This window comes from Candidatus Nitrospira nitrificans (assembly GCF_001458775.1).
In the GTDB taxonomy this organism is placed as follows: Bacteria; Nitrospirota; Nitrospiria; order Nitrospirales; family Nitrospiraceae; genus Nitrospira_D; species Nitrospira_D nitrificans.
Genome location: NZ_CZPZ01000023.1, coordinates 228,749 through 285,251 on the forward strand (window position 1 = coordinate 228,749; position 56,503 = coordinate 285,251).

Here is a 56,503-nt window from a genome sequence, read left to right on the forward strand (position 1 = left end):
AATTTTGTCGATGATCACATGAAACATCTGGCGGAAGGAATGAAGACCACAACCCCGTCGAAGTTGGCGGTGCTGACGGCGATCAACCTTGCGCATCAACTGTTTGAGTCTGAGAAGAAGCGGGTTCAAGGGGAGGCTGATGTCGAGCGGCGGATGGTGACGTTGATGGAATCGATCGACGAACAGATGCCGACATCGCTCTTTCGGTAGCGGGGATTCACCTTGCTTTCAAAGAGCCCCTTTGTTATCGTGTAGATAGGTGAGTGTGCGGATGAGTTTAGAGAAGGGTGACATCGTCGATTGTTGATCTCCTGGAAGCGAATGCTGAAAAGACCAGAGAGAACGTGGACTTGATGGGATACGAAGAGTTGACTCGGTGGATGCTTATGGAATGGGTCCTGCTTAGGCGGTGGCTTCACGCGGCCACGCAACGGCCGGTTTCTACAGTTCAGTTGATCCGGCAGAAGGCTGTCGGGCGGGGCGGGCATCTACCCTCCATACCTGTTTCGATTGCTGACCCTCTCCAATGTCTGGTATCCGGGAACCGACGACTAAGGAAGGGCAGGCAGCGAAGCGTACCGAGCATGGTATCGTATCCTCACGATCTCTTCCGTTTCCAGTCGAGATGACTCGCGGTTCCTAAGACCTTTCCACTCTCTTCACCTCACTTCGTAATTCGCGTTTCATTCCGCTCAGTCTGTGGCGGGGCCTCGCCTCAGGTTGAGCCCATCGGATCTGATGTTTTCAAGAAGGGGGTGACTCCCATTTCTACTGCAACTGTCATGTACATAATCCTTTCGGTGATCTTCGGGGCTGTGGTCGGCGCCGGAGTATTTGATTTCCTGCGACGACGGATGACGGGCGCCAAACAGGCCGAGGCGGAAGACTTGGCGAAGCAGGTTGTGCAGAACGCGCAACGAGAGGCGGAGAATATTCTCAAAGAAGCCAGGTTCGAAGCCAAGGATCTGGTTTTCAAAGCCAAGTCTGAATTCGAGCAAGAGCAGAAAGCCAAACTGGCTGAACTCTCGGCGGTCGAGAAACGTCTGATCCAACGAGAAGGAACGCTGGACGGAAAGGTTGCCGTCCTGGAAAAGAGAGAAAATGAGTCGCGCAAGCGCGAGGCGGATTTCGCGAAACGAGAAGAAGGGTTGGCGGTCAAGGAGTCGGCTTGCGCCAAGGCTGAGCGCGAACATCGAGACGCGCTGGAGCGGGTCGCCGGGATGACGGCCGATGAAGCCAAGAAACAATTGATCCTCGAAATGGAGTCGCAAGCGAAGCTCGATGCCGTAGGCCTTGCCAAGCGAACGATCGAAGAGGCTCGCGAGAACGCCGAACGCGAGGCGCGGGAAATCATCACCAGCTCGATTCAGCGTGTCGTTCGCGACTATGTCTCGGAATCCACGATCTCGGTGGTTCCCATCGCGAACGATGCCATGAAAGGTCGAATCATCGGCCGGGAAGGGCGCAATATCCGCGCGCTTGAAGCGGCGACGGGCATTGATCTGATCATCGATGAAACTCCTGAAGCCGTGATTATCTCCGGATTCGATCCGTTACGGCGCGAGATCGCCAAAGTGTCGCTCGAACGGCTGATGCACGACGGGCGCATCCATCCCACGCGCATCGAAGAGATCGTTGAAAAGGTCAAGGTCGATATCGACAAGTTGATGTATGAAGAAGCGGAGAAAATTATTTTCGAACTGGGGCTTTCGGATTTTCACCCTGAGTTGATCAAGGTCTTGGGGCGTCTCAAGTATCGCACGAGCTACGGGCAAAACAATCTCTATCATGCCCGCGAAGCATCGTACATTTGCGGCATCATGGCGTCGGAATTGGGTCTCGATGTCCGACTGGCTCGCCGCGGAGCCTTGCTTCATGATATCGGCAAAGCGGTGAGCCATGAAGAAGAGGGGCCGCATGCCATGCTGGGCGCCGAGATTGCCAAGAAGTACGGCGAATCTCCCAAAATCGTCAACGCGATCGCCGCGCATCATGAGCAGGTAGAGCCGATTTGCCCGGAAAGTGTATTGGTGGCGGCGGCCGAAGCGTTGTCGGCGGCGCGTCCCGGCGCGAGACGTGAGGCGCTGGAGTCTTATGTGAAGCGGTTGGAAAAGCTGGAATCGCTGGCGACCGGGCATAAGGGCGTGCAGAAAGCGTACGCGATCCAGGCCGGACGCGAAATTCGCGTCATTGTCAGACAAGAGGACATCACCGACGCCGAGTCGTTTCAACTTTCCCGCGAGCTGGCGAAGAAGATCGAGCAGGAGTTGACCTATCCGGGACAGATCAAGGTCACCGTCATTCGAGAAAGCCGATACGTGGAATACGCCAAATGAAGGTCCTCTGTCTCGGGGACATCATGGGAGAGCCGGGTCGCCGGGCTGTCGCGCGTGCGGTGCCTCGGCTGGTCGCACAGCATCGTATCGATGCGGTCATCGCCAATGGTGAAAATCTGGCCGGAGGGTTCGGGGTCACGCCCGAGTTGGCCGAGGAACTGTTCGATACCGGCATCTCGGTGATCACCACCGGAAATCATGCGTGGGATAAGAAAGAGGCGATCGATTATTTTTCTCGCGAGCCTCGTTTGTTGCGGCCGGCGAATTATCCCACGGGCGTTCCTGGAAACGGGAGCGTCGTCATCGAGACCGCGGGCGGTGAGCGGTTGGCCGTATTACAGCTGATGGGGCGGGTGTATATGCCGACGATCGATTGCCCGTTTCAGACGGCTAAACGCGAGTTGTCACGGTTGAAGCGGGAGACGTCCGCGATCATCGTCGACATGCATGCGGAGGCGACGTCGGAAAAGATGGCCATGGGGCATTTCCTGGACGGGGAGGTGGTCGCTGTTGTCGGTACACATACGCACGTACAGACCGCCGATGAACAAATCCTTCCGAAGGGCACTGCGTACATCACGGATATCGGCATGACGGGACCGCTCCATTCGGTGATCGGGGTCAAGAAAGAATTGGCGATCGAAAAATTTTTGACCGCGATGCCGCGGCGGTTTGAAGTCGCCTCGGGACCGTCCGTGTTTTGCGCGGTTCTGCTTGAGCTCCATCCTCGTCTGGGCAAGGTGATCGCGTTTGAACGGATTCGCCTCATCGATTAGCAGGCTGTTGAAAAAGTCCGCAGCGGCGTTCCCCGCCTTGCCGAAGCGGCTTCGCGAGGCAGGTCGCAGCGCTCAAGGCTTCAACGTACCATCAAGCAGGAGTTGCCGGCGCAGCTCGGGGCTGGGCGGGTGAAAACGTTGGCGTTTTTGAACAGTTTGCAGGCTGGCTCAACAGGAGAGGACCCACGACTACGTACTCTCGCCCTCCCCTTTTCCCTTCCGAGTTGACCTCGAGACAAGTTCTCACCGTCTCGGAACTGACCGCCATGGTTCGGGCTTCCCTCGAAACTGATTTTGCCGAGGTGTGGCTGGAAGGGGAAATTTCGAACCTGCGCGCGCCAGGGTCCGGGCATCTCTACTGTATTCTCAAGGACCAGACGAGTCAGATCCGGGCGGTCATCTTCCGCTCGGCGGCTGCTCGTTTGCGGTTCGGCCTCGAGGAGGGGCTTCATGTCGTCGCGAAAGGGCGACTTTCCGTCTACGAGCCTCGGGGAGAGTACCAGGTCATCCTCGATCATCTCGAACCCCAGGGGCGAGGCGCTTTCCAGTTGGCGTTTGAGCAACTCAAGCGCCGCTTGGAGGCCGAAGGACTCTTCGAGATGGAGAGTAAACAATCGCTGCCTGCCTTTCCTCGGACGGTCGGAATCGTGACCTCGCCGACCGGGGCGGCGGTTCGAGATCTGATTACCGTATTGCAACGTCGCTGCCCTATCTTGAGCATCATCATCGCGCCCGTACAGGTGCAGGGGGCTGGATCGGCTGAACAGATTACAGCCGCCATTCAGGCATTGAACGGGCTCGGAGTTGTCGACGTCATCATCGTCGGGCGGGGCGGTGGCTCGTCGGAAGATCTGTGGAGTTTCAACGAAGAAACCGTCGTGCGAGCCATCGCCGCGTCACAGGTCCCCATCGTATCGGCCGTCGGGCATGAGACGGATGTGACACTGGCCGACTTTGCGGCGGACGTACGGGCCGCAACCCCGTCCGCCGCCGCCGAAATGGTCGTCCCGGTGTTGGCGGAGATCGTCGAGCGGCTGGGCATGCTCACTGTCCGCTGTCAGCAAGCCATGAGCGCACGATGCCTGGAACAGCATCAACGACTTGATCTTTTGCTTGCCCATATGGGCGACATCCGATTCAGGATTCTCAAAGAAGCGCAGCGGGTGGATGGCGCGGTGGCAGGCATGCGAGAAGCGGTCCGCGCCCATCTCAAGCAAGCGATGGCGAATGCGCAAACATGGACGCAGGCGCTACGATCGAAGAGTCCGGCGCTCCACGTGCGTCGGGATTTGCTGATCGTTCCACAGTTGCGATTGCGTGTGATCGCCGCCATGCACCATGGCCTCAAACGGAAGACTCAGCACACCCATGCGTATCTGGGTCGATTGAACGGGCTGAGCCCGCTCGCGATTTTGGATCGAGGATACGGGATCATCCAGACGATGCCTGGCGGCGAGATCATTCGCGATGCCGGACAGGTCTCCGTCGGGGAGGAGATTCTAGCACGTCTCTCCAGGGGTCAGATCCGATGTACGGTGGAAGAAATCAGACTGGATTCCTCAGTATGAGCATGTTGCGAAAGCCCTTCCGTCGTTCCCCGCCTTGCCGAATCGGCTTCGCGAGGCGTGCGAGGGTGAGCGTATCTGGTGAATGTGAAGCGAACAGATGCGACAGCAGGCACAACCAGCGGGTCGCTGTGGCCTTGCCGCGCGTCGACGCAGGCGCGAGGCGAGCGCGCTGGGCTGGCTCGGTATGACGGTGAGCTTTCTCAACATCCTCCGAGCTTCTACGGTGCTCGTGAGCCTCTTAAGCGGGCGTGATGCCCTCACATTGAAAGTTTTTGCGCTGCCTCGGTTTAAAAGCCGGCGAAGACTTGGTTATAATGGGCGGCGGGTTGACGTGAAAGGAGGATGGTTGTGGCTGGGGTGAAGTTCGAACAAGCGATGGCCAGATTGGAAGCCATTGTGGGTGAATTGGAGAACGGAGATCTGCCGCTGGATGAATCATTGAAGATTTTCGAAGAGGGCATTCGGCTGTCCAAGAATTGTTTAAAAGTATTGGAAGAGGCTGAACGGAAAGTCGAAGTGCTTGTTCAGGATAAGAATGGGAAAAAGCAATTGCGCGCCTTCACCTCCGATGACATTGCCGTCCAGGGTTCCGCTGAAGACTTATAACAGGTCGCCCTTCTGAAGTATCGTTCCTTTCTCATCTTTCCCCCGTTGCGACTCTCATGGGTATGAACAAACGACGCGATAGGGATCGTTGTGACCAGGTGTTGACGGCTCGTGGATTGGTGCCGAGCCGAGACGTCGCGGTCCGGATGATTCTTGCGGGCAAGGTCAGAAGCAACGGAGCAATCGTCGACAAACCGTCCAGAGTGATTCCCGTCGATGCGGCCATCGAGGTTATCGGAGATGGCCAGCCGTTCGTCAGTCGAGGAGGTGAAAAACTGGAGGCCGCTCTTGATTCCTATTCAATCGCCCCGCAAGGACTGATTTGTCTCGATGTGGGATGCTCGACCGGAGGGTTCACCGATTGTTTGCTCAAACGGGGGGCTGTGAAGGTCTATGCGGTTGACGTGGGCTACGGGCAATTCGATTGGCGGCTCCGACAAGATCCGCGCGTCGTGCTGAGTGAGCGGACCAACATTCGTTATCTATCTCCTTCCGCCGTCCCGGAGCCGGTTGATCTGGTCGTCATCGATGTCTCGTTTATTTCATTGACGAAGGTGCTTCCGCCCATCCTGCCGTTTCTCCGCGCTCCGGCCCGCATCATCGCCTTGATCAAACCCCAATTTGAAGTAGGCAAGGGCCGAGTCGGTCGGGGCGGCGTCGTGCGTGATGACGCGCAGCGAGCGGAGGTTGTTCAGAGAATCATCCAATTCGCGGCGGACAAGGGGCTGAAGACCATGGGGACCATCGCGTCTCCGATCAAAGGGAAAAAAGGCAACCAGGAAATATTAGCAATCTTTGAGTACGACGCCCCGTTTCATGGTATGTAAGGATCATCGTAACGGCTGAGCGCTCATTCAGGAGGGCCAATGAAAGTACTCGTCACGGGCGGCGCAGGGTTTATCGGGTCCCATGTGGTGGACCGACTCGTTGAAGAGGGGCATCAAGTCGTCATCGTCGACAATCTGGCCACCGGCAAGCGGAAGAACGTCAATCGCGCGGCGAGTCTCTACAAGACCGACATAACCAGCTGGCGCCTGGAACGGGTGTTTCGCAATGAACGGCCCAACATCGTCCTCCACCTTGCGGCTCAGATCAATGTCCCTCGTTCGATAGCCGATCCGGTGTTCGATGCCCAGATCAATATCTTGGGGACCATGAACGTGTTGCAGCAAGCGGTTCGGTATGGTTGCCGAAAGGTCGTGTTCTCCTCATCCGGTGGAGCGATCTATGGTGAACAGGAGACATTTCCGGCGGCTGAACCTCACGCCACCAATCCCCTCTCGCCCTATGGCATCAGTAAATTGTGCGGCGAACATTACTTGTCCTATTTCCAACGGGTGAGCGGGATTCCAGTCGTCAGCCTTCGGTATGCCAATGTCTACGGGCCGAGACAGGACCCCGATGGAGAGGCAGGGGTCATCGCCATCTTCATTCAAAAGATGTTGAACAACGAGCAGCCCATCATTCATGGAAACGGCCGTCAAACGCGTGATTTCGTCTTCGTTGATGACGTGGCGGAAGCCAACCTGGCCGCCATGGGGCAGGATGCGCACGGAGTCTATAACGTCGGAACCGGGGTTGAGACATCCGTCAACGAGTTGTTCAGGATGCTGGCCGGGCTGACTGCTTCGAGCGTCAAGGAAGTGCATGGCCCGGCCAAAGCCGGCGAGCAGATTCGCAGTGTGGTTGATCCGTCACGGATCAAACAAGAACTGGGATGGGAGGTCAAGGTGGACCTCGCCGAAGGGCTGAAGCAGACGGTGGAATTTTTCCAAGGGAAGAGCCGCTAGCCGCAGCTCTCCGCGCCGGCTGGCGGGACAAACCAGGCGGCGGCCGTTACGATTCCAGCCGACCCCGCCGACTCGCGACCGCCGGTGTCTTCAAGAGCTTATCCGGTCAGTAGCGGGGGACACTCCCATCAACTTGGGCGGACCACGCATCGATTCCGCCGATTAAATTCTTCACGTTCGAGAATCCCTGCTGCAACAGGAAACCTGTCGCGTCACCGCTTCTCATCCCATGGTGACAGTACGCGATGATCTCGGCGTTTCTGTCCAACTTGGAAAGTGAGTTGGGCAGCGTGCCGAGCGGAATGAGGATGGAGTCATCCAGCTTGGCGAGTTGGTTTTCCCAAGGTTCCCGCACATCCAGAAGCACCAATTTGTCGCCTTTATCGAGCCGGGCCTTCAGTTCTTTGGGTGTAATGACAAAGCTCATGTAATGTCCCTCCTCATGACTAGGACGAAATCATAAGCGACCGAGGAAAAGGCTGTCAAATGCAGTTCGCTCCGCAAGGATAACGCGCCCTGTTTCTTTCCTCCATGATTCACACTGTTTCGAATGTCCACCGTCCCTGCCGATCGGGAAGGGTGAGCGCCTGGTTGAGATGTCTCATGAAGACTGATCGTGGAATTTCTTCCGCGCCGAACCGGCTGACATGGGGAGAAAACTGCTGGCAATCGATGAGGGAAAAGTTCCAGGCCTGAAGCTGCTTGACGAGCTTCACGAGCGCTACTTTGGATGCATCATCGACTCTGGTGAACATTGACTCGGCAAAGAAGGCGCCTCCGATCGCCACGCCATACAGTCCGCCGACCAGACGACCGTCCTGCCATGTCTCCACGGAATGGGCATAGCCGAGCTCGTGCAAACTGGTATAGGCGTCCAGCATATCTCCGGTAATCCAAGTGCCTCCCTCTGGATATTGCGGGCGCGGTCCCGCGCACTGTTCCATGACATGCCGAAAGCTGGTATCGAGCGTGACGGAGAAGAAGCATGAGCGAAGGCTCCGCTTGAGGCTGCGCGAGACATGGAGTTTGTCGGGGATCAGCACGGCGCGAGGGTCAGGCGACCACCAGAGAATGGGTTGATCGTCGTTGTACCAGGGAAAGATGCCTTGCCGATAGGCCTCGAGTAGCCGCTCTGGTCGGAGATCACCCCCTACCGCGAGGAGACCGTCTGGGGATGCCCGATCAACCGGGGGGAAACGAAGATCGTAGCGATTCAAACGAACCATCACCTCGTACGATACGTGAAGCGAAGCGAAAAGACTATGTCGATGGAACAGATGGGCCTGGACCCGGCAGAACGCAACGGGCTACTCGCGTGAGTCTATTGGAAGTCTTACGATGGGAGCATACGCAAGACGATCACTGTCACTGAACAACAGAATCAATGATCAAGTGTAAGTGCTAGAACTTAATCTGACAGTCCGGTAGAGTCCTCGCCTTCACGAAAGGAGTGCGGACGATGACCACCGAACAGAAAATTATCCGGGCGAAGGTTGGCGTGTTGGAATTGGCGAAACAATTGGGCAATGTGTCGAAGGCCTGTCAACTGATGGGGTATAGCCGCGACAGCTTCTATCGGTTCAAGGAGCTCTATGAGACCGGCGGTGAGGCGGCGCTGCAGGAGATCTCCCGCCAGAAGCCCCTCCTGAAGAATCGCGTGTCGGCGGAGGTGGAGCAGGCGGTTGTGCAGAGGGCGATCGAGCAACCCGCCTGGGGGCAACTACGCGTCGCCAATGAACTCCGCAAACAGGCACTCACGATCTCCCCTGCGGGCGTCCGGTGTATCTGGCTCCGGCATGACCTGGAGACGATGCGGAAACGGTTGAAGGCGCTGGAGGCGAAGGTGGCCCAAGAGGGGCTGGTGCTCACAGAGGCTCAGGTCGTGGCGCTGGAGAAGGCGAAGGCGGACAAAGAAGCGCATGGCGAATTCGAGAGCGAGTGTCCGGGCTACTGCGGCGCCCAAGACACCTTCTACGTAGGGACGCTCAAGGGCGTCGGGCGCATCTATCAGCAGACGTTCATTGACACCTACAGCAAGATGGGGTTCGCGAAGCTGTATGACCGGAAAATGCCGGTCACGGCTGCCGATCTCCTGAATGATCGGGTGCTGCCGTTCTTCGAAGCGCACGAAATCCCGCTGAACCGCGTCCTGACCGACCGCGGGACCGAGTACTGTGGGGCACCTGAGCGCCATGAGTATGAACTGTACCTGGCCGTGGAGAACATTGATCACACCCGGACCAAGACACGGCATCCCCAAACGAATGGGATCTGCGAGCGCTTCCACAAGACGATGTTGAACGAGTTCTATCGCGTCGCGTTCCGGAAGAAGATCTATCGGACGCTGGAGGAGTTGCAGGCCGATCTCGATGTCTGGATGGACGAATACAACCAGCAGCGACCACATCAAGGCCGTTGGTGTTATGGCAAGACCCCGATGCACACGTTCCTGGACAGTGTGCCCTTGGCGAAGGAAAAAATCCTAGCGGCGTAAACCCGGTGAGGACTCGCTGTCTGTCCGATGAAGTCTTGACTTATACAGATCAAGCCCAGATGGCTTATGCCGATCTGCATAAAAACCCGTCATACATGGTCGCCCAGCCGCCACTCATTGAAACGGCAGCAGCTAAGGAGTATTGTTCGCGGACAATGCCAGGCCCCGCGCGAACCGGCGTTCTGATCTACGCGAAGAACCTCCTGGCGGTTTCCGCCTTCTATGAGAAGGTCTTGGGCGCCAAGGTGCTACACGCAGACCACGAACACAGAGTGCTCCAGTCTCCGGACGTCCAGCTCATCATCCACGCAATCCCCGAGCAGCATAGCAGCTCAATTGCTATTCAAGTACCGCCGGTGGCGCGCGAAGAGCAGGCCATCAAACCTTTCTTCACCGTTGAGAGTCTGGCGGCAGCAGAACGAATTGCTGAGCAGTGTGGAGGCAGGGTCTGGGGTCCCGTTTGGCCAGGCCCAGGGATCCAAGTGCGCAATGTTTGCGACCCGGAAGGCAACATCTTGCATTTGCGCGGAAGTGCAGCCTAAACCTTCGCCCGAGCCGACTCTCACCGGCGTGACGCTCGCTGATCAGCTCAAAACTAAGCGTTCGCATATAAGCGATACGCGCAAACCGGCTATCGTGAATAATGCGGAGAGAATGAGTTCGACGACATTACCCGTACCGGAGCCGTTTGGACACGGCTCCGGCCGGTCCTCCCGTCCTAGCGGCAGGCACTCGCTTCCTCACACTCCACTTGCGACAATTCACTCCTAACTGCTCATCCCATGAAACCGCCGGACAGGAGCGCAAATGCAATGATACCGATAAAAAGCGCGGCATACAGATACACCCATCCCGGCTCGTGTGTGAGGTCGTCCTTTACGTCCTTTAAGTGCAAGTCACTCATAAAAGCACCTCCTTGTTGTGAAACCTCCTATTCCGTAAAGAGTGTTTGGACCGTCCTCCATGTTTGTTCCATGCTAATAAGCGGAACATTCCTTCGCTATCGCCCGGAAGATTGAATTTGCAGTACACCGAATGGGTGAGGGGACGTTAACGCCCTGCCTCGCGGACCACGTCTTGTGCGTGTTTGGCAAATTCCTTGGCCGCACGTCCGCCGTCCTTCACGGCTTCCTGTCCTTGCTGTGCCCCTTGTTTCGCAAACTCTTTGGCGGCCCGTCCCGCACCCTGGACGACCTCTTCCCCTTTGTCATAATATTTCTTCCCTCGTTCCACCACGGTATCCAATGCCTCCTCACCCTTATTCATTACATCCTCCTTCGCGCGATCGGCATAGTTGCGCAACCTGCCGCGTAGCTCTGAGCCGGATTGCGGAGCAAGCAGCAGAGCCACCCCAGCCCCAATCAACGCGCCCGTCATAAAGGTGGAGCATCCCGAAGAGTTCCCCCTTTCAGCATCATAATTTTTGCCGCGCATGCTATCGTCCTCCTTCAGTGGTCTACAGAATGTTAAATCGTGGGTGCCTATGATTTTGACGACTGTTCGCCTATGAACGTACTCGGTAAATTCTAGCGAAGCTTAGCGTGCGTAAATACTGGGACAACATATAGGGCAAGAGGCCAACGATGCCACGTACCCATCATTGGCGATCGTCGATTACGCGCTCTTCCTGCGTTGCCCTTCCAGCCCTGGCAGCACCGCCTCAAAAAATGCATTTTGAAAGAGGGTGACGACCAGTTCCCACGTACTCGCCTGCGGGTCCTTGACAGGTCCCGACACGTTGGTTTTCGTGGCTACCTCCTCTCTGGGACTATTTTTGAGGAGCGCCGCCGCCGCATTCACGGTCTTTTCGAAAATCTTTTGCAGGAGGCCTTTGTCCTGATCCTGAACGGCATCGTAGGCTTTGACATCTTTGAAGAGCGGTTTGAGATACCCGTTCACCTTGTCGTCTTTGACCCTCATTTCGCTATAGACGGAGAACACGCCTGACGCGACATCGAGACCGCCGTGGGCCCGCAGCAGCTGATTGAAGGTTTTAACGGGGGTTTTGCGAATTGTCACATTCAGGTCAAAGTCGGGCGATTGCGTCTCCGGTCGAAATGCGCCCGAGATCCGGGTGTCGCCGGATCCCATCAACAGGCCCGTCAACTTGACTACCGCCGTCCCTTCCGACAGCTGGTTGCTCCAGTTCTCGAGCTCGATAGCCGTATCCGCTATATACACTCTATAAGAAGGGTTGGTGGCTGCATTGATGAATCCGAACTCGCTCTTTTCAATCGTGCCTCGATCGATATGGATCTGAAGCGTCGGATGATCGGAAGCTTCCTCCGCAGCCCGGGCCACCTTTTTGCCGGTGTCTTTCTCTTTCTGCTGAGTTTTGGTGGAATGGACAAAATCTGCCTTCAGGTCTTGTAAGGAAAAGGTGGTTAATCGAACCCGCTGGACCGTGGGAGCGTATTCCACATGTCCTTTTGCGGATAGCATTCCTTCAGCGACATGCACCTGTCGTTGGGCCGTGAGGGGGGCCAAATCTTCAAGGGGAATATCAGTGAGGGTTACGTCCGCATTCACCGCTGGGACGGGTTCAGCAAAGAAATCGGCCTGGCCGTCGAGGTCGAAGCGCCCCTTCTCAAACACCACCATGTCGATCTTTATGTGGGAGGGATATTGAAAGGGCGCCGAGCGCACATTGCGGATGTTCTCGGCTTTCACATTCAACTCGGTAATATGGAGCGGTTTAGTGGTGTCATTCTCACGATAGGTCACTTCGCCGTTTGTAATGCGGACTTCATTAACCTGGACTTCATGCATGGCAAAGAGGGCTTCCTGCCAACTCTGTTTCTGCTCCGGTGATGCGTCCACTTCCTTCGCGGCCTGCGTCCGAGTGGCGTGAATCACCGGCTTCTCGATCACCTGATCGGTCACGACGCGGCCGGAGAGCAAGGCGCTCCACTGGAGACTGCTCTGTATCTTCGCGATCGCGGCCAGCGGCGGCTCGGGATGATCCTTTTGGCTCACCGTAATGTCTTTGAGCTCCACGGACAAGCTGTACGGATGCAAGTCGAGAGCCCCAAGATGGACAATATAAGCCGGTAGACGATGATTCATCTCCCGCTCGGCATAGGCTCGCAGCGGCTCGTCGATAAAGGACAGGGCCACGGTCATCATGATGACAAGAGCCAGCGGCACTGCCACCCACCAGAGCCATTTTGGCATGGACGAGATCTTCATAGCGGTTGTGTATGAGTCTGCGTGGGGGCGGGGCCGCAATGAACTGGGAAGACCCCTGATATTTAACCGATGAGGTGAGGGGCGTTATTGTGTGGATTGTTCACCAGAGGACTGACGGACTATACGGACACAAAAATTCTCTTTTGGTTCTCAGTGAACGCCATTACGAAGAAAAACGCTCGCCACGATCGCTTATGGGCAAGTATCACGGCGCGTTTTGATGGGTCTTGACTTCAAAAAGTTTGACATTATTAAGCGCCATTGACACGCTGGACTGGATGGACATAGCGGAGGGCTCACTGTCTTGGCCAGCTATTATAGCGGTCTACTCCGGCCCTTCACGCAATCCTTCGTTCCAGCTCATTTCAATAATCATTTTTTACATTCACAGGAGGTAGGGCTATGTCTTGGGAAAACCAACTGCCTGTCTTGTTTTCTAACCGATCGGTCGAGTCGCAGATTGATCGTCTGCTGAATGACGCAATCCACTCTGTCAATGGGTGGTCGCAATCATGGAGCCCAGCCTGCACATTACCACCCTGGCTGATTGTGGCCCCTTTCATGGGGACAGTATTCATACTATGAGAGGCTTATAGGAATGAAGATCCCACGCTCGCGTTCTCGCTGCCGGAGGCACGGTAGAAGGAGGGCGCGGCAAGCCATTCTGGTGGCGAATCATGATCGCACATGCTGTTCTGATTGCAGAAAATGGTTATGGCACGATCAACAGTCTCTCTTGTCTGTTGTTCGACCACATTGGCAACATCGCCATCAGCACGTGTGCTTCCGCTGAGGAGCTCCCTCCTAAGTTCGAGAGTTTGTCTTATGATACCGTTGTACTAAACCCCCTATTTCTTCCCGCCTATCGCTCCATTCAAAAGAAAAAGAATCAGTTGCTCGCGCCTCTTCTCCTGACCGTCTGTCAAAGGGACCTCTCGGTGGCCCATGCTGCGCTTGAGGGGGACGTGTTTGATCTGATCGCCAAACCTTTCATGCCCCACGAAGTCACTCAAACGGTCCGACTGGCGCTCTGGCAAAACCAGTGGCTGAGATTGCTCGCTTCTAAACAGCGGGCGGTCGCCCAGTTCCGGCAACATATGGAGGCGTTTCCTCATGGAAAGGCGGAAGGGGAATTTGCACGCGATCTGGATGCATTCGATCGTGCCTTCCAAGCCATGCAGTCTGATATGCGATTGCTCGTGAGTAATGAGAATGAACGGGATCTCTTCGATATAGCAGTTTTAGTGGAACAGCGTGCGAGACAACAGGCATTGGACAGACTTCTCAGGCTCAATCTGTATAAGGACAGTCTGACACAGGAAGCTTCATAGTCATTCGCCGCACTGGGATCGATGGAAAAATCGGACAAGGCTCGGTCCTGATGGTTCGCCTACTTTTAGGGTTTACTTTTCAAAGACTGAGGAACGTTGCCCCCCGATGCCCGCCGCCGTTCGTGCCGGATGCCATTATTCAGTGCATCCAGCCATATCCGTCATCATTGGCGATGGACCAGAGTAATCCGCGCAAGGTCTGGGCGTTTCTCGCCGCCTTGCCAGGTAGTGATTGTTGAAATAACCATAGGTGTTCTTCACGCCTTTTTTAGTAAGGCCTGTGATCACCGGAGCTCATATTTCAGCTCCTCGTCCCTGTATTCATAGTCGTAACGCTGATCCCATGAAGCCTTGCCCTCCCATATTACTTTGTTCTGGCCGTTGAAGCGGACATAAGCGATATCGGAAGTCGCCTCAATGCGGCTGGAGGGAAGGTTTTGACCTACAGCATGTCCATGATGCAGTAGCCGGCGTTCTCTACTGAGAGGTATGCTTGGCCGCTGACAAGGGACCTGACTAGTTATGGCTAAGCCCTCAATTACTGATCGCTATTGACGGTAGACATGTGCGATCCTGTGGGATGAGATGCTCAACAGATTTGCGCCAACGGGTTGTGGAGTTTGTTCGCGGTGGAGGCAGCAAGGCCGAAGCGGCTCGGCGGTTCAAGGTCGGTGAGGCGAGCGTGTACCGCTGGCTCAAGCCTGGCGGCCTGACGTACCAGCGTCCCGGCCCTCGCCGGGCCCGCAAGCTGGATTGGGAGCAGTTACGTCGGCATGTGGAGGCACAGCCCGATCAGACTCAAGCGGAACGGGCGCGGCAGTTCCAGGTCTCGCGGCACTGTATCTGGAACGCGCTGCGAAAATTGGGGGTGACCCGTAAAAAAAAGACTGGGCTATTCCGAACGCGACCCGCTCCGACGAAAACAGTTCCTCCGCCTTCGCGAGCGGTTCGTGCGCCGTGGCAAACACCCCGTGTACATCGATGAATGCGGGTTTGTGTCTTCGACGGCGCGGCGGCATGGATATGCGCCCAAAGGCCAGCGTGTGGACGGCCTGGTTTCCGGGCATCGACGGCCCCGCACGTCGCTCATCGCCGCTCGCATGGATGGGCGACTCGCCGAACCCTGTCTATTCGAAGGCACCTGCGATACAACCGTCTTCAACGCCTGGCTGAAGACGCGGCTGTGCCCGCGTCTGAACGTCCACCATCTCGTGATCATGGACAACGCCGCATTTCATACCGCACCCGAAACAGCGCAGCTCATCGCAGCGACTGGCGCGACCCTGCTGTTTCTCGCGCCCTATTCTCCCGACCTCAATCCCATCGAGCATGACTTCGCCGCTCTCAAGAAGCGCCGCGAGTATCAGGACCAGACCACCCTCGACGACATCGTGAGAGGCTATCAATGATTGTGGGCTTAGCTATAACTTCCCCATTTGTTGCAGAGGATGATGCATAAACGCGTCGACCGAGACATGCCGATCGATCGTATCGAATATGGCAGGCGTTCAATAACGATCTCTGGTTTGGCGCAAAGATATCGGTCCCACATACTAATCGACCGAGGAGGTATTATGAGATGCTCAACATTCCTGACTGTCTTGGTAGGCGGAACGCTCCTGTTCCTATTCCACATGGCACAGGTGGAAAATGTAGCGGCCGCCGGAGACCCGAATACGAAAGCCCAAAAGAAAGGAGTCGAAGTCCCATGTGAGATTCCCCACGGGCAAACTGCTAAGCGGGCTGAACAAGATGCTACGCGGGGAAGCCATATAATTTTTGGTGAAGTACTCCGCGTGGATGGTGCGACCTACCTTGTAAAAGAAGAGGGCGGAAAGGAAGTAAGCGTGAAGGCCGACGAGACGACGGAGAAACCCCCCATCCAGCAAGGGGATCGTATTTCAGCGAATGTCGACAATCAGAATCATGCTCTGTGGATTCGAGCGAACAGAGGAACCGATCGCAGAACCGAACATGCCTCGGCTGACTGCAATCCGAAAGAAAACTAGCGACCTGCGTCACCGACTCCCTGTCAAGGAGGAGTTCCTGTCTAAATAATCAGGCGTCGACTACGGAACGTAGAAAATCGCTTTTTAGCGGAGCGAAATCGTATGCTACACGCCATTTGTCCGCATGCGTGAAGTGAAGAACATAGATCGGCCAGAATGCGGCGCGTTGTTTCAGGAGGACGGCAAAGTCCACATTCTCCGGGAGATCAAAGACACCGCTGAGTCGGCTTCGACGGCGCAAGGCTATGCGCGCGCATATCGTAGCGGAAAGGGATCTCAATGATGTACGTGTCCTGTTGCCGCCCCATCGAGGCGGCTATGGATGCGAATGCGGGACTTCCGGGAGACCGCTTCGTCGTCTGTATTCAGAATCACGATCGGCAATCGCGCCGCAGGCGACCGATTGAGTGCGTTACTTTCCCCTCCCGCGCAGCGGCTTGCGGCGAGCCTGTTGTTGCTCGCGCCGCATGTGCCGCTGTTGTTCATGGGAGAAGAATACGGGGAGCACTGTTGACCTGTATTCTGTGCTTCATCGATTCATCGTCTGGTCTGTCAGAAAGGAAGTGGCATGATTATTCTGCCGGTGGTATTTCGCGATGACGTTATCCCCTAAACTGGGAGGGAGCATGATGTCTTTTCTTGTGGTGGTCTTGTCGATATGGATAACCACTGTTTCGCCCGTTTCCTGATCTTTTACCGAAACATTCCACGATTGCGCGGACTGCTCATCGATTCTCATCACTTTGCCTTTGATGATCTTACCTGGTTGCACGTCAGGTTTGTCATATACAGTTCTATCTGCGGATGAAAAGGCATTGGTAGACAGGCCCAAACTAATCAGAACTGTTAAAACAACCCCTCCCAGTGCTTTTGTCTGAAGACTCATAATCTTTCCCTCCTTATAGAATAAACCTCTACATGAGAGTGCCTCACGAGACCCGTCCCGCAACCTAGGTAAATCACTAGGAACCTATCTCAAACGGATTAGGGAAGCTCACCTAGATTTCATGATTGCCTGGTCTGTACATCGAAATTGTAGGTCTCGCCATGCTTCAGAAGCGAAGGCGATCTTGCAGGCCGGCCGCCTTGGCTTCCTCCTGAAATTCGGACAGCGGCGACTGAAATCGATCATAGTTATAGTGAATGGGAATCGCCTTGTTTGCCGTCCATGGTCACGAGGAGACCGAGCACACGGGTCCCGCCCAGGTGTAGAAGGCCTACATCGATGTTCGGATAGCGGCGCGGGATCTCCCTCAACTCATCGATCACGAGTGTATCGCCCGTGATGTACATCCTGAACTGCACGGGTTAGGAAGCGGATTGAAACTCCAACATACCGCCCATGACTTCCGGCAACGCCAGGTGGATCAGTCGTGGTGCGTGCTGACCAGGCATGGCGGTGATCCGAAGACGGGCCTCGCCTTTTTCGATCGTGATCGGCCCCCTGTTTCGAGTGGGTGAATATTTGTAAATCCGCGCTCGGCTAATTCCTCTGCTGCAGACTGCGTCGTCACGATCGAGTGGCTTTGTTCAGGTCACGCTCGGCCACTTGGTCAAAGTGATCGCCATGAAAATTCGAGAGGAGAATAAGGTCCAAGGGGGGCAGCTTGTGAATCTCCGCTGCCGGGTTAGTGAGCCTCGTCGTCTTCAAGCCATAACCCAGAGGCACTTCGCCATGTTGTGAATGAAGGTCGGATCGGTCAAGAGCGTGAAGCCTGCATGGCGGATGAGCACGGTGGCATTGCCGATGAAGAAAATTGATCCGGTCGTGAATCGGCGGACTGTTGCGCCGGAGGCAGAACCATCGTGCTCGGCGCTGTCTCCTTTGGCCACCGTCCGAATGGCCGTTCTATCAGGTGACTGACAAGACGCGAGGATCAGACTCGGAAACGCCGGTATTGTGCTCAAGTTCTTCATATTCTTTCTCTGTAAACGAGACATGCCGCGGACGATTCTGGAGCAGCTCGGTCATCTTGCCATCGACGCGATCTTCCTCGATCTGTTGCAGGCGCCTACTTCTCCTTTGGGATGATGGAAATGCCGCCGTGATTTTCAAGAACGGCATATCGAATTTGCTCCATCCGTTCCAGGCCGTGCTTTTCTCTCGCGGAAGATAAGATATCCTGTTCATCGACCCGGGCGCGTTTCAACAGCTCGCGTATCGGCTGTCCATCCGCCACAAGCACCAGCGGCAAGCCGTCCAGGTAGCGTTCTATGGTGGGGAAGCGTTGCTTCAATAACGAGAGGCCGATGTCGATTCCGACAAGCGTGAGAATGACCAGGAAGCCGTTGCTCAACGAATAATCGTTCCCGATCATGGCATTCTGAGTCGCTTCACTGATGATCAGGAGCAAGACGAAATCAAAACTCGTCATTTGCGAGAGTGTGCGACGGCCGGCGATGCGGAAGAGGATCAGCAGAAATACATACACCAAGCACGCTCTCAGAATCGCATCCATGGACCCCCCTACGGCCACACGAAATGGGTTATTGGCAGGACCTCACCGGTGTCGGTACCGATACTCCCCTGCACGACGCCAAACTTGTGGAGCTGGACACTAAAAGTGGCCGTGAACGGCCGCCCGTCACTCTGGAACACGAATGCGCGTTGGCCCTTTCGTGACTCCCCTCGGAGAGGAAGGGGCGAGACAGCGACCACATTCAGCGAATCGAGATACGCTTCGTCAAACCAGAGACGGATGATCTGCGTGAGGTGACTCGGGTCAGAGGTGAACCGCACCCGAAGGTCATCCTGACTTTCATAGCGAGTATAGGGGGTGTATTCCACGGATAATTCTTTATTAGCCGTTTCTTTAGTTTTCTTGGTAAATGGGTGGTGACCAAACAACCCCGCAAGCCCCGCGCAAATGATCAATGCCATGACGATCCAGCCGATACGTTGGATACGCCAGGTGCGATATTGGAAATTCAGATCCTTCTCGATCTCTAAGTCCGAACCATTCGCCATAGTTCTCAATGCTTCTTTCTGAGAATGGTCGCAACTGGCAATTCCCCTGGAAGGGCTGACCCACATCAAACGAAAAGAGCATAGGGTACGGAGGCGTCCGGCAGGGTGGCGTGAGACTCTTGCGTCTCATTGCATCACGGATTTCGATGCACGCCACGGGTTAACCATATCGAAGGTCGTGTAGGACGTTAAAAAAATCAATGGCGAGAGTAACATTTAAAGAGTCCCTCCTCCTGTCGATATTCCCGCTATGTACTTTCCTAGTAGGAAGGGCTAGATGTGAGCGAGCAGCAGGCTTGAGGAGGCCGACGGAAGTGGGACAGGCACAGCTATGTGGACTAAGGGCGTCGGTCCATCATTTCCTAAGGGTCGTGCTTTTAGGTTTTCTTGGCGGCCGGGACATGCTTCCGTTCGTTTCGCGTTTCTCTTCTAGTTTCTCTTCAAGACATTCCATGAGCGCGGCGGCGTGAATGATCGGGGTGCCTGTCGCGGCCTCACCACGCGCCGCACCTTGCCGGGCCTGGTCGGCCAGCTGCTGATACAACGATTGGATGTTGTCCAAGTCTTGCTGGGAGAGTTTCTCAAGATCCAACATGGCATTGTGCGCGCCTCGGGTCGAACGGATGACCTCGTCCAGTTTGAGTTGAATCGCCGCGCTGTCACGATTCTGGGTGTTCTGGATCAGGAAGACCATCAGGAACGTCACAATGGTGGTGCCGGTATTGATGACCAATTGCCAGGTGTCGCTGAAATGGAAAATTGGGCCGGTGATCGCCCAGGCCGCGACAATCATCATCGCAATTCCGAATGCTCGGGCGGTCCCGAGCAAACGAGCGCAATGATTTGCCAGCCGGTTAAATACATTGGTGTGTTTGCCAAGGGGCGGAGAATTTTCCATATGCTTATCTATGACGGAAGTATGGCCGTGGACTACTAGCTAAAGCCCTTGATAGTGATCGCTAATCGAAATCGTGGGCGAGGCCGCACGGCGGGCAAAAATGGAGAAAGAGCGTAACTCTCTATTCGAGAATCATTACGTTATGAACCCGTATGATAATTTCATCCTGAGCGAAAGTGTTTTCGAGCCATTGTTTATATTTTTCCCACCACTGCTTATCCAACTTAGGGGCCATCACTTCAAAAATAACCATCTCATCATGATGAGCGTCATTTTGGTCATCCTTCCATAAGCCTTCGGCCGGTGCGTGCGTATAAGCCGTCAACCCACCGAACTTTTTGGTGAGCGCCTTGCGCATGCGAATGTATTTAGCTTTTGGAAACGCCTTCTTGTTGTTATCGCGAACCGGAAGAAAAATTTGTATTAAGTGCATGAAGAGTTCCTTCCTCCCACTTTTCTAGGCCGCTCGCTTGATTCGGTGCATTTTCCAGGACCTGTTCTATCTAATTGCGCAGTCACAGCCCAATGCGGAAACCCCTAGTAGGCTATAAGGCGACTTTACCCTAATCTGAGATGAATTCTGCGGAGGCGCTCCGGGAGCTGCCCAGGGCGTTTCCACAAGATGCCACACGTCAATGTTCCGAGCCGGCGAGAATGCTCGCTATGACAGCCAAGAGACCAACCTACATGTGTATAGATAGTGCAATGAAGCTAAAGCGAACAGGGTCCGCGGGGATCTTACAACTGTCATGAGTGGAAGTCTGCTCCAGGACATTCTTGTGCAGGTGGGGCTCGCCTTTGCTTATTATGCGATCCTCGTGCTGATCATGCGGCTCGCTGGAAAACGGCTCGCGGGCCAGACCACCACATTTGATCTCGTGATCCTCATTACCATTAGTGTGGTGCTGCAGACGACGGCGCTGCGCGAGGGGGCCCTGAACGCGCTCACTTTCGTCGCCACGGTGTTCGGCGCTCATCAGCTGCTCGCCCTGGCCTGCGCCCGCTCCACCTTCATTCGTCGAATCGTGCGCAGTCGTCCCCAACCTCTGATCCAGGATGCCTGTGTGGACTACGAGGCACTGAAAAGCGAAGGGCTCACTTATGAGGAACTCCTCGCCGGGTTGCGCAAGCTGGGCCATTCCTCTCCGGAAGGGATCAGAAGCGCCACGCTGGAAGAGACCGGACACATCAGTGCGATTCCTCTGGAGCGCGAGGATCCGGCTCACCCTCCGAAGGAGGTCCCACCGCCGCTTCCCGCTCAGGGAGAGACCTAGTGGTGAGTCACGTACCTTGGCGATATGGAAGTATGAAGGGGTTGGCTCGCAGGGTTCTTTGGGGCGATTTAAACAAGGAGGTCGTTATGGCAGGTACGGCAGCTGTCGCATCCGGCATCATCGAGATGTTGAAAGAGGACCACGCAAAAGTGAAGGGCCTATTTGAAGACTTCGAGTCCGCCGAGGGTCGAGAGCAGGCGGACATCGCCGCCACCGCGATCATGGAGCTCGAGGTCCATGCCGATTTGGAGGAAAAGCTGATCTACCCGTCGATCCGGAAACAGATCGACGAGGACGAGATGATGAATCAGGCCGTGGAAGAGCATCATCTCGTCCATGTCCTAGTCAAGGAACTCAAGAAACTCAAACCGAAGGACGAGGTGTTTCAGGCGAAGTTCAAAGTCCTGGGGGAGCTGGTGAAACACCATATCGAGGAAGAAGAAGGGCAAATATTGCCCAAGGCGCAAGAGAGTGAGATTGACTGGGACAAGCTGGAAACAACGGTGATGAAGCGCCGGGAAACCATGACCAACAAGCTCGCGGGTCAGAAGAAGGCCTCGAAACGGTAGGGAAGCGGCGTGGGCGGGCTGGGTCTTTCCGACCAAGAGAGAGGCCCGCCGCGCAGCCTGAGAGCAATTTCAGCAACTAGTTTGCCAGAGGGCCAGTCGAACCGTTTGAGCAGCCTCGGAAGCATGACGAGCCTGGCAATTAGATCTAGATCAAATCCCTGACTGCAAATTAGGCGGCTACCCCTTGGGTTTCTCAGCCGCGGCGAGGATAGGTTGGAACATCGGATCGGCGTCGAGCACGGCCTTCAGCAATTCGCTGTGGAGGAAATAGTGCCAAACCTCGTCGTCTTTTCCAGGGATCTCATCAAACCAGCGTTTGGCCTCGGTCAGATGCTGGAGGATCTGGCTTTTATCCTCATAGTTCGGCATGAAAATCATACTGTAGGCCATGGTGTATTCCGCGAGAAACTTGTCGAGCGGCAACTCGGCGAGGGCCGATGAAGCCTGCGCATTCTCGTACGCTCGGATGCTGTCAGGGTCGTGCAAGATCCGATTCCATGCCACTTTATTGATACGCGACCAGGCCAGCTGCGCCAACGCCTCGGCTTTGGGTGTTTTTCGGTCGGTCGGAATGTCTTTGACCAACGCTTCGAACGTTTCGATCATGGGAATCTGGTCGTTGTTCCAGCGATAGGCCATGCCGAGCCGGAAGCGGGCATCCAACTGCTCAGGATGGGTTTTCGCAAGGGTTTCCAACGCAGGCAACAGCCGGTACAGGAAGTCTGCCGGAGTCGGTTTCGAGAATCCGCCCATCTCCATGCCGTTTGCGAGGTCGAGGCGGCCGGCGGCCGCATAGATGTTCCAATAGAACTCATTGACGGTCAGCGATAACGCCGGATCCTTGACGTTCAGTTTGTGACTCTGGGCTGCTTCCCGAAGCAGGATCGCATAGAGATGTCTGGTCAGAACCGTCAGCGCATCGACCTGATGCGGGTCGATGATCAAGATGCGATTAAGCAAGGCGACGCGATCGCGTAATTCGGGAAACGTCGCGGCGCGAGCGGCGGCGGCGGTCAGCGTTCCTGGCTGATCTTCAGGACCCCACCAGACGATAGAGCCAGGAAGGGCGCGGCTGATCTCGGTCGTGAACGGTATCTTGTCGGCCACCATGCCCGCTGTCTGAGGCGTGGCGGCAACAGGGAGGTGGAAGACAGCCGCGTCGCGCGGGAACCCATGGAACCTGAGTCCGGTGAAGACCACCCATTGCGTGGTGATGGATTTCACGGCGCGTCGCTCGCGTTTGATCGTGTTTGTCCACTGGACGGTGCCTGGACCGTACGTCACCGGCGAGGTGAGGGGGTCATGGTAGTGGATGGTCAGATCAACCAGCGTGGTGGGGACACCGAGGACTTTTCCGTTCGGCTTCAGTCGGAAGGATCCGTTCGGGATCGGACGGCTCTTTGTGACAGACAGATGCAGGCCCGTTCCGGGCGGTGCGATTCCGAGAGCATCCATCACAAAGGCGGAGGCCTGAGCGCGGGCGAGCTCATCCCCGTAAAAGACCAGGGGGCCCGTGCTGGGCCACAGTACGTTCATGCCGATGTCCGAACGCTTCAAGTGCGGGGCATGGCCTGCGGTCAGCTCTCGCCAACAACCCTCGTGCCACGCATCGGTTGTCGGTGGATTCTGAGGATCGGCCGGCGGCACCGTCAGGAGCTTGTATTGGCAGGCGAAGTCCAGCTGTCCGGTCGTGATCCTGTCGCCTTTGGCGATCGCTTCGGCATATCGAAGGGCCGTATCGACGGCGGTTTTATGGATGGTCTTGTTTTTAGTTGCCTTTTGAGGTGGTTTGGACGCCGCAGCCACAAGGTCGGGCAAGGCCGTCTCAAAAGCCGTCAACAGTCCCAAAAGGAACAGCATTCCAAGTGATAGGTTTTTAGTCATGATGAAAAGAGTCATGTTGTTGTGGGGTCATCGGGTTAAGGCGGTCTTTATGATTTTCTCGCGCATCAACGCCCGGTCGGCTGTCGATAGCGTGGGCGCCGGACTATGGCGACAGAGCGAGACGGTTTGGCGTAACGATGTCACGAACGTTTCACAATTAGGGCACGCGCCCAGATGTTGACGAATTTCTTGGCAAATATTTACGGAGAGCTCGTCATCGATATAGGCGGACAACTGGCGAAGGATGCGCAGACATCGGCTTTTCCCATGGGTGTGTGGTGGCGGAATCGTTGGAGCCTGCCGTTTCCGCTTGGACGCGCTACGTTGTGCCATATGAAGTCGTCTTTCCGCTACCTACGTGAGGCGTGGGTGTGATCGGTGAACGGTTCACCGAGGTCTCGCGCACTGAGTTGACGGCGCACAAACAGTCGAGCCCGGTGCAAGCGGGATTTCACCGCGCGTTCGTTCAAGCCCATGATGGCTCCGACCTCCTTGGCGCTGACCCCCTCCATGTCGCGAAGCACCAAGACCATTCTGTACTTCTTCGGTAGTTGGTCGATCGCCGCATCGAGCGCGGCGCGCAATTGCTTGTTGTGGAGCGCGGCTTCGGGGCTGAGTCCATCGATCGGAATCTGCAAGCGAAACTCCCCGTCGGACGTGGGCGTGAATTCCTCCAGGGACAACTCTCGCTCCGGAGCGCCTTTCCGTCTGCGCCGCATGCGCAAGCACGCTCGCGAAGCGATGGTGTAGAGCCACGTCGAAATCTGGGCGTCACCGCGAAATCGGGCGAAGCCTCGATAGGCATTCAAGAAGGTCTCCTGTACCAGATCCTTTGCCGCCTCGGGTTCGTCACACAACCGATGGGCGAAGCGATAAATCAAATCTACGTGATCTCTGTACAGCCTATCAAAATTCGTGACGGAACGGGGATCCGTTAAGGATGAAGTCGACAAACGGTGAGTCGTAGGTGAGGCGCCCATACGCAGCGAGTCTACGAGGGGATGGAAAAGAGAGTCAAGACGAGGACGGAACATCCATGAGCTACTTCGTCCGGTGAAATTCGATGACGTCGCCTTGCCCGCCGAGTTCCACCGTAATGGGGGTCCCTTCCCTTGCCCCGTTCAGCGCGGACTTGCCAAGATCCGTCGGATAGGTCTGTTCGCCCTCCGGAGTCCAGAGCCTGACGGTGGTTCGATCCGGATCGGCATATTCCAACGGACCGGTGACGAAACGGCGGACCAGCGCAGAATCGATGGAAGCCGAGAGATCTGCGACGACGTGGTGATCATGCATATGTAAAGTCAGGGCCTGTCCGACTTTGGCATTTTTGATCCCGATCTTGGTGTTGACGTTGACGATGCCGATGGGAGTCCGAAAGAAAATGAAATTGGACTTCATCTTGGAAATCGTGCCGGTCAGCAACACATGCGCCTTCGCCCCATTGGTGGCAATCTGGCCGATCTGAAGGTCGAACTGGAGGTCGTGCACACCGATGACGGTCCCCGTGCCGTCAACTTCGACCGTCACGGGCTCGCCCTCCTTGCGGGACGCGAGCGCCCGCTCGTATGCGCCTAGGTGGAAGGCTTTCTCGCCGCTTTCCGGTGTCCAACGTACCAATTTGGCGCTATCTCCGCTGTCTCGTTTGAACGGTCCGGTTAGGTAGCGATGGGCGAGCGTCCCATCGGTTCGCCTCACGAGATCCACGACGACATGGTCCTCGTGGATCACAAAAGACACTTCTTGTGAGGCGGGGAGGGTTTTGAGCGTGGTTTTTGAACTGAGTGACATGAGCCCGATCGGTGTCTTCAGGAAGACGATCCCTGGTTTGGCCCGCCAGACTCGTCCCGTCAGGCGGATGGAAGGGTTCACGTCCATGAAAACAGGCGCTGGACGGTCGATTTCCTGTTGCGCGGTCGCAGGCTCGTTTGTCTGGGGCTGAGGGATTGGTTCATTGTCGGAGGACTGAGCCGGTTGAGTCTCGATATCCTGAGGCTGAACGACTGTAGGAAGGTCGCCCTGTGGTTGGGCAGGCGCAGCCTCGTCGACCTCCGATGACCTGGGAAGGGCTTCATCGATTTGGGCCTGATTAGTCTGGGCCTGCGACGTCAGAGGGGCATCGAGCTGAGATTCCAATGGGATAGGCTCAGAGGGTGGCGCCTGGGCCTTCTCTCCCTCGGGAGGACTTGCCGTGGCGCATCCGGCATGGATGAGTCCGAGGAGAAACACCGTGAGGAATAATTGTCGAGAGCGCGCTGATCGATCCATGGAGGAGGTGTTCAGTATGGAAGTGTGAATGGGTTGTTCTGTCTAGGCGGAAACTCCTCGATCTTCAAGGTCATGGTGCCGTAACCAATTCCAATCCCTCATGCGAATAACATGAGGTCAGAATCAGAGTCAACCTGAAAGCGGGTGCGCCGGTCAGGGCAGAAAAACTTGTTGGCCTGCAGCGGGAAGTCGCGGTGGTTAGGATGATTACTGAATCCAGCCTGTTCCTCGTCGGTCTATTTTCGTGTTCAAGGGCTCAGATAAGATATCAAGAGTCCGCATCGGACTATATTTGAATGGAGAGGAGGACTCAAGGATGCAGACAAATACCGCCGAGGTTGTCCGAGTGCATGATCTCACACACGATGTCCGTGAGCTGGACTTGCGATTGATCTCGCCCGTGACGCTGGACTTCCAGCCGGGGCAATTCATTTCTTTTGAGATTCCCGTTGTAGGGAGACCGCATCCGATGACGCGTGCCTATTCGATTGCCTCGCCGCCCAGTCAACGGAGCGTCCTGACATTCGTCTTCAACCGCGTTGACCACGGACCAGGCTCGACATTTCTCTTTGATCTCAAACCTGGCGATCAGGTCCGATTCAAAGGGCCGGCGGGAAGCTTTCGTCTGCGCGACGATGCGCCACGCAATCTCCTGTTTGTCGCGACCGGCACGGGGATTGCCCCACTCCGGTCTATGCTCCATACCCTGTTACCCAACGCCACCTCGCAGGTCGTGTCCTTGCTCTGGGGTCTCCGAGCCCAGCGGGATCTGTACTATCAGGAAGAGTTGCATGAATTGGCCGCCCGGCATCCCATGTTTCACCATGCCGTCACATTATCTCGTCCGGATCCGGGATGGACTGGTCCGACCGGTCGCGTCACCGCTCTGGCGCGGGAGCGTGTCAAGACGGTGGATAACCTCGCGGTGTATCTCTGCGGAAACGGCGGCATGATCAAGGACGTGACCGATTTTCTCCGCTCGAAAGGTCTCTGCCCGATCTATCGCGAGAAGTGGTACGACGAAGAAAATGAAGAGTCATGACTTGTCTGTTGATGGGCTATGGCAACGGAGAGCTAATCGGCTCCAAACAATTCAAGATGCAACGGGGCGACGGCTGCGATTCGTTTGAAATCACTATCCGCCGTCCACAACGGCAGGCCATGCTGAAGCGCCGTGGTCGCGATGAGCAGATCGGGCACCTCCACCGTCACCGATCCGTTGAACCACACCACGACGTTCGGCTACGACACCCAAGGGCAATCTCACCACGCTTACCAACGCCTTGAACAAGACCACGACTCTCACGGTCAATGCCTACGACGTGAAAAATACTTGGTCTTTGCACAGACACATCGTGTGTCGGTGGGAGAGGGACGGGCAGGGACCTTCGAAACGCGCTTACTTCTTCCTCACCATGAGGCGGAGCGGGGTACCGGTGAATTGGTAGGTCTCGCGCAGTTGATTCTCTAAATATTTCAGATACGCCGGGGTAATGTCCTCTGGATGGCCGACAAACAATGCGAAGACCGGCGGTTTGGTGGCGACCTGTGTGATAAACGCGGACTTCGTGCCGGCTGACGGCTTGTGTTTGCGGGCCGGCAGCGGATGGGTGTCGAGGATTTTCTGCAGCCAGATATTCAACATTCCGGTGGGGACGCGTTTGGTGAACATGGCGTGCACGTCCTTGAGGAGCGGGAAGAGGCGGTGGATGGATTCCGCCTTGATGGCTGATCCATACAGGATGGGAGCCCAGGTCAGAAAGGGAAATCGTCGATGGAATTCAAGTTCATACTCTTGTCGCGCCTGAGCGTCTCCGGCTCGCAGATCCCACTTGTTGATCAAGAGAATGCAGGCGCGCCCTTGTTTGAGAATGGCCCCGGCGATCTTGGTGTCTTGTTCCGTGACCCCTTCCACGCCGTCCAGGAGAAGGACCGCGATGTCGGACCGACCGATGGCACGGAGTGATCGAAGGACACTGTATCCTTCCACCCCACGGTCGATCTTGCCGCGCCGTCTGATGCCGGCCGTGTCGGTGAAGACATAGCGTTGATCCTGGTGGGTGACCAGCGAATCGATCGGATCCCGCGTCGTTCCCGGAACGTTGCTGACGACGACCCGTTCCTCTCCCAGCAGCGCGTTCACGAGGGTGGACTTGCCGACGTTCGGACGTCCCACCACGGCCACGCGAGGCAGTTGTTGCAGTTCGTCGGATTCGTCAGTCGATGGGAGCAGCGGATAGATCGCATCCAACAACTCGGCGACACCCAGACCGTGTTCGGCGGACACGGCATAGAGTTGGTCGGTGCCCAACTTATAGAAATCGGCGAGGAGGGGCTCGGATTTCGGCGTGTCGATCTTGTTGATCGCATAGAACAGGGGCTTCGTCACTCCGCGTAAGAGCTTCACGACTTCATGATCCGGCGGGGTGAGCCCTGAGCGGCCGTCCAGGAGCATGACGAGGATGTCCGCTTCAGCGATCGCCAGTTCCGACTGCCGTCGAATCAAGGTCAACATGCTGTCCGATGCGGACAGATCCAGTCCTCCCGTGTCGACGAGCCGAAACTTTCGATTGCGGTATGAGGCATCGGCATAGTTACGGTCGCGGGTTACGCCGGGGACGTCGTCTACGATGGCGATCTTCGCGCCTAAGATCTTGTTGAACAGCGTCGACTTCCCCACGTTCGGTCGGCCGATGATGGCCACAAGAGGCGGTGGCCCGCCCTCTATCGGGAGCAACGGCAGCGTCGGTTCTTGCTTGGGAGCAGACTTCGTGCGTGGCATGAGTTATCGACCGTAACATAGGGTTTTTCTCAAAGACAACCTGTCTCGTTTCTCTTTTGGCCTTCCGGTATACTTCCGGCATGACTCAACGCTCGGCGTGTGATACTCAGCGCTTCCCCGACTGGGCGCAGATCGATGACGTGCTGCTGGATATGGACGGCACGTTGCTTGACCGTCATTTCGATAACTTCTTTTTCGAAGAAGAGCTGCCGCGTCGATATGCCACGCTCCACGCCCTCCCGTTTGAGGCGGCCCGAGATCGTTTGATGGCGATGTACCGATCGGTAGAAGGCGAATTAGCGTGGACGGACCTGGACTACTGGACGAAGCGGGTCGGCATCGATGTGGTGGCGATGCACAAGGAACTCGATCACATGATCGGTTTTCTGCCGGGCGCCGAGGACTTCTTGCGCCATCTTCGGCGGCTCGGGAAGCCTGTGACCATCGTGACCAATGCCCATTCCACGGGTGTGTCGGTGAAGGTCGCCAAGACCGGCCTGGATCGCTACGTCGATCGGATCGTGGATGCGTTTGAGGTCGGCTATCTCAAGATGAGGCCGGAGTATTGGCCGAATTGTCAGCGCTTGTTGGGGTTCGATCCCTCGCGATCCCTGTTCATGGATGACGATGAAGGATGCCTGATAGCCGCGAAAGAGTTCGGGGTGGCCCACCTAATTCACAGCGCCAAGTCGAGTTCGCACTTACCGCCGTCTCCGCTCTCCCGGTTTTTCTCCGTTGCCGGATTCGCGCCGCTGCTCAACGGCCGGTCACCAGCCTAATTGGTTTTGGTTGCCGTGCCCTGGTACATCTCGCCAACCAATGTGGGCACACCCTCCATGCTGAATCGATCGAGGTGAGCGATTGTGAAGCCGGACTGGGTAATCAGCCGATCGATCTGCCGGTTCAGGTTGCATCCGCAGCCGATCACGTTCTGAATCGGATTCAGCCGGTCCTGCCACGCGGCGATCTTTCGGTCGTCGCTGCGCCCATGTTCCAGGAATAGAAACCGCCCTCCCGGCTTCAGCACCCGCGCCACTTCCCGTAACGCTTGCACGGGGTCAGGAATCGTGCAGAGCGTCCAAGTGCTGACGACATAATCGAAACGTCGATCGGCGTGGGTTAGGGTCTCGGCGCTGCCCCTTTGGATGTGAACAGGAAACGAGAGGCAGGCGCTGCGTGCTGCGACTGTTTTTGGGAGGAAATGGGCTGGATCGACCGCATGAAGCCCTGTGACGGTCTCCGGATAGTGCGGCAGATTCAGACCGGTTCCTATCCCGAGTTCTAGGACTTCACCCTGGACCGAAGCGAGTAGCTCCCCGCGCAAGCGAAGAAATTCATCTCCGGCCATGACACATTCCATAAGCCGCGGGAAGATGTGATCGCTGTAGAACCCCATTGCGCCGATAGTATAACAAGGTCTTTGGCTGACTGAGTTGGGAACTTGTGACCCCCCTGGGGCTATGTTAGAGTCCTCCGTTATTTTTATGTGGAATGACGATGAGTAAAGGATACGACCATCACGCCATTGAATCGAAGTGGCAGGCTTATTGGGAAGAGCACCGCCCATTCAAAGCCTCCGCTGACCTATCGAGACCGAAATTTTACTGTCTCGACATGTTTCCCTATCCATCCGGATCCGGGCTCCATGTCGGCCATCTCGAAGGGTACACCGCGACCGATATTGTCTCGCGCTATAAGCGGATGAAGGGCTTCAACGTTCTGCATCCGATGGGGTGGGATGCTTTTGGGTTGCCGGCGGAACAGTACGCCGTCAAAACAGGGATTCATCCCGCCCTGACCACCGCTCAAAACATTGCCACGTTCAAACGCCAAATGAAGCGGGTCGGGCTGTCCTATGACTGGGAACGGGAGGTCAGTACTACCGATCCGCGATACTATCGGTGGACCCAATGGATATTTCTGAAGCTCTTCGAACGGGGATTGGCCTACGTGGCGGAAGTCCCAGTGAACTGGTGTCCGGCGCTCGGCACGGTGTTGGCCAATGAGGAAATCGTCGACGGCAAGAGCGAAGTGGGCGGCTTCGATGTGATTCGCAAGCCGATGCGCCAATGGGTGCTCAAGATCACGGCCTACGCCGATCGACTGCTTGAAGACTTAGCGCTCGTCGAATGGCCTTCCAGTACGCTGGAAATGCAAAAGAATTGGATCGGGCGTTCGATCGGCGCGGAGGTCGATTTCGCCCTGGCGGATCGGAACGGCGTGATCCGCGTGTTCACGACCAGGCCGGACACGCTGTTCGGCGCGACCTATATGGTTCTGGCGCCTGAACACCCGTTGGTCGATGTGCTCACAACCGGCGAGCAGAAAGCCACCGTCCAGGCCTATCGTGAAACCGCGGCCAAGAAAAGCGATCTGCAACGGCAAGAGCTCGAAAAAGAAAAGACCGGTGTCTTCACTGGCGGCTACGCGATCAATCCGGTAAACCAGGAGCGGTTGCCGGTATGGATCGCCGATTACGTCCTGATGAGTTATGGAACAGGGGCCATTATGGCCGTGCCGGCGCATGACGAGCGAGACTGGGCGTTTGCGCAACAATACGCATTGCCGATTCGTGAGGTCATTTCCGGCGGAAATGTCCGGCAAGCGGCTTTTACCGACACGGATCGAGGGACGGTCATGAATTCGGCGACCGCCGATGGCGGCTTGTCGATCAACGGGCTGAGGCCGTCCGAGGCCATTCCCAAGATCACCGATTGGCTGGCGAAACAGGGAAAGGGCGCGCGAGCCGTCAACTACAAACTGCGGGACTGGCTCTTTGCCCGCCAACGCTATTGGGGGGAGCCGTTTCCAATCGTGTGGGTCGACGGAGAAGCGCGTCCGCTTCCGGAAGAACAGCTTCCCCTCGTGTTGCCGGAGTCCAGTAACTTTAAGCCGTCCGGCACAGGCGAGAGTCCATTGGCGAACTTGGACCAGTGGCTCGTCACCACCGATCCCGCCACCGGCAAGTCGGCTCGCCGCGAAACCAACACCATGCCGCAGTGGGCCGGGTCTTGCTGGTACTACCTGCGATTCATCGATCCCCGGAACACGACGCAGCTCGTCGAGCCGGCGAAAGAGCGCTACTGGATGCCGGTGGATCTCTACATCGGCGGCAGCGAACATGCCGTGTTGCATCTCTTGTACTCACGCTTCTGGCATAAGGTCTTGTTCGATATCGGGGTGGTGAGCACGTCCGAGCCGTTTCTGAAGTTGGTGCATCAGGGCATCGTTTTGGGAGAAGACAATCAAAAGATGTCGAAATCGCGCGGCAACGTGGTCAATCCGGATGAGATGATCGATCAGTTCGGCGCGGATGCGGTACGGCTCTATGAGATGTTCATGGGGCCGCTCGAAGCCACGAAGCCTTGGAATACCAGGGGCGTGGAAGGCCTGACCCGTTTTTTGGAACGGGTCTGGCGGCTGATGGTCGATGAGCAAGGCCGGCTCTCAAACGCCGTTGTCTCAACCGCGCCGAGCCTCGATCACCAACGGTTGCTTCACCAAACCATCAAGAAGGTCGGCGAAGACATCGAGGCCCTCCGTTTCAATACGGCGATCTCGCAAATGATGATTTTCACGAATGAGATGACGAAGGCGCAGCAACGGCCTCGATCGGTGGTCGAGCCGTTCGTCTTGCTGCTCTCGCCGTTCGCGCCGCATGTCGCCGAGGAACTCTGGGATCTGTTGGGACACCCTCCCAGCGTGTCGCAACAGCCTTGGCCGGTCTTCGATCCGGCGATGACGATGAGCGAGCGCATGACCATTCCGGTTCAGGTCAATGGTCGGCTTCGGGCGAAGATCGATGTCCCCGTAGGCACGCCGCGTGATGAGATCGAACAATTGGCTCGCGCGGAGGCGGCGGAATGGCTTCAAGGTAAAGAATCGAAAAAGGTGATCTATGTCGAAAAAAAGTTGCTCAACTTTGTCATCTAGCGCCGGGCGGAAACTCCCGGCCATATTTTTGGCAACTGAGTTTTCCGCAGCCTGCTAGAGGTGTCGAGTGCTGGGTGCTGAGTTCACAGTGAGCAGGAATCCGGAGAGAAGAGGGCCGACTTTTTCCATTCTCAGCGCTCTCGTCTCAGCGCTTATCGCCTCGACGGTGGCTGCCTGTGGCTACCAGTTTCGTGTGGAAGGGGCCGGCCCGACCATCGGAGGACCCTCCGTGACAGCCTCCCAAGAGCCGCCGCCGCGCCTCATCATCCGGCCATTGCTCAATAACAGTTTTGAGCCGAATGTGGAAGCGCGATACACGAACTACCTCCGCGAGGAGTTTTCCGCCGGCAGTGGGGCGCAGGTCGTGCCTGATTCCGAAGCGGCGGATCTTGTATTGACCGGGCAAATCCTTTCGGTGATCGTGCCGACGCTCAGTTTTTCGTCGACGGCAACGTTGGAAAGCAGAACCGAGGTGGTTGTCATGGCCCGGGTTGAAGACGTCCGGTCAAGAAAAGTGGTCTGGAGCCAAGTCGTCAAAGGAGCGTCGGAGTTCTTCGTGACGCCGGATCTCCAGTTCAATCGCTCGCTGCAGAATCGCGCGATTGAACAGGCGGGCCGTTTTGTGGCGGCTGATCTGGCGGCGCGGTTCTTGTTGCAGCTCGAGACCGGGGCGCTCACGAAGCAGTCGTCTGCGCCGGCTTCCGTGTCACATTAACAGCGAAGGTCTGGACCAATGGCATCCGCGATGAGCCCTGTGCAGCTGGAAGCGGCGCTGAAACAGCAGGCGCCCGGGTCTCTGTATCTCGTCGTGGGGGAAGAAGACCTTCTGCGGGATTCCGCGCTCGCTGCCATCACGCGCGCGGTGCTTGGCAGCGAAAGAAATGAATTCAATTACGAACTGTTTTATGGAGATGACGCGAGCGGAACCGATATTCGGAACAGTGTGGCGGCCGTGCCGGTCTTCGCGGATCGTCGCGTCGTCGTGGTGAAGGCGGCGGAGAAACTGATCGCTCGAGAAAGCGAGCCGCTGCTCGATTGTGTCAACAAGCCGGTGGACTCCACGACGCTCGTGTTTGTGAGCCCGAAGCTGGATGGTCGGTTGAAATTTTCACAAGCCCTGGCGCGCGCGGCGGTCATGGTCGATTGCTCACCTCTCCGCGAGGCGCAGCTGCCGTCTTGGATCGCCCGCGAAGCAGAACGGGTCGGGCTTCGATTGGAAGACGCGGCGGCCTACGTGCTGCAGGAGGCTTGCGGCGCATCACTCTACGGCTTGCGGAGAGAATTGGAGAAATTGGCTTCCTATGTGCCGGCTGATCGGGCGGTTACCGCTGCCGATGTGCATCTGCTGCGTGGCATGGAGCCGGGAGCCTCTGTGTTCGACTTGACGCTGGCCATCGCGGAAGGTCGCCGTGGACAGGCGCTTTCTATTCTTGCGCGGAATATTGAAGCAGGAGAGGCCCCGCTTCGGATCCTTGGCTCTCTTGCGTGGCAGTATCGCCGTCTCTGGAAGGTCAAAGAGTCGCTGGCCAATGGCGGTCGTGAAGGCGAAGCGGCGAGAGGCTTGCGCATGGACCCGTGGAAGGTCCGCCCCTTCCTCAATCGGTTTTCCGAGAGGCATCTCCAATCAGCGCTAGGCCTCTTTCTGGACACCGATGGGAGGTTGAAAGGGGGCAGCGGCAGTCGACCACGACTGGTGCTGGAACGTCTGCTGTTGAAACTGTGCGAGGATACGGCAAACCCACAGGGTGAACCACCGAATCGTCCTTCGGTGCCACCCAAGCGGGTTCCTGGACGGGTCGTGTCGAACGTCCGGACGATTAAGAGCCGGACAGCCCGTTGACGTGCAGCGCCAGACGAGAAATTCGACGGGATGCAGTATTGGGATGAAGGGCGCCTTTCGAAACGGCTTTCCCGATCGCCGAGGTGGCTTCCAGCAAGGTGGTTTTGGCCTCATCAGCCTTTTTGCCGGCTACGGCGGATTGAACCTTCTTGATGAGCGTCTTCACCGCATTCATCGTGGCCCGGTTCCGCTCATGCCGTCGCTCGGCTTGGCGCGCGCTTCGAATCGTCGATTTATGAATCTGCGGCATCGATCACTCCTATAAAAAAGAAAGTGACTAGTATCATAGTATCTCGCCGGCCGTCAAGGATCGGCCCTCAAGAAGGAGTATGAGCATGGTGAAGATTGTGGCACGGGATCGACTCATCTTTGCGTTAGATGTGCCCTCAGCGGCGGAAGCAGACCGGCTCTTGGACCGGCTCCACGGACATATTTCGTTCGTGAAGGTCGGCCTTGAATTGTATACCGCGGCAGGTCCCGAGATGGTGAAGCGGATTGTGGAGCGGGGCATGCGGGTGTTTCTCGACCTCAAATTTCTCGATATCGAAGAGACGGTCCGCCGCGCGACGAGTCGGGTGGCGGAGATGGGAGTGGAGTTTTTAACCATCCACGCGAACCGCAAGGCGCTCACGGCGGCCGTGCAAGGGCGGGAGGGTTCGGCGTTGAAGCTGCTGGCTGTGACCGTGCTCACGAACTTCGACGGTCAGGATCTTCGGGAAATGGGAATACAGCGGACGGTCCAAGACCTGGTCACAGCCCGGGCCGCGCTCGCCTCCGAAGTCGGCTGCGACGGCGTGGTGGCGTCCGGTGAAGAAGCAGCGGCCATCCGACAGAAAGTCGGGCCACACGTTGTGATTGTCACGCCGGGAGTCCGACCAGCCGGCAAGGGTGTCGACGACCATGCACGGGCGACGACGCCCACGCAGACGATCGCCTCCGGCGCGGATTATCTCGTGATCGGCCGGCCTATTCGCGATGCGGAAGACCCGGCCGTAACGGTGGCTGCCCTCATCGTGGAGATGCAGGCGGCCTTTGATGCGCGCGGGTAAGATGGTCAATGGTCACTGGTCAATGGTCATTTGATCATGAGCTACTCGTCATGAGTGGAAAAGAGCAGCGTTCGGCGGCCTTTCCTCCTATTGGCCAATGACCAATGATTCATCCATCGGCGGTCCTCGGTTGCGATGGCGATCGACCCTTTGTTATTATGGCCGTTCCTCGAAACCCTCATGGTGGGTGTAGCTCAGTTGGTTAGAGCGCCGGATTGTGGATCCGGAGGTCGCGGGTTCGAAACCCGTCATCCACCCCAATAACTCACAAAAGCCTCTCACAGAGAGGCAACTCAGCTTTTCACGCTTCCGAGAAAGTAGCATGGCTACACTTTGGCTACACTCTGGGAGCGTGGTTTGGCTACATTTCATCTTCGGAAAATCGTACTTCGATCTATACTCGCCTGGTTATCCCTAAACGGCTAAGGATTTATTTTAATGGCCGTCGAGAAGTTTGGAAATCGCTCAGGACCAGCGACAAGGACATAGCCGCGTGTCGCTCTCTTCAGTGGCAGGCTTTTGGAAGGCGTCTATTTTTCACCCTGAGACAACGGGGGGATCGCATGACAAAAGAACAAACCGAAGCATTGATATCAAATTGGATCGAAGCAGAGCTTGAAGAGTATGAAGACGCTCGTGCTATGCAAACAGCTGCATACGATGAGGACGAACGAGAAGCAACCTACATCGCCCTGTCGAATAAGTTTGAATCTCTTCAAGAGGATTTAGTGTCGAATGATCTTCGCTCAATCGCAACCGAGGCTGATGATCTCCTGAAACTCGCCGGTTTGACGCTGGGGAAAGACTCGGCGGAGTTTCGGGGGATGTGTAGGCGGTTGCTTCGGGCAAAGATTGAAGTACTTCGTGTAGAAGCGGACCGGCTAGAGGGTGAGTATCGAGACAATCATTTGACTCGACCTGCATCCATTTCTTCGGGAAAGGAAAAGACTTCACTGGGCCAGAAACAAAGCCCATTATTCTCGATTGTCTTAGAGAAATACCTTGCTACCAATCCACGTCCAGCGAGAACAGCCCAACCCCTGAAAGCAGAATTTCTTCGCTTCATTGAGACCATTGGAGGAGACAAACCGGTTGCTACCATCACGAAGGCCGATGGGGTTGCCTACAAGGAAAGCCTACAGCTAGTTCGGAAGATCCACCTGACAACCTGTATCAAGCATATCTCCAATATGGACACTTTGTTTAGGTGGGCGGAAGTTCACGGATACCTTCCCGAGGGCAGTAGTAGCCCATTGAAGGGCCTAGCCCCAAGTAAAAGACAGGCGAAGAAACATTCCCTAGATCGTCGCCCTTTCACCGATTCAGAACTGCTGATGGTCTTTGGCTCAACAAAATTCAAGAGGCAGCGCAGAGAACGGCCTGAGCGGTATTGGCTGGTGTTGCTTCTACTCTTTCAAGTCTGTCGGCGAGAAGAAGCCGGACAGCTGTACATTAAGAATTTTGGTGAAGCGGAGGGCATTCCATACTTGCACATTATCGATGAAGAGAAAGACCAAACGCTCAAGAACGATGGGAGTAGGCGGAAAGTCCCTCTTCATACAAGTCTCATCAAGCTCGGCTTCATGCAGTACGTTTCCTCAATGAGAAAGGCGGAACATGCGCGGCTGTTCCCCCAGCTCGCTAGAAAAGGAAACAACGGATATGCCGATCCGGTAGGGAAATGGTTTGGCCGGATGGTGACGGGCCTAGGCCTAACCGATCCTCGCTTGGTTATTCACTCGCTGAGGCATGGGGGAATTACAAAGTTGCATAGCGCCGGTGTGCCGGTCAATATCGTGGAGATCCTGGTTGGACATTCGGCGGGGAACGTGCATGAGCAATACGTACATAAGGAACTGATCCCAATGCAGACCCTTCAGGATGGTCTGGAACGGTTGGACTACTCGGAGGTGGTCAACTTGCTAAGCTGACAGGCTGATGAAGGAGAAGTAAACTACTTCGCGCGACTGAGAGGATGCTTGGCTTTTGAAGCGTAATTAATGATGGTTTTCTTGACTTCCCCAATTTTGCTACTACAATAGCCCGGCCCCGCCCAAGTCTGACTTGACTCTGTGGACTATATTGACAGTTTGTTTCCGATTCCACGCTAGAAAAGTTGACCTCTTTCCCTTCCTTCGCTATACATGCATTTAGATGTATATCTGAAAGGTGTAAGCCTTAGGTCCAATGGGAAACATTGCCTTCACCACTCTGGTCGTGCTTCTTCTCGCCATCCCAGGTTATATGGTGAGAAAGTTCTATTATGTTGAAGAGTTTACAAGAGAGGTTCTACGGAGGAGTCTTACGGAGGAAGTATATCAATCCATCCTCTATTCCCTTCCATTTCATTTTCTTACCGTATTGGCGATAGATGCGTTGTATCTTTCAGGATGTATCCCCATATACGTTGACTATGAAATCCTTCTTCGTTTCCTCAGCGGAATGGCATCGTCCGATTCAGACGGTGTAATTAAAGCAGCAGAGAGCCTTAATCGCTACCTCCCTTCCATAAGTATCTATTTCGCATTGACTGCTCTCCTTGGCATGCTCTGTGGGATGGTACTCCGTGTATTGGTCTGGCGCTATAAACTTGATGTTCGGTACCCAAGTCTCTTTCGGTTTCCCAATCGTTGGCTCTATACTTTTACTGGAAGAGACTGGGAAAAAGATGATGAATATCAATATGTAGTTCTGGATGTGATTTGTTCTTTAACGAAAGAGAAGACGAGACTTTACAGGGGAGTAATTTTTGCCTTCGAGACAAATAGTAACGGAGATCTAGAGCAGATCCAATTAGGTTTTGCGTACAGAGGAAAATTTAAGGAAGACGATAGGTCGTTTTATTGGGAGTCGGTGCCTGGGGATGTTCTGGTTCTAAAATATGACCTCGTACAAAGTCTCAACATTACGCGCATTCCAGAATCCAAATTTAACCCTGACTCTGCTACCTTCTTGAAGGAGGAGGCTCAGGGCGTGGAGCACACGCACGGTCGAGTGATCGACGATCCTTCTCCAACGCCTCCTTCTCCCGTTGCTTAGTGATCTGTTGGATTTTTTCGTAGGCTTCTTTAATGATGTACGTTCCCATGGAAGCCTCCTTTCTCTACCGATAGGCACTAAGTAAGCATATCAGGAGAAATCTAATACGCTACTTTGAATGCATTTCAATACATTTAAATACAATATGATACCGTGTAACACAGTGTAGTACACGATGTAGTGCGTTTTCTAGGCCCCAAAGAGGGCCTATGATGGCCGATCGTATAAAGGCCGTTTCACGGGCCGGAAACATCCCCAGCTTTATTATCGGTTCTCATAGTGCCTGAAGCCAACTTGATCACCCTTTCCTTTGCATTTTCGGACATGACCTCACCTAATTCAGGATCAAAGGCTTTCACGATAACCCCCTCTGCAACGGGGGCAACCGGCTCAAGACACTTTTGAGTCTCTTTGCCGTCTTTCAGATCAATTCTTACGGTACCGGTGGTTTTGTTTTTGTAGACGATTTTCTCTCTGCTTGCGTGTGTCACTTCGACAATAACAGGTCTTGCATCAGCCTCGGCTACAGCAAGTTCTTGTTTCAGCTCTATGATTCGGCCTGCATTGCTCATGTTCGTTAATCTTCCTTTCCTTATCTGTTGGTTGTATGGTTTGATTTGGTGAGTGCTTACCCAGCGAGTGGCCCTTAGGCAAACCGAAGGTTCACCGCACAGGTTCACCCGCTGGTTGTTCGCTGGTTCCCCGATAGGTGTGCTTTGCGGGTTGCTTCCACAAACACCCGGCCTACTAAACTGTAACTGTATGATTTCATTAGAGGGCACGTGGTTGGTCTTACCCTAAGAGAGAGGCGGGGCCATGGGGACATGACATTTCTACCCCGTATAAAGTCCGTATAGAAGACATCTCTATACGAAGTCCTTACGGGGTGGCTGGAAAGACCTCTTCCACAAACACGAGGCCTTGTCCTTCTCTCAGCCATCTCCGGTTGACTTCAAGGGCCTTGGCAACCGTGGCCGTGAATGTGTCGGGCTTCAGCTTTTCACACTCTCCAACGGCCCTACGGATTGCCTTGCTGGAAACCCTTGTCATCCCCCTGGCAGACAGCATATCAAGATGTCTACTGATAGCCTGGGCTGCACGTTTGATCTTCCCCGGTTCTTTGCCTTCGGGGATCTCGTCATACTTGGTGTCCCACTTCTTCCACACAGCCCCTTGTAAGACCGGATCAAGTTTCTCCCGCAAGTTATTACTCGCATGAATCAGCCACACATTGACCGGAAGGGCAACCCCGTTGATCACCGTGCGGCATCGAATGCGGCCAATCGCTTGAAAGCAATCGTGGGCCACCTCGGAGAGTTGGAGATCTTTCAATCGTTGCCACGTCTGTTCTTTGCTAATGTCACCCTTGTCCAGCGACACTCCGAACAGGTCAAGCATGTCTCGGTGAATGATTCCAACAAGGATCAAGTTCTTACAATGCTTGTATTTGTTTGTCCCTTTGTGTAGTCCCCACGTGGTGATAGATACCCTCGGCCTGTCTGTTCCGTCAGCCAGCTCCAGGGAGTCTTGATTCTTCATCATGACCACTCCCGAAGCATTGATGTCCGCTTCAAGAATCTTTACAAAGCTAACCGGTCCCGTCTGTTCATAGACCGGCTTGAAGGCGATGATCAAGGTAGATTCATCCTTCGGAATTCTGGTGAGGACTTCGATCACTTCCTTGCAGATTCGTCGTTGGTGAGAATGGATCTGCTTGAAGGATTTCAGCACTGAGTATTTTCCCCCACCAGCTTTCATTTGATAAATGGCGGTTCCGTCATAGCGTTTCAGACTGGCAAGAGGGGCACCTATAGCTTTCACCTTGGGCAGATGTTCCTCAGCATCGAAGACACTTCTGTCATACCGTATAAGGTCTCTAATCGGGTTGCTCGCGTCGAGGATGATAATGTTTGTCAGAGCTGAGGGGACCGTCACCTGAAACCCCAACACACCTTTGTCAGCGAAGTTGGACACCTTCACTGGACTTGGGCAGAGCTTGATGAGATTCAGAACGGTCTCATTGTTGCGTAGGCTCCGATCTTTTTCAGCTAACTCTGTGAAATGGTCTAAGGTCTCCTGCGGTCGCTGGGGTAGGAGCAAGACGCTTTGCGTGGAGGAGATATCCTTCAGCCGCTTCAGCTCGTTGGCGACTGCTTCCTCAACTTCTGAAAGCCATACGCTCAGCTCCCCGAACTTGTCGTTGTAGTCTTCGTCTCGTTTGCAGAGGTTCACTACAGCGCCAGCGATAGCAAACAAGGTCGAAGCCGCACAGGTGCTGGATGTGGTGGTAATCAGGCTCTCATCGTAAATCAATAGGTCTCGCATCTCCCCACCGTATTTGAACTGATCTAGAAACTTCTCCTTCACCCGGGCATGGCACAAGAGCAGGATTGGTCTATCAATCGCGTTGAGTGTGGCGGGGTACCGAGCAGCGGTCTTGCGATGAAGCAAGCCTACATGATCTTTATTCACGCCCAGTTTCTCCAAGGCGTCGAACGTCTCGCATAACGACTCGACATCTTGGGCGGCAATCACGACGGAAACCTCGCCCGACAAACCGAGTCGTGCTAGAGCCGTAACCCACGCCATGGCACAGGTGGTCTTGCCTAACCCTGTCTGAAGCCCAAACGCCCATCGTCCCCTGAGATTCCCCTGAGCCATACAGGTCATGGCATCTAGAATAGCGAACAGGGCTTTCCGCTGGTTCTCGTGTGGCTGATTACCATTTTCCTCAAGAAGCTGAATCGCAATCGTGAAGGCGGTATCAGTAAGAAGCGTGGCTGTATCGTTCGTGAACTTCATGGTTTCACTTCCTTTCAGAGAAGGTGGTCACGGGTGTTGAAAGCAGGTTGAAGCCCTGTCCCCATTCTTGCGAGGAGGGGCACCCGTGGCCTAGGCAACTGCCCTAAGTAATTTGCTAATGCTTTAGAAGGAGGAGAGGGATAGAAAGCGGACTTACTTCACATGTTCATTGAAACTTGTGCGGACTTCATTCCTATCCCCGGAGACCATCCACTCACAGCCCTTGAAGGTGCACCGCGCAACACCCCGGCGCATCTCTCGCGATCCGTCGGCGCGAAACCCTCATGGAATAGCTGTGAGCCATAGGAGGCTGTGCTCCCGGTCGTCTGGATAACTCGCGGCCATTTGCTCGGCCTCACTGAGTACCTTCATTCGTGATACTGGCTCCTTTTGCGTTTTAACTTGTGGATATTCATTCTTTACCAGTATTTCTTTTCAGCCTCACTGACTCTATGCGATTCAAAGGCATTCAGAATTTTCGCAATAGATATGTGAACCATAGCCCACTTACAGCCCTCTTTCTTGCAACGTGCGGCATCTCTCGTTTCATTCCACATAATTTCATGGAGTGTCGCCTCTCGCTCGATTAGCTCGGCCCGTCGTCTCAATCTGTCATGCGTAGTGAAAATCTTATGTGCATCAAAGGCGGCTACCATCTCTTCCCGATTCTTTGACCAACAAAGCCATCCGCAGATGCACCGTGCTCGGTCTGTCGTAAAATCTTTTGATGCTTCCCAGTAAAGTGAATGCTCTTCGGTCATTGGTATTACTCCCTTCTCACATAGCACACCCTATTGCACACGTATTCCCACAAGCACAAAGCGAGAGAAACACCCAGCCGCTACTTGTGCCGAGTCGCCTTGATGGTTCCGTCAAGGCTTTCCCGGCGGGTGCACTGGCTGGGGCCTCTCTCGCTTTTCTGCTTGTTCTCGTTGTCCATAGTTATCGCTTCCGTTCGTTCGCACTCAGCTACTGAAGCGGACGCGGCCACGGGCGAGAGCGTCATTGTGTGGATGTGACGCGGGCTAAACGGTGGGGTGGGTGCGGGTTACTGCTCGCTGTTCTTCTTCTTTACGGAAAGCGCATCGCCAACGGTTTTAGTCGGAGGCAAGAGCACCCGTGCAAAGGCAGTCGTTCGGATGTCTGCGGCCTGGTGCGGTGATGTAGGCAGGGAAACACTCGTAGTTCCGCCCCCTGCATTCAGAGCGTTCTCTGCCACTCTGTTGTGGTCATTCTTTGTCAATTCCGCCACACGCTGCTGCACTTCCCACCTATAGGCGGCACTTGTTTGATAACGCGGATCACGGAACATCTGTGCCATGGTATCCGCCCTGGCTTCGATCATTGCCGCAGACGCCTGTTCACTTTCAGGTTGTGGCGTCGAAGGAAGCCCATCGCCGAAAATCACACGATGGTCGCTCTTCGCCACTGCGAAAGAAAGCAGCTCGCGGTACTTTGGGCTGGTGGCATAGTCGGGGTCGTGCAGCGCCTCTAAATAGTCTTGGCGTGAATCAATTGATGGAACTTCAGCCAATTCTTCGGGGGTGGCTTTGCTGTTCGCGGCGGACGGCTCTAGCTGAACTCGATTAGTCATTACTGGCTCCTTGTTTGTGTGTTGGTTGTTTGTGCTGGGCTTTGCTCACTAAAAATCCAATCTCAATCTCGTGGAATACCCGCTGATTCACCATGAGCTTCAACACAGAAGAAGCCCAAGCTGAATGTTTAGGCTTACGCCATAAGAGAATCAAAGAGTACGGCTCTTCGTCGGGTTTTCCAGGGCAGCTGTATGGCCAATCGTCGTCCGCGTTTGCGTAGATTGAAGGAAGCTCAAAAATCTTCGGCGCGTTTCCATTGGCTGTTTGCTGCTCATCATAGAGCCGTTGCGACTCCCTGAACTCAGCCATTTCAACGGCCAACTCGGCCTCTGTCGCCTCCAACACTTTGCGGCTGAGAGTACCTCCCTTAGGCATGGTAAACCCTCCTTATCTTTGGCGGACGATTAGTCGGCCCTTTCGGAATGGGTATCCAATACCACGGCAGAATGGCCGGGCACGGACACGGCACGTTAAACGAGATTCCGTCATGGAGGGGCTTTGGGATCTGTGGGGTTTCTCGGTGTGGTTCAATCGTCATAGTGTTCTCTCATTCCTTTTTGGGTGTATCGCGTTTTGATCGTGTAGCTCAGCTTGCTCCGGCTCTTGCGGGGCACAGCTCGGCCATTGACAGGGGTACCCTGCGCGTTCATCGCTAGTGTCCAACGCTTGTGCTCCGCTTGCCATTTCCGTTGGTACACCTGGGAGGGTGTAAGGGCGCTACTCGTTGTCTCGGTCGGCTCCGTGGTACGGGATGTCTCGTTCACATTGGACATTACGGCGATTCTGCCTCCGCTTGAATGTCGCGCTTCCTTTGCCTGGCTTTTGCCAAGGCTTCACGCTGAGCTTCACTCGCGGGTTTTTTGGTGCGGTCTCCGCCGAACCACCAGGGATAGGGAATAATGAAGGAGACAAGTTTGCCGCTTACAAAGGCGGAAGCCTCAGATGCTTCCATGCCTTCAAAGGCGGGGTGCGCCTCTGCTTCGCCGATGAGTCTGGTATGGGTTTCCGGTGAGGCATGGGCCTTGTGGGCGGCACCATCTTCTTTGGTTTTGGAACCGGTCCGTTTCTTCTTGGCGGTCTTAGTCCTCAATCGCCATGAACCACGGCTGGCAAGGCGGCTGAGCAGGGCACTATCAGTCATGACTGGGGAACTCCGTTAAGGTGGTCTAGAAGGGATTGAATTTCTTGAGGGTGTGGGACAGTGCTACAGAGAGAGCTGGGGGTAGGCCGTTCCGGGGGGAATGTCGGCCTATAAAGGCAGTGCGGCGGTCATAGAGGTTTAAGCGTGTCCTTTCAGGCTGGGGTTACTGGTGGGGTGCTTTGATCGGTGCGTTCGGCGTCTTCTCCCGGGCATCTGGGTACAGTGACGTATCATCAGCTTTTCCCCCTCGACCTGCTCAGGGTGTGCCTTGAGATACCACGCGTACTGACGAAGGGCGCGTCTCGCAATCATTGAGGCGCTCACGGCATCTTGAATTGTCGGACCGGCTAGCGTGGTCTTGATGGTGAGGAGGGCGTGATCTGATTCCGGATCGAGGCGGATGGGGCGGACAATCTGAGTACGGGTAACGACTCGACTTGCCCGCCCACAGGTCTCAGGGTGAAGGCGGGGGTGTGCTGCGGGGTTGAACATAGGCGGTCCTTTCAGGGTAGATGAAGCGTGAAAAGATAGATAACGGGGGATGAGACAGAGACAACAGGACATTCGAGGGGATGGTTAATAGTAAGGGTATTTACTAAGTATTACGGTTTCTCTTTATTTTTTTGGTTTTTAATATCCTATAGGTGGGATCAATTTAACAAGCCATTAATTACAATAGTTTAGATCAAATATCGTGGTCAAGAGGTGCTCATACTGCGTAACGACTTATTGGCTGATTTCCTCCTTTCGAACCAATCCCGCTCCTTTTTCCACTGTGCAGCCTGCTTCATTTTCGCCCTTGCCTTACGTCTGGCCGCGTTGCGTTTCTTACGCTCCCGTTCAACGTATTCAGCGGAGTACCGTCGAAATATCTCCTTCGTAAACCGCCTGATTTTCTCCATGTTCTCGTCTAGCTTGTCCCCAGGCAGTAACCCTGTCTTCTGTTTCTTCAGCCACCGTAAACGGGCCTTCAGCTTATAGAGAGGCCACTTCACAAGAGGAATTGACCTGAAGTGCTCGCTACGAACTTCAATATATCTACTCATTAGGATTTACTCTCCGATTCGACAATTCAGCTTGTTCTCCTTCAACCCGCTCCTTGAACGCTTGCTTCGCCGCCCTAAGTTGAGCCGGACTATCTCGCACGAACCAGTTTTCCACCCGCAATGCATACCGCCCCAAGTAAGGGCGCTCGGAGAAAAAGGAAGTTGGCGATTTCCAATTCAATACATTTTGTGCGTACCAGCATGGTTAACCTCCTATGGCGTAAGTATGCGATGCACCTCTTATATCACCATGCCGATATCCTGTCACTATTTATATCTAGGGAATTTCACTCCACATGTGGGACGAATTCACGAATTGAACAAGGTGTAATGTTAAAACCCACCAGCTTCCTTGAGCACTCGCTGAACCGTGCAATTCCCCACACCTAACGCCCTGGCGATTGCCCGCATACCTAAACGCTTGGCCTTCCTCAGGGCGAGAATCTGAGATTCAACAGCGGGGGCTATGCGGGGCCTGCCCAGGACCTTCCCCTGTGCCTTCGCTCTCTTCAGACCCGCCTTCACTCGTTCGACTATCATTGACCGTTCAAACTCTGAGAACATCCCCAGCATCTGAAACAGCAACCTCCCGGTTGGTGTCCCGGTGTCTAGCCCCTGCTTGTGTAAGAAGAGGTTGACCTTCTTCGCCTGAAGCTCATTGAGAAAGCCCACAAGGTCTTGCAGGCTTCGGCCCAAGCGATCCACGGACCAGCTAGCCACAAGATCAAACTCACCACGGACAACGCCCTTACACAGTCGATCAAAGGCAGGCCGTCCTTCCCGGCCTTTCGCGCCTGAGATACCCTTATCAACGAACCGCTCGACGATCTCCCAGCCTTCCCTAAGCGCCACGGCTTCCAGGTCCTGTAACTGGTTCTCGACCGTCTGCCCGTCCGTACTGACTCGTGCGTATAGTGCAGCCCTTTTCTTCGTGTGGTTCATGTGTCCTCCTTGTGGTAAGGAAGGTAACATGTGCCAGTCCTAAAATCAAGTGTATTTAGAACACACCAAAGAAGGGTAGCGACAAGTGGAGTTTGCAGGGGTTTCGTGAAGGGGATTTTGCGGGGTTTATAGGACAGGCTCTCAGGGCAAGCAAGGAAAGATGCATTCACCTGGTATACTTTAAGGCATGCCTAGCAAGAAGCCGCTCAAACCCACTTCCCTAACCAACAATAAATGGAAGAGCCGCAAGAAGCCCTATGCTAGGTCTTCGGACAAGTCACTACCGCTGCTAGACACAAGCGGCATCCCCTGGTTTAGTGGAGTGGTACAGACCACCCGCAAGACCGCAACAGGCGGTTAGGCGCGTCAACTCTTCTCAAGCGCCCTTCATCTGATGCCCTAGACGCCCACTGACACCATACGCAGCCCCATCAAGTCACCACTCCCCACCCTCATAGTGGACCGGCTCGTTGAACACTAGTGGTTCCCGCGTGGAGTACGTCCGGTGGCTGGCTGGGTTAATGACGGGGGCACCACGGGGGGAAGACGCTGGCGGCTAGACCGTACTTACCGTCTCGGATTTTTTCCAGTAAACATTTAAGGCCGCACCTAGATAGCACTCCCATAAGTGGTTTATTCCCACCTGTAGAACTAGCTTTTCGTAGCGGGTGGGAGTGTGACCCTGTTCTTGTTGTCTACGCCGAATCGCGTGGCTTCGCTTAGGTAGAATTCAAGCGCTCTCATAACGATTAATGAATCGGTCACTTCGCCCTTGGCCACTTTTTCCTTGAAGTCCTGCAACTGGTGGTAGAGAGCGAGAGGTATCTTTGACGCAATCGGCCTTATTCGGGGATCGGGCTTTCGTTGTTTAGCCATTTCTAGATCTTCCAATCTAGCGTTGCCGCACTCACTTTGCTGCCTCTAATTCTAAGGTATACCACTGCTTGACACAATAGTACTTCTAAGGTATACCGTACACATCTAGGGTATTCCATAGCGTTTAGCAGAAGCAAGATCGAAACCGTGAACACAGTTCAACCACAACCGAGGAGGCCTTATGAACCGCATCTTTCTTGTTGCCGCGCTTATCTTCGTCAGCGCGTTGACTCAGCCCTATCAGGCGCTGGCGGCTTGCACGACATACACCACGAGTTCTTCCGATGGGAAAGTCCGGTTGTGTACCCGATGTTGCACGTCCGGCGGGGTTTGTGATGAGCACTGTTTCTAACTTTCACCATTCATTCATGGAGGATTTCAATAATGGTTATCATTTCAGGTGTGTTTCCAGTCGTTGGGGACATTCACGTTTCGTACAGTAGCCGGGGTGGGTGGAGCATACAGAGAGCGGGCTTAACCGAGGTGCGGAACCTACGAGAGCAATATATCGAGAGAACGGCAAGGGAGACTGAAGAATACCTCAGGAATTAAAGGGACCAGTTCATGAGAACAGATGAAGCTTTGAACCGATCACACACTCACTACTAACCGGAGGATCACCGTGATGAGGAAACAAGGACAAAAGAAAGACGATATCGTTATTCTGCGAGTGCGAGTGACTGCGGAGCTCAATGCGGCATTGGAGGCAGCGGCTGATCGCGCTTGTCGGTCTAAGCTGAGACATGCCCGAGTCTTATTGGGCATAGCCCTAGGATTAATCACGGAGAAAAGCCCCTTGATGACATCTGATGCTCAAATACGGGCCAATTTAGCCAAAGCTAAAACCCGTGACTAGTTTGACAATGTACCTAAGTGAAAGAGCGAACCAGAGGAGGAAGCCCCATGGAGAGCCATATAGAACCGCTAGCCTTGCCCGTAGGTATTCGCCAACGCGGCGACAGTTACTTTATCGATGTGACTGTGAAGGGTATCCGCCGGACGCTAGTACGTTAATACCCTTAGATGATTTTAAAGAAGTATTCGAGCTTGTACCCTCAACCACGGTCTTTTAAAATAACGCCCGTTCCACACCGGTTGACGGATACCGAAACTATAATGATTTGTGGTGACTCCACATGGAACCTTTTTCTCTTCGCCACTTAAAAAGCCTTCAGACTCAAGTTTTCAAAGTGTCAATGAGAGATCCTCTCCGTTCTCGTCTGTGGCAAACAATTGAAAAGTACAACAGGTGGTATTCCTGTCACAAAGACCCATCTGATAACTGGGAGACAAACACAAGTCACATTGCCGAAACAGAACAAAGACTGGCGCGTCTGCTCGGCATGCCGGAATTAACATCACGCGCATCAGCGAAGGCAGTTGGAATCAAGGGGTACTTTCTGCACGGTTACCCATCGTGCGCCTTAGATGTTATCGAGCAGTTTGTTCAAGAGTTAACCCTAGACGAGGCATTGGCGTTCCACATTGAAGTGAACGATGCAACGGTGGCCTTTGATTGTCCGTGGTGGCTCTCTAACGGTCGGTTCTTTAAAATCGACGATGCATTTTTTCAGGTAGAGATTGTTCAGAAAGCCGAGGACTTCTTATGTGAGCGTGGATTTGAGGGTGCGCATAATGAGTTCCGCGAGGCTCGTGAGGATCTTACGGACGGGAAAACAAAAGATGTGATCGTTAAGGCGTTCAAGAGCTTCGAGAGTGCTTTAAAGACAGTGGGAAATACAAAAACTGGAAATGTCAGTGATCTGCTTACGCTATTCCGAGAAGCTGGATTCTTAGATGATATCCCCGTGGACAAACAGCAGGTGGTTACCACGGTACTTAGATCGATTGCTCTCCTACGTAATGAACTGGGTGGACACGGACAAGGCAATTCAGTTGTGGACGTGCCTCGGCCCTATGCTGTTCTGGCAATACATTTGGCTGGGTCGTTTAATCAGTTCGTTTTAAGTCAACACTTGCGAAAGTCTAATCAGGCAACCAGTCAATAACCCGCCGAATGGTGCCCTCTGTGAGATTGTCCGCTGACGTGAACCGGTTGATTCACCCTGCTACACTTGGCTACACTCCATGGCTACGTTTTGGCTACTCTCTCTCGCAAGTTCTTGATTGAAAAGCTGTAGTTCTGGGGTGTTTGTGGAAACCCGTCATCCACCCCATGCCCTCTCGTCATCACCTCTTGGGCTATCAGCTGAACTGGCCCATAAGCTAGAGTTCCGATCAGACTCCCCTCTTTTGCCTCGCATTTCCAAGATCTCCTGGATCTTGTGTACGCCGCTTCATCGAAAGTAATTGGTTTTGGAAGACCTGGACCGACAGATCCTTCTATCTCTCCCTGATTAATCCGCAGGTGGGTGAGGTTTCTGTCTGGTTATCCGTCTTCTCTACGATAAGGTGTAATGTGCCGACTCGGCTCCCATGGGACGAAAGGCTGCGACGACAACAGATCGTGAGCATGAATGTCAAAAGCGTGATCGTGATGATTGGGATCGTTGCCGTGGTCGTCCTGATCATATTCCGATTGGGAAACCAATCACCCAGTGAGTCATCGACGACGACACCTGCGTCCGACCAGCCAATTTTGGTCGATATCGCCCCCGTCACCGTCGGGTCAATCACAGAATCAATCCAGGCCGTTGGGACGTTGGAGGCGGTCGCGTCGATCACCGTGAGACCCGAGATCGCCGGCGTCATTCGACGGATCCACTTCCAAGACGGACAGGTGGTTGAGCGCGCGGCTCCGTTGTTGGAACTGGAGCAAGAAGAACTCCAGTCACAAGTCACTCAGGCGGCGGCGGAGGAGAACATGGCGCTGGTGACCTATGAACGGTTGAAGCGGATTACGGATGAGCAGTCCGCTATCGTGCCGGCTCAACAGATGGATGAAGCCCGGATGGCGTGGCACGCGGCGGCGGCGAACCGTCGCCTCTACGAGGCTCGTCTGAAGAAAACCGTGATCCGTGCCTCGTTCAGCGGGACACTGGGGTTTCGCCGCGTTTCGATCGGAGACTACGTCCAGCCGGGGCAGGACCTCGTGAATCTGGAGGACTTGCAGAATCTCCATGTGGATTTCAAGGTGGCGGAGGTGTGGTTGAGCCGGCTGCATGTCGGTCAACCGTTGATTGTCACGACGGAGGCCTTTCCGAATGCCACGTTCGCGGGACGGGTCACGGCGATTGATCCGCGAGTCGATGCCGTCAATCGGACGGTGGCGGTTCGTGCGGTCATTCCGAATCCCGCCGGCACGCTCCGGCCTGGTCTCTTTGTCACCGTTCGGTTGACCGTGGGTGAGGATACTCACGCGCTTCTGATCCCGGAAGAGGCCGAGTTTCTGCGGCAGGAGAAGACCATGGTGTTTCAGGTTGAAGAACGGATCGCCCGATTGAAAGAAGTCTCGTTGGGCGTGCGTGAACGGGGCATGGTCCAGGTGCGCGCCGGATTGAAGGAAGGTGATCAGGTGGTCCGGACCGGAACCCACAAGCTGCGCGACGGCGCGCCGGTCTCGATCAAATCATCCGAGTAACGACGAACCCTCTTGCCCGATATGAGCGCGCCCTCTCCATTCCACTCAGAGTAGGTATGAATCTTTCCGAGACCTGTATTCATCGGCCGGTGTTTGCAATCGTCATGACGCTGCTGCTGATGCTGTTCGGATTCTTGAGTTTCCTGCGATTGCCCGTTCGCGAGTACCCCGACATCAAACCGCCGATCGTATCCGTCCGAACGGTGTACCCGGGAGCCAGCGCATCCGTCGTCGAGTTGGACGTGACCACTCCGCTTGAAGACGTGCTCAGCGGCATTCAGGGACTCAGGACGATGACCTCTGCCAGCCGCGAAGAAGTGTCGTCGGTCACGCTGGAATTTGAATTGGGACGCGACCTGGACGGCGCCACCAACGACGTCCGGGATCGTGTTTCCCAAATTCGCCCGGTGTTGCCGTTGGGGATTCTTGAACCTCATGTCGAAAAGGCCGCGGCGGAGAATACCGAAGTTCTATGGCTCGCGGTCTCCAGCGATCGCTATTCCGAACTGGAACTTTCCGACCTCGCTGATCGATTCATCAAAGCGCAGTTGGCCATGATCCCCGGCGTGTCATCGACCTATCTCGACGGGGAACGTCGCTATGCCATGCGGATTTGGCTGGACCCCGATCGCCTCGCGGCTCGTCGTCTGACGGTTGAGGACGTGGAAGACGCGCTCCGAAATCAGAATGCATCGATCCCGGCCGGCCGCATTGAAAGCAATCAGATGGAATTCAGCGTCTCGCTCAAAGGGACCTTGCAAACCCCGAAGCAATTCGAATCGCTGATCATGGCCTACCGAGAAGGATACCCTGTTCGCCTGGAAGATGTGGCGCGCGTGGAATTGGCCGCGGAGGATACCCGCAAGGTGGTGCGATTCAACGGCAAGTCATCACTGGGGATTTCCGTGTCTCGCCAATCCAAGGCGAACACCTTGGCCGTGGTGCGCGCCGTCAGAGAGCAACTTCCGTCCATTGCGGCCGGGTTGCCGGAGGGTGTGGACCTGACGCTGGCGTGGGACAGTTCGACGCCGATCGAACGGTCGCTGGATGAAGTGTATATCGCCTTGGGGCTGTCGCTGTTTCTCGTCGTGCTGGTGATCTTTTGCTTTCTGGGAAGCGCGCGGGCGACGCTCATACCGGCGGTTGCCATCCCGGCGTCGATCATCGGGACGTGCACGATCATGGCGATGACCGGGTGTTCGCTGAACATCTTGACCCTCCTGGGCCTTGTGCTCGCCGTTGGCCTCGTGGTGGATGACGCCATCATCGTCCTGGAGAATATTCATCGCCGGATCGTCGCAGGCATGCCGCCCGTGCGGGCCGCCATCGAGGGCACGAACGAAATTGCCTTTGCCGTCATCGCGACGACGATCTCGCTTGTGGCGGTGTTCGTTCCGATCGCCTTCGTGACGGATATCGTTGGTCGGCTGTTTACGGAATTGGCCATTGCGGTCGCGTCGGCGGTGCTGTTGTCTGGTTTCGTGGCATTGACCTTGACGCCGATGATGTCCGGACGCTTGCTCCGCCAGGACAGCGGGGTGACTCGGTTTCGATTTGCCGCGCGACTGGCGGACGATCTCAGCCGGCAGTATCGGCGCGGGCTGGGATGGGTCATGAACGCGCGAGTAGCCGTTGTGATCGTGGCGGTCGGAGCGAGCCTGGGGAGCCTGTCCATCTTGAACCGACTTCCGTCCGAACTCGCGCCGCTCGAGGACACGGGGTGGTTTTCCGGCTTCCTCATCGCGCCGCAAGGCGCCACCCTTCGATATACCGATACCTACGCCAAAGAGTTGGAATCGTTGCTCCGGACGGTCCCTGAGATTGCCCATACCTATACGATGGTGGCCCTCGGTGATCGTCCGACGAGGGTCAACCGTGCCGAGAGTTGGGTGACGTTGAAGGATTGGAAGGAGCGCGCGACAAGTCAGCAGGAAATCGTCGCGGGCTTGAATCAAAAACTCGGCATGTTGACGGGGGTGAAAGCCTATCTCCTCAATCCGTCCTCCCTCGGAGACTGGTCGGAGAAATCGCCGGTGCAGTTTGTTCTCGGAGGATTGGACTATCAGGAGTTGCAACAGGCTGCCGAGACCCTGGTCTCACGGCTGGCCGGCCATCCGGGGTTTGTGTCGCCGGGAATGGATGCCGCGTTGGATACGCCGCATCTGGCGGTGGAAACGCATCGCGACAAGAGCGCCGATCTCGGTGTGTCGGTTGCCTCCATCGGACGGACGCTGGAGACCTTGCTCAGCGGAAGGCCGGTGAACACGTTTATGCAGAACGGCCGTCTGTACAAAGTGATCCTGAAAGTCGACGATCGGAATCGCGAAACGCCCTCGGCCATCAGCCAGCTCTATGTGCGGGGGAATGACGGCGCATTGGTGCAGCTCAACAATATCGTGACGGTGAAGGAAGTGCCCGCGCCGGACGTGTTGAACCATTTTGATCGCATGCGCGCCGTCACGGTCAGCGCGGGATTGGCCGACGGCTTCACGCTGGGGCAAGCCCTGAAGTATCTGGATGAAACGGCCCACGACATTGTCAGGCCCGGTATGCGGACGGCCTATGCCGGAGAATCCAAGACCTTCGCGGAAAGCAATCGAAACCTCTATCTGACCTTCGTGCTGGCGCTGGCGGTCATCTTCTTAGTGCTCGCGGCGCAATTCGAGAGTTTCCGGCATCCTTGGACGATTTTGCTCACAGTGCCGCCGGCCCTGTCGGGATCGTTGCTCTCATTAGCCGCGATCGGCGGAACCCTCACCATTTATAGTCAGATCGGTCTGGTGATCCTGATCGGGCTCGTGACCAAGAACGCCATCCTGATCGTGGAATTCGCCAATCAGCTTCGTGAACGGGGGATGGAGGTGTCCGAGGCGATCATCGAAGCAGCGGCGTTACGGCTTCGTCCGATCTTGATGACGACCTGCGCGACGATCCTCGGAGCCTTGCCGCTCGCGCTGGCCACCGGCGCGGGAGCAGCGGGGCGCCGTCAGATCGGCGTCGTGCTCATAGGAGGTCTGGTGGTGTCCACCCTCGTGACGCTCGTCCTGGTTCCAGCCGGTTATATGATCCTCTCCGGAGCCGTGAAGGGGTCTAAGACCTCGGATACGAAGAGCCTATAGGGCCTTCATGGCACAAAGTGGGCATGGTCTTGTGATCCGGCAACCACGACTGACGGGATGCCGAATTCCCATCCAGCCATCCAAATCGAGAAGGCCATAGCCCACGTGACTCCGCCGGTATGTGAGGGGCAGGTCGGGTGGTCTCGTCTTACTATCGAGGGAGAGGATGGCGAGTCCATAGGGTAAGGAGCGGTCTGTCAACCTCATTCGATCCATGGTATGTCGGCTCTCAGGAGAGACTCAGATTCTGGAAGAGGTGTCATGAATTGCAAATGGTGGACTCACGTCAGGGTCCTTGCCATCGGGATCGCCGGCTCGATGAGCATGTTCTCGCCATCGCTGAGTTGGAGCCTGGATATTACCCAACCGGCTCCTGTGGAACGTCATGAAACGGTGTCCCTGGCTGATGCAGCGGTTCGCGCCCTGCAGAACAATCTCGATATTAGTCTCAGCCGCCATACCAAAGAAAGTCGGTTGAGCGATATCGTCATCGAGCAAGCGAAGTTCGATCCCACCGTGAGCCTGAACGGTCGGTATCTCCGGACGGTCGATCCTCTCAATCGACCGGTGTTCGGGGCAACCGGGTTTCAGCTGAACCAGATCACGACCTTCGATCAGCGTACCCATGCCGTAAGCGTCGATGCCTCGACCAACCTTGTGACGGGCGGGAATATCGATGTGAATTACAGCCCTGCCAGAAACAACGTCAATCAAGATCTCGCGGATGGATTCTTGTTCAACCCTGCCTGGACCGGCGGCTTGTCGTTCACCGTGACCCAACCGCTGCTCAAGAACGCCGGGATCGGGGTCAACACCACCTTCATCAAGATCGCCCAAAACAACGCGGTCGTCGAGCAGCATATCTTTCGGGACCGTGTCTTGACCGTCATTGCCTCAGTCGAACAAAACTATTGGGAACTGGTGTATGCGAAAGAAAATGTGAAGGTCGCCCAGGCGGCATTAAAAGCGGCCGAGGAACTGTTGGCGACCAATCGCATCAAGGCCAAAGGCGGCGTGATGTCGGTCGTCGATGTGCTCCAAGCCGAGGCCGCCGTCGCGTCCAGAGTGGAGCAGGTCTTGGTAGCTGAGAAAGTCATCCGCGACGAGGAAGATCAACTGCGGACGCTTTTGAATCCCGGCGAAGCCGAGCTGCGGCAAACCGTGCGGCTCACGCCCATTGACGCCCCCATCACGTATCTCGAAACCATCAGCCTCGAAGAAGCCATCGAGACCGCGATCGAACAGCGTCCGGAAATCGTGCAGGCCAAGAAGAATATCGAGTCCAGCGAATTGAACACGCAATTTGCGCGCAACCAGTTGCTTCCCACGCTCTCCGTCCAGGGGACGATGGGTCTTTCAGGACTGGGCAGCGACTATGGAGGCTCGTTCACCAGAAATTTCAGCGGCGATTTCTATAACTACGGCGCGGGGCTGCTGTTCAGCTACCCGCTCGGCAACCGCTCCGCCCTCAGCACGTACAACAAACGCAAATTGGATGCGAAGAACGCCGAGGTCGCCCTTGCGAGTGTCCGCCATCAGATTATTCTCGGTGTTCGCGAAGCCGTGCGCCGCGCGCAGACGGACTTCAAACGTATCGAGACCACCCGTTCAGCCCGTATCCTTGCCGAGAAGCAGCTGCAAACCGAGCAGGAACGACTCAAGGTAGGACTCAGCACCACTCGCTTTGTCCTCGAATTTCAACGCGATCTCGCAACCGCGCAGGGAAACGAGTTGCGGGCCATCGTGGACTACAACAAGTCCCTCTCCAATCTCGCGCGGCATACCGCGACGACGCTAGACCGCTATCATCTTGAACTCTCATAGATATCGCGGGATTCGGAGCCATGGAGGTGTCTCCTCGAGTCCTCTCCGTCTGTCTTTTCGGCAAGCCAAAATTTTTTCCAGGGACGGGTGAGGTAACGAGAGTCTTATCCGTCTGTACAGTGATGCACTGTATCGACCTAACCGTCGTTCAGTTTGTCGCCACATCAGCACAATGGGGCCAGGCCGAGACAGCGAGGCCATGATGCCCGTCTGTCGTTAGCGGGTGAGGGGTATAAGGATTCACGATGAACATTCTGACACAACTGATCGATTACGGAATTATCGGGCTGTTGGTCGTGCTCAGCCTGTGGGCATTGGCCGTGGCGGTGGAACGGTGGCTCTATTATCGGCGCGTGAACTTGAATCAGTTCGAGAACATTCAGAGCATGGAAATAGCCTTGACGAAAGGGCTGGTCGTGATCGGAACGGTGGCGGCCAATGCGCCCTACATCGGGCTCTTGGGAACGGTGTTGGGGATCATGTTGACCTTCCACACGATGGGCACCTCGGGCACCATGGCGGTCGGCACGATCATGGTCGGGCTCAGTCTAGCGCTCAAAGCCACGGCCATCGGGTTATTGGTCGCGATCCCATGTGTCGTGCTGAATAACATCCTTCGACGGCGCGTCACCGAGCTCCTCACGCTGTACAAGGTGCAGCATGGAGCGTGAGCTGAATCAAATCAATGTCATTCCTCTCGTGGATGTGATGTTGGTCCTTTTAGTGATTGTCTTGACCACAGCCACGTTCATTTCGGCCGGCCAGGTCCCCGTGGAATTGGCGAAGGCCAAGGAAGTGAACGACCACAAGGACGTGCCGCTGATGATCACCCTGACGGCCGACGGTCGGCTGTTCGTCAATGACCAACCGGTTTCGGCGGATGGTCTGACGGCGATGCTGAACGGGCACCCGCGCGAGTCGATCGTCGTCCTCCGGGCTGATCGCGTCACGATCTTGGAGCGGTTTGTGGGAGTGGTCGATGAAGTCAAGGGCCTCGGATTTCGACAGGTCAGTTTG

Annotated in this window: 57 protein-coding genes, 1 tRNA gene and 1 pseudogene (2 of these 59 cut by a window edge); 33 read left to right on the top strand and 26 right to left on the bottom strand. The window is 55.4% G+C overall.

Annotated elements, in window-relative coordinates:
* The 7 genes from COMA2_RS13610 to COMA2_RS13645 form a co-directional block, all read left to right on the top strand.
* Nucleotides 1–210: the 3' portion of a cell division protein ZapA gene (locus tag COMA2_RS13610; RefSeq protein ID WP_175304606.1), read on the top strand. Its footprint begins 87 nt before the window's first position; 210 of the gene's 297 nt are visible here — the last part of the coding sequence; its start codon lies beyond the left edge, outside the window; the stop codon is at nt 208–210.
* A gap of 572 nt (nt 211–782) precedes the next feature.
* A complete protein-coding gene (gene rny, locus COMA2_RS13620) occupies nt 783–2,336 on the top strand; it encodes a ribonuclease Y (RefSeq protein ID WP_175304607.1) in 1,554 nt (517 codons plus the stop codon).
* The gene (locus COMA2_RS13625) at nt 2,333–3,112 is read left to right on the top strand and encodes a TIGR00282 family metallophosphoesterase (protein ID WP_090899185.1); all 780 of its coding nucleotides are present in this window, start codon (nt 2,333–2,335) and stop codon (nt 3,110–3,112) included. Before rny ends, COMA2_RS13625 begins: the two co-directional genes overlap by 4 nt.
* Before the next feature lie 224 nt (nt 3,113–3,336).
* Complete coding sequence (xseA, locus tag COMA2_RS13630) at nt 3,337–4,680, top strand: exodeoxyribonuclease VII large subunit (protein ID WP_281176448.1); 1,344 nt, start codon at nt 3,337–3,339, stop codon at nt 4,678–4,680.
* 348 nt (nt 4,681–5,028) lie between these two features.
* A complete protein-coding gene (gene xseB, locus COMA2_RS13635) occupies nt 5,029–5,286 on the top strand; it encodes an exodeoxyribonuclease VII small subunit (RefSeq protein WP_090899418.1) in 258 nt (85 codons plus the stop codon).
* A 62-nt stretch (nt 5,287–5,348) separates the two neighbouring features.
* Nucleotides 5,349–6,113: a TlyA family RNA methyltransferase gene (locus COMA2_RS13640; protein WP_090899191.1), complete on the top strand. Its 765-nt coding sequence runs from the start codon at nt 5,349–5,351 to the stop codon at nt 6,111–6,113.
* 39 nt (nt 6,114–6,152) lie between these two features.
* Nucleotides 6,153–7,076 carry an SDR family oxidoreductase gene (locus COMA2_RS13645; protein ID WP_090899193.1) on the top strand — a complete coding sequence of 308 codons (924 nt, stop codon included), beginning with the start codon at nt 6,153–6,155 and terminating at the stop codon, nt 7,074–7,076.
* Between the two features lie 106 nt (nt 7,077–7,182).
* Here the strand turns inward: COMA2_RS13645 and COMA2_RS13650 are convergent, their stop codons facing one another.
* Together COMA2_RS13650 and aat are read right to left on the bottom strand one after the other, a co-directional pair.
* Nucleotides 7,183–7,503 (bottom strand): rhodanese-like domain-containing protein, encoded by a 321-nt coding sequence (locus tag COMA2_RS13650; RefSeq protein WP_090899196.1) that lies wholly within the window; start codon nt 7,501–7,503, stop codon nt 7,183–7,185.
* A 109-nt stretch (nt 7,504–7,612) separates the two neighbouring features.
* On the bottom strand, nt 7,613–8,302 hold the full coding sequence (gene aat, locus COMA2_RS13655; RefSeq protein WP_175304608.1) for a leucyl/phenylalanyl-tRNA--protein transferase: 690 nt from the start codon (nt 8,300–8,302) through the stop codon (nt 7,613–7,615).
* A gap of 233 nt (nt 8,303–8,535) precedes the next feature.
* Here aat and COMA2_RS13660 point away from each other — a divergent pair, with 233 nt between their 5' ends.
* Nucleotides 8,536–9,570, top strand: coding sequence for an IS481 family transposase (locus COMA2_RS13660; RefSeq protein ID WP_090896972.1), 1,035 nt, complete (start codon nt 8,536–8,538; stop codon nt 9,568–9,570).
* Between the two features lie 35 nt (nt 9,571–9,605).
* Nucleotides 9,606–10,112 carry a VOC family protein gene (locus COMA2_RS13665; protein WP_217490751.1) on the top strand — a complete coding sequence of 169 codons (507 nt, stop codon included), beginning with the start codon at nt 9,606–9,608 and terminating at the stop codon, nt 10,110–10,112.
* A 233-nt stretch (nt 10,113–10,345) separates the two neighbouring features.
* Here COMA2_RS13665 and COMA2_RS20935 read toward each other — a convergent pair whose 3' ends face one another.
* From COMA2_RS20935 to COMA2_RS13675, 3 genes are all read right to left on the bottom strand, one after another.
* Nucleotides 10,346–10,474 (bottom strand): hypothetical protein, encoded by a 129-nt coding sequence (locus COMA2_RS20935; protein ID WP_281176449.1) that lies wholly within the window; start codon nt 10,472–10,474, stop codon nt 10,346–10,348.
* 146 nt (nt 10,475–10,620) lie between these two features.
* A complete protein-coding gene (locus COMA2_RS13670) occupies nt 10,621–11,004 on the bottom strand; it encodes a YtxH domain-containing protein (RefSeq protein ID WP_090899201.1) in 384 nt (127 codons plus the stop codon).
* 180 nt (nt 11,005–11,184) lie between these two features.
* Nucleotides 11,185–12,744, bottom strand: coding sequence for a DUF748 domain-containing protein (locus tag COMA2_RS13675; RefSeq protein WP_175304609.1), 1,560 nt, complete (start codon nt 12,742–12,744; stop codon nt 11,185–11,187).
* Nucleotides 12,745–13,436: 692 nt separating this feature from the next.
* Here COMA2_RS13675 and COMA2_RS13680 point away from each other — a divergent pair.
* The 5 genes from COMA2_RS13680 (at nt 13,437) to COMA2_RS13700 (ending at nt 16,613) form a co-directional block, all read left to right on the top strand.
* On the top strand, nt 13,437–14,090 hold the full coding sequence (locus tag COMA2_RS13680; protein WP_090899207.1) for a hypothetical protein: 654 nt from the start codon (nt 13,437–13,439) through the stop codon (nt 14,088–14,090).
* A gap of 580 nt (nt 14,091–14,670) precedes the next feature.
* Nucleotides 14,671–15,075, top strand: a complete 405-nt coding sequence (locus tag COMA2_RS13685) for an IS630 transposase-related protein (RefSeq protein WP_090898248.1) — start codon at nt 14,671–14,673, stop codon at nt 15,073–15,075.
* The gene (locus COMA2_RS13690) at nt 15,041–15,499 is read left to right on the top strand and encodes a transposase (RefSeq protein WP_175304559.1); all 459 of its coding nucleotides are present in this window, start codon (nt 15,041–15,043) and stop codon (nt 15,497–15,499) included. Before COMA2_RS13685 ends, COMA2_RS13690 begins: the two co-directional genes overlap by 35 nt.
* A gap of 165 nt (nt 15,500–15,664) precedes the next feature.
* The gene (locus tag COMA2_RS13695) at nt 15,665–16,099 is read left to right on the top strand and encodes a hypothetical protein (RefSeq protein ID WP_090899210.1); all 435 of its coding nucleotides are present in this window, start codon (nt 15,665–15,667) and stop codon (nt 16,097–16,099) included.
* Between the two features lie 328 nt (nt 16,100–16,427).
* On the top strand, nt 16,428–16,613 hold the full coding sequence (locus COMA2_RS13700) for a hypothetical protein (RefSeq protein WP_090899213.1): 186 nt from the start codon (nt 16,428–16,430) through the stop codon (nt 16,611–16,613).
* A 15-nt stretch (nt 16,614–16,628) separates the two neighbouring features.
* Here the strand turns inward: COMA2_RS13700 and COMA2_RS13705 are convergent, their stop codons facing one another.
* From COMA2_RS13705 to COMA2_RS13730, 7 genes are all read right to left on the bottom strand, one after another.
* Entirely contained in the window at nt 16,629–16,985 is a 357-nt protein-coding gene (locus COMA2_RS13705; protein ID WP_090899216.1) for a hypothetical protein, read from the bottom strand.
* Nucleotides 16,986–17,233: 248 nt separating this feature from the next.
* Complete coding sequence (locus COMA2_RS20510; RefSeq protein WP_217490752.1) at nt 17,234–17,392, bottom strand: hypothetical protein; 159 nt, start codon at nt 17,390–17,392, stop codon at nt 17,234–17,236.
* 354 nt (nt 17,393–17,746) lie between these two features.
* A complete protein-coding gene (locus COMA2_RS20515) occupies nt 17,747–18,016 on the bottom strand; it encodes a hypothetical protein (protein WP_217490753.1) in 270 nt (89 codons plus the stop codon).
* A 95-nt stretch (nt 18,017–18,111) separates the two neighbouring features.
* Nucleotides 18,112–18,558, bottom strand: coding sequence for a DUF421 domain-containing protein (locus COMA2_RS13715; RefSeq protein WP_090899424.1), 447 nt, complete (start codon nt 18,556–18,558; stop codon nt 18,112–18,114).
* Between the two features lie 8 nt (nt 18,559–18,566).
* A complete protein-coding gene (locus COMA2_RS13720; RefSeq protein ID WP_090899218.1) occupies nt 18,567–19,067 on the bottom strand; it encodes a hypothetical protein in 501 nt (166 codons plus the stop codon).
* Between the two features lie 355 nt (nt 19,068–19,422).
* Nucleotides 19,423–19,965, bottom strand: coding sequence for a low affinity iron permease family protein (locus COMA2_RS13725; protein ID WP_090899221.1), 543 nt, complete (start codon nt 19,963–19,965; stop codon nt 19,423–19,425).
* A gap of 121 nt (nt 19,966–20,086) precedes the next feature.
* Nucleotides 20,087–20,398, bottom strand: coding sequence for a hypothetical protein (locus COMA2_RS13730; RefSeq protein WP_090899224.1), 312 nt, complete (start codon nt 20,396–20,398; stop codon nt 20,087–20,089).
* Nucleotides 20,399–20,714: 316 nt separating this feature from the next.
* On the opposite strand from COMA2_RS13730, the gene COMA2_RS13735 reads away from it, so the two are divergent.
* Nucleotides 20,715–21,239, top strand: a complete 525-nt coding sequence (locus COMA2_RS13735) for a DUF421 domain-containing protein (protein ID WP_090899227.1) — start codon at nt 20,715–20,717, stop codon at nt 21,237–21,239.
* An 86-nt stretch (nt 21,240–21,325) separates the two neighbouring features.
* Nucleotides 21,326–21,808 carry a hemerythrin domain-containing protein gene (locus tag COMA2_RS13740; RefSeq protein ID WP_175304610.1) on the top strand — a complete coding sequence of 161 codons (483 nt, stop codon included), beginning with the start codon at nt 21,326–21,328 and terminating at the stop codon, nt 21,806–21,808.
* A 177-nt stretch (nt 21,809–21,985) separates the two neighbouring features.
* On the opposite strand, the gene COMA2_RS13745 is transcribed toward COMA2_RS13740, so the two are convergent.
* The 4 genes from COMA2_RS13745 to COMA2_RS13760 are packed head-to-tail and all read right to left on the bottom strand — an operon-like array spanning nt 21,986 to nt 25,957.
* Complete coding sequence (locus COMA2_RS13745; protein ID WP_139077355.1) at nt 21,986–23,692, bottom strand: hypothetical protein; 1,707 nt, start codon at nt 23,690–23,692, stop codon at nt 21,986–21,988.
* A gap of 27 nt (nt 23,693–23,719) precedes the next feature.
* Nucleotides 23,720–24,025 (bottom strand): anti-sigma factor family protein, encoded by a 306-nt coding sequence (locus COMA2_RS13750; RefSeq protein ID WP_090899237.1) that lies wholly within the window; start codon nt 24,023–24,025, stop codon nt 23,720–23,722.
* A 17-nt stretch (nt 24,026–24,042) separates the two neighbouring features.
* Nucleotides 24,043–24,726 (bottom strand): RNA polymerase sigma factor, encoded by a 684-nt coding sequence (locus COMA2_RS13755; protein WP_090899240.1) that lies wholly within the window; start codon nt 24,724–24,726, stop codon nt 24,043–24,045.
* A gap of 7 nt (nt 24,727–24,733) precedes the next feature.
* Nucleotides 24,734–25,957, bottom strand: a complete 1,224-nt coding sequence (locus COMA2_RS13760; protein ID WP_090899243.1) for a hypothetical protein — start codon at nt 25,955–25,957, stop codon at nt 24,734–24,736.
* Nucleotides 25,958–26,273: 316 nt separating this feature from the next.
* Here COMA2_RS13760 and COMA2_RS13765 point away from each other — a divergent pair, with 316 nt between their 5' ends.
* On the top strand, nt 26,274–26,999 hold the full coding sequence (locus COMA2_RS13765; protein ID WP_090899246.1) for an FAD-binding oxidoreductase: 726 nt from the start codon (nt 26,274–26,276) through the stop codon (nt 26,997–26,999).
* A gap of 32 nt (nt 27,000–27,031) precedes the next feature.
* Here the strand turns inward: COMA2_RS13765 and COMA2_RS19840 are convergent, their stop codons facing one another.
* Together COMA2_RS19840 and der are read right to left on the bottom strand one after the other, a co-directional pair.
* Nucleotides 27,032–27,190, bottom strand: coding sequence for a PIN domain-containing protein (locus COMA2_RS19840; RefSeq protein WP_139077357.1), 159 nt, complete (start codon nt 27,188–27,190; stop codon nt 27,032–27,034).
* 166 nt (nt 27,191–27,356) lie between these two features.
* On the bottom strand, nt 27,357–28,739 hold the full coding sequence (der, locus tag COMA2_RS13770) for a ribosome biogenesis GTPase Der (protein ID WP_090899249.1): 1,383 nt from the start codon (nt 28,737–28,739) through the stop codon (nt 27,357–27,359).
* An 80-nt stretch (nt 28,740–28,819) separates the two neighbouring features.
* On the opposite strand from der, the gene COMA2_RS13775 reads away from it, so the two are divergent.
* Nucleotides 28,820–29,518, top strand: coding sequence for an HAD family hydrolase (locus COMA2_RS13775; protein WP_139077359.1), 699 nt, complete (start codon nt 28,820–28,822; stop codon nt 29,516–29,518).
* Here the strand turns inward: COMA2_RS13775 and COMA2_RS13780 are convergent.
* Nucleotides 29,515–30,087, bottom strand: a complete 573-nt coding sequence (locus tag COMA2_RS13780) for a class I SAM-dependent methyltransferase (protein WP_175304612.1) — start codon at nt 30,085–30,087, stop codon at nt 29,515–29,517. The genes COMA2_RS13775 and COMA2_RS13780 overlap by 4 nt on opposite strands.
* Before the next feature lie 149 nt (nt 30,088–30,236).
* Between COMA2_RS13780 and leuS the strand changes: the two genes are divergently transcribed.
* From leuS to holA, 3 genes are all read left to right on the top strand, one after another.
* Entirely contained in the window at nt 30,237–32,672 is a 2,436-nt protein-coding gene (leuS, locus tag COMA2_RS13785; protein WP_217490754.1) for a leucine--tRNA ligase, read from the top strand.
* Between the two features lie 88 nt (nt 32,673–32,760).
* Nucleotides 32,761–33,387 (top strand): LPS assembly lipoprotein LptE, encoded by a 627-nt coding sequence (gene lptE / locus COMA2_RS13790; RefSeq protein ID WP_217490755.1) that lies wholly within the window; start codon nt 32,761–32,763, stop codon nt 33,385–33,387.
* A gap of 18 nt (nt 33,388–33,405) precedes the next feature.
* Nucleotides 33,406–34,512, top strand: coding sequence for a DNA polymerase III subunit delta (holA, locus tag COMA2_RS13795; protein WP_090899261.1), 1,107 nt, complete (start codon nt 33,406–33,408; stop codon nt 34,510–34,512).
* On the opposite strand, the gene rpsT is transcribed toward holA, so the two are convergent.
* Nucleotides 34,490–34,762 (bottom strand): 30S ribosomal protein S20, encoded by a 273-nt coding sequence (gene rpsT / locus COMA2_RS13800; protein WP_090899264.1) that lies wholly within the window; start codon nt 34,760–34,762, stop codon nt 34,490–34,492. The genes holA and rpsT overlap by 23 nt on opposite strands.
* Nucleotides 34,763–34,847: 85 nt before the next feature.
* On the opposite strand from rpsT, the gene pyrF reads away from it, so the two are divergent.
* The 5 genes and pseudogenes from pyrF to COMA2_RS13820 all read left to right on the top strand — a co-directional run bounded on the left by pyrF (nt 34,848) and on the right by COMA2_RS13820 (nt 38,600).
* Nucleotides 34,848–35,561 carry an orotidine-5'-phosphate decarboxylase gene (gene pyrF / locus COMA2_RS13805; RefSeq protein WP_090899267.1) on the top strand — a complete coding sequence of 238 codons (714 nt, stop codon included), beginning with the start codon at nt 34,848–34,850 and terminating at the stop codon, nt 35,559–35,561.
* Between the two features lie 183 nt (nt 35,562–35,744).
* A tRNA-His gene (locus COMA2_RS13810) sits at nt 35,745–35,821 on the top strand.
* Nucleotides 35,777–36,097: pseudogene (locus COMA2_RS21345) on the top strand (DUF6538 domain-containing protein); the annotation flags it as partial. The gene COMA2_RS13810 and the pseudogene COMA2_RS21345, both read left to right, overlap by 45 nt.
* A 27-nt stretch (nt 36,098–36,124) precedes the next feature.
* Nucleotides 36,125–37,492 (top strand): site-specific integrase, encoded by a 1,368-nt coding sequence (locus COMA2_RS13815; RefSeq protein WP_090899271.1) that lies wholly within the window; start codon nt 36,125–36,127, stop codon nt 37,490–37,492.
* 256 nt (nt 37,493–37,748) lie between these two features.
* Nucleotides 37,749–38,600: a hypothetical protein gene (locus COMA2_RS13820; protein WP_090899274.1), complete on the top strand. Its 852-nt coding sequence runs from the start codon at nt 37,749–37,751 to the stop codon at nt 38,598–38,600.
* Nucleotides 38,601–38,836: 236 nt separating this feature from the next.
* Here the strand turns inward: COMA2_RS13820 and COMA2_RS13825 are convergent, their stop codons facing one another.
* From COMA2_RS13825 to COMA2_RS13870, 6 genes are all read right to left on the bottom strand, one after another.
* On the bottom strand, nt 38,837–39,172 hold the full coding sequence (locus COMA2_RS13825; RefSeq protein WP_090899277.1) for a hypothetical protein: 336 nt from the start codon (nt 39,170–39,172) through the stop codon (nt 38,837–38,839).
* Nucleotides 39,173–39,479: 307 nt separating this feature from the next.
* Nucleotides 39,480–41,402 (bottom strand): hypothetical protein, encoded by a 1,923-nt coding sequence (locus tag COMA2_RS13830; RefSeq protein ID WP_090899280.1) that lies wholly within the window; start codon nt 41,400–41,402, stop codon nt 39,480–39,482.
* A 1,048-nt stretch (nt 41,403–42,450) separates the two neighbouring features.
* The gene (locus tag COMA2_RS13840; RefSeq protein WP_090899286.1) at nt 42,451–42,996 is read right to left on the bottom strand and encodes a hypothetical protein; all 546 of its coding nucleotides are present in this window, start codon (nt 42,994–42,996) and stop codon (nt 42,451–42,453) included.
* On the bottom strand, nt 42,989–43,372 hold the full coding sequence (locus COMA2_RS13845) for a hypothetical protein (RefSeq protein ID WP_090899289.1): 384 nt from the start codon (nt 43,370–43,372) through the stop codon (nt 42,989–42,991). The genes COMA2_RS13840 and COMA2_RS13845 overlap by 8 nt, the downstream gene beginning before the upstream one ends.
* Before the next feature lie 397 nt (nt 43,373–43,769).
* Nucleotides 43,770–44,138, bottom strand: coding sequence for a hypothetical protein (locus tag COMA2_RS13855; protein ID WP_090899294.1), 369 nt, complete (start codon nt 44,136–44,138; stop codon nt 43,770–43,772).
* A gap of 1,379 nt (nt 44,139–45,517) precedes the next feature.
* Nucleotides 45,518–46,126: a recombinase family protein gene (locus COMA2_RS13870; RefSeq protein WP_090899303.1), complete on the bottom strand. Its 609-nt coding sequence runs from the start codon at nt 46,124–46,126 to the stop codon at nt 45,518–45,520.
* Nucleotides 46,127–47,183: 1,057 nt separating this feature from the next.
* Between COMA2_RS13870 and COMA2_RS20255 the strand changes: the two genes are divergently transcribed.
* The 7 genes from COMA2_RS20255 to COMA2_RS13910 all read left to right on the top strand — a co-directional run.
* Nucleotides 47,184–47,354, top strand: a complete 171-nt coding sequence (locus COMA2_RS20255) for a hypothetical protein (RefSeq protein ID WP_175304614.1) — start codon at nt 47,184–47,186, stop codon at nt 47,352–47,354.
* A 784-nt stretch (nt 47,355–48,138) separates the two neighbouring features.
* Nucleotides 48,139–49,011 carry a DUF7014 domain-containing protein gene (locus tag COMA2_RS13885; RefSeq protein ID WP_090899312.1) on the top strand — a complete coding sequence of 291 codons (873 nt, stop codon included), beginning with the start codon at nt 48,139–48,141 and terminating at the stop codon, nt 49,009–49,011.
* Between the two features lie 464 nt (nt 49,012–49,475).
* Nucleotides 49,476–50,543, top strand: a complete 1,068-nt coding sequence (locus COMA2_RS13890) for an efflux RND transporter periplasmic adaptor subunit (protein WP_090899315.1) — start codon at nt 49,476–49,478, stop codon at nt 50,541–50,543.
* A gap of 56 nt (nt 50,544–50,599) precedes the next feature.
* The gene (locus tag COMA2_RS13895; RefSeq protein WP_090899318.1) at nt 50,600–53,662 is read left to right on the top strand and encodes an efflux RND transporter permease subunit; all 3,063 of its coding nucleotides are present in this window, start codon (nt 50,600–50,602) and stop codon (nt 53,660–53,662) included.
* 261 nt (nt 53,663–53,923) lie between these two features.
* Nucleotides 53,924–55,486: a TolC family protein gene (locus COMA2_RS13900; protein WP_175304615.1), complete on the top strand. Its 1,563-nt coding sequence runs from the start codon at nt 53,924–53,926 to the stop codon at nt 55,484–55,486.
* 245 nt (nt 55,487–55,731) lie between these two features.
* The gene (gene exbB, locus COMA2_RS13905; RefSeq protein ID WP_090899324.1) at nt 55,732–56,157 is read left to right on the top strand and encodes a TonB-system energizer ExbB; all 426 of its coding nucleotides are present in this window, start codon (nt 55,732–55,734) and stop codon (nt 56,155–56,157) included.
* Nucleotides 56,147–56,503, top strand: the 5' portion of a protein-coding gene (locus COMA2_RS13910) for a biopolymer transporter ExbD (RefSeq protein WP_090899328.1). The gene runs 18 nt beyond the window's last position; only the first 357 of its 375 coding nucleotides appear in the window; it begins with the start codon at nt 56,147–56,149; its stop codon lies beyond the right edge, outside the window. The genes exbB and COMA2_RS13910 overlap by 11 nt, the downstream gene beginning before the upstream one ends.

Coding starts and splice junctions, on each gene's coding strand:
- rny (WP_175304607.1), top strand. CDS start 783: ATGTACATAATCCTTTCGGTGATCTTCGGGGCTGTGGTCGGCGCCGGA.
- COMA2_RS13625 (WP_090899185.1), top strand. CDS start 2,333: ATGAAGGTCCTCTGTCTCGGGGACATCATGGGAGAGCCGGGTCGCCGG.
- COMA2_RS13640 (WP_090899191.1), top strand. CDS start 5,349: ATGAACAAACGACGCGATAGGGATCGTTGTGACCAGGTGTTGACGGCT.
- COMA2_RS13645 (WP_090899193.1), top strand. CDS start 6,153: ATGAAAGTACTCGTCACGGGCGGCGCAGGGTTTATCGGGTCCCATGTG.
- COMA2_RS13650 (WP_090899196.1), bottom strand. CDS start 7,503: ATGAGCTTTGTCATTACACCCAAAGAACTGAAGGCCCGGCTCGATAAA.
- aat (WP_175304608.1), bottom strand. CDS start 8,302: ATGGTTCGTTTGAATCGCTACGATCTTCGTTTCCCCCCGGTTGATCGG.
- COMA2_RS13660 (WP_090896972.1), top strand. CDS start 8,536: ATGACCACCGAACAGAAAATTATCCGGGCGAAGGTTGGCGTGTTGGAA.
- COMA2_RS20935 (WP_281176449.1), bottom strand. CDS start 10,474: ATGAGTGACTTGCACTTAAAGGACGTAAAGGACGACCTCACACACGAG.
- COMA2_RS13670 (WP_090899201.1), bottom strand. CDS start 11,004: ATGCGCGGCAAAAATTATGATGCTGAAAGGGGGAACTCTTCGGGATGC.
- COMA2_RS13675 (WP_175304609.1), bottom strand. CDS start 12,744: ATGCCAAAATGGCTCTGGTGGGTGGCAGTGCCGCTGGCTCTTGTCATC.
- COMA2_RS13680 (WP_090899207.1), top strand. CDS start 13,437: ATGATCGCACATGCTGTTCTGATTGCAGAAAATGGTTATGGCACGATC.
- COMA2_RS13685 (WP_090898248.1), top strand. CDS start 14,671: ATGAGATGCTCAACAGATTTGCGCCAACGGGTTGTGGAGTTTGTTCGC.
- COMA2_RS13695 (WP_090899210.1), top strand. CDS start 15,665: ATGAGATGCTCAACATTCCTGACTGTCTTGGTAGGCGGAACGCTCCTG.
- COMA2_RS13700 (WP_090899213.1), top strand. CDS start 16,428: ATGCGGGACTTCCGGGAGACCGCTTCGTCGTCTGTATTCAGAATCACG.
- COMA2_RS13705 (WP_090899216.1), bottom strand. CDS start 16,985: ATGAGTCTTCAGACAAAAGCACTGGGAGGGGTTGTTTTAACAGTTCTG.
- COMA2_RS20510 (WP_217490752.1), bottom strand. CDS start 17,392: ATGTACATCACGGGCGATACACTCGTGATCGATGAGTTGAGGGAGATC.
- COMA2_RS20515 (WP_217490753.1), bottom strand. CDS start 18,016: ATGAAGAACTTGAGCACAATACCGGCGTTTCCGAGTCTGATCCTCGCG.
- COMA2_RS13715 (WP_090899424.1), bottom strand. CDS start 18,558: ATGGATGCGATTCTGAGAGCGTGCTTGGTGTATGTATTTCTGCTGATC.
- COMA2_RS13720 (WP_090899218.1), bottom strand. CDS start 19,067: ATGGCGAATGGTTCGGACTTAGAGATCGAGAAGGATCTGAATTTCCAA.
- COMA2_RS13725 (WP_090899221.1), bottom strand. CDS start 19,965: ATGGAAAATTCTCCGCCCCTTGGCAAACACACCAATGTATTTAACCGG.
- COMA2_RS13730 (WP_090899224.1), bottom strand. CDS start 20,398: ATGCACTTAATACAAATTTTTCTTCCGGTTCGCGATAACAACAAGAAG.
- COMA2_RS13735 (WP_090899227.1), top strand. CDS start 20,715: ATGAGTGGAAGTCTGCTCCAGGACATTCTTGTGCAGGTGGGGCTCGCC.
- COMA2_RS13740 (WP_175304610.1), top strand. CDS start 21,326: ATGGCAGGTACGGCAGCTGTCGCATCCGGCATCATCGAGATGTTGAAA.
- COMA2_RS13745 (WP_139077355.1), bottom strand. CDS start 23,692: ATGACTAAAAACCTATCACTTGGAATGCTGTTCCTTTTGGGACTGTTG.
- COMA2_RS13750 (WP_090899237.1), bottom strand. CDS start 24,025: ATGGCACAACGTAGCGCGTCCAAGCGGAAACGGCAGGCTCCAACGATT.
- COMA2_RS13755 (WP_090899240.1), bottom strand. CDS start 24,726: ATGTTCCGTCCTCGTCTTGACTCTCTTTTCCATCCCCTCGTAGACTCG.
- COMA2_RS13760 (WP_090899243.1), bottom strand. CDS start 25,957: ATGGATCGATCAGCGCGCTCTCGACAATTATTCCTCACGGTGTTTCTC.
- COMA2_RS13765 (WP_090899246.1), top strand. CDS start 26,274: ATGCAGACAAATACCGCCGAGGTTGTCCGAGTGCATGATCTCACACAC.
- der (WP_090899249.1), bottom strand. CDS start 28,739: ATGCCACGCACGAAGTCTGCTCCCAAGCAAGAACCGACGCTGCCGTTG.
- COMA2_RS13775 (WP_139077359.1), top strand. CDS start 28,820: ATGACTCAACGCTCGGCGTGTGATACTCAGCGCTTCCCCGACTGGGCG.
- COMA2_RS13780 (WP_175304612.1), bottom strand. CDS start 30,087: ATGGCCGGAGATGAATTTCTTCGCTTGCGCGGGGAGCTACTCGCTTCG.
- leuS (WP_217490754.1), top strand. CDS start 30,237: ATGAGTAAAGGATACGACCATCACGCCATTGAATCGAAGTGGCAGGCT.
- holA (WP_090899261.1), top strand. CDS start 33,406: ATGGCATCCGCGATGAGCCCTGTGCAGCTGGAAGCGGCGCTGAAACAG.
- rpsT (WP_090899264.1), bottom strand. CDS start 34,762: ATGCCGCAGATTCATAAATCGACGATTCGAAGCGCGCGCCAAGCCGAG.
- pyrF (WP_090899267.1), top strand. CDS start 34,848: ATGGTGAAGATTGTGGCACGGGATCGACTCATCTTTGCGTTAGATGTG.
- COMA2_RS13815 (WP_090899271.1), top strand. CDS start 36,125: ATGACAAAAGAACAAACCGAAGCATTGATATCAAATTGGATCGAAGCA.
- COMA2_RS13820 (WP_090899274.1), top strand. CDS start 37,749: ATGGGAAACATTGCCTTCACCACTCTGGTCGTGCTTCTTCTCGCCATC.
- COMA2_RS13825 (WP_090899277.1), bottom strand. CDS start 39,172: ATGAGCAATGCAGGCCGAATCATAGAGCTGAAACAAGAACTTGCTGTA.
- COMA2_RS13830 (WP_090899280.1), bottom strand. CDS start 41,402: ATGAAGTTCACGAACGATACAGCCACGCTTCTTACTGATACCGCCTTC.
- COMA2_RS13840 (WP_090899286.1), bottom strand. CDS start 42,996: ATGACTAATCGAGTTCAGCTAGAGCCGTCCGCCGCGAACAGCAAAGCC.
- COMA2_RS13845 (WP_090899289.1), bottom strand. CDS start 43,372: ATGCCTAAGGGAGGTACTCTCAGCCGCAAAGTGTTGGAGGCGACAGAG.
- COMA2_RS13855 (WP_090899294.1), bottom strand. CDS start 44,138: ATGACTGATAGTGCCCTGCTCAGCCGCCTTGCCAGCCGTGGTTCATGG.
- COMA2_RS13870 (WP_090899303.1), bottom strand. CDS start 46,126: ATGAACCACACGAAGAAAAGGGCTGCACTATACGCACGAGTCAGTACG.
- COMA2_RS20255 (WP_175304614.1), top strand. CDS start 47,184: ATGAACCGCATCTTTCTTGTTGCCGCGCTTATCTTCGTCAGCGCGTTG.
- COMA2_RS13885 (WP_090899312.1), top strand. CDS start 48,139: ATGGAACCTTTTTCTCTTCGCCACTTAAAAAGCCTTCAGACTCAAGTT.
- COMA2_RS13890 (WP_090899315.1), top strand. CDS start 49,476: ATGAATGTCAAAAGCGTGATCGTGATGATTGGGATCGTTGCCGTGGTC.
- COMA2_RS13895 (WP_090899318.1), top strand. CDS start 50,600: ATGAATCTTTCCGAGACCTGTATTCATCGGCCGGTGTTTGCAATCGTC.
- COMA2_RS13900 (WP_175304615.1), top strand. CDS start 53,924: ATGAATTGCAAATGGTGGACTCACGTCAGGGTCCTTGCCATCGGGATC.
- exbB (WP_090899324.1), top strand. CDS start 55,732: ATGAACATTCTGACACAACTGATCGATTACGGAATTATCGGGCTGTTG.